General features: G+C 42.7%; 52 protein-coding genes and 4 tRNA genes (2 of these 56 cut by a window edge). 18 read left to right on the forward strand and 38 right to left on the reverse strand.

The window, feature by feature from the left end:
• On the reverse strand, positions 1 to 1,117 hold the 5' portion of the coding sequence (acs, locus tag HII16_RS13245) for an acetate--CoA ligase (RefSeq protein ID WP_169130806.1). The gene continues 824 nt to the left of window position 1, outside the view; only the first 1,117 of its 1,941 coding nucleotides appear in the window; it begins with the start codon at positions 1,115 to 1,117; the stop codon falls past the left edge of the window.
• A gap of 473 nt (positions 1,118 to 1,590) precedes the next feature.
• Here acs and HII16_RS13250 point away from each other — a divergent pair, with 473 nt between their 5' ends.
• Positions 1,591 to 1,824 (forward strand): DUF2845 domain-containing protein, encoded by a 234-nt coding sequence (locus HII16_RS13250; RefSeq protein WP_169130807.1) that lies wholly within the window; start codon positions 1,591 to 1,593, stop codon positions 1,822 to 1,824.
• A gap of 191 nt (positions 1,825 to 2,015) precedes the next feature.
• On the opposite strand, the gene rplS is transcribed toward HII16_RS13250, so the two are convergent.
• Genes rplS through rpsP form a run of 4 tightly spaced genes read right to left on the reverse strand, consistent with a single transcriptional unit; the run spans position 2,016 to position 3,962 of the window.
• On the reverse strand, positions 2,016 to 2,366 hold the full coding sequence (gene rplS / locus HII16_RS13255) for a 50S ribosomal protein L19 (RefSeq protein WP_135439500.1): 351 nt from the start codon (positions 2,364 to 2,366) through the stop codon (positions 2,016 to 2,018).
• 36 nt (positions 2,367 to 2,402) lie between these two features.
• Positions 2,403 to 3,158, reverse strand: coding sequence for a tRNA (guanosine(37)-N1)-methyltransferase TrmD (gene trmD, locus HII16_RS13260; RefSeq protein ID WP_169130809.1), 756 nt, complete (start codon positions 3,156 to 3,158; stop codon positions 2,403 to 2,405).
• Positions 3,159 to 3,162: 4 nt separating this feature from the next.
• Entirely contained in the window at positions 3,163 to 3,684 is a 522-nt protein-coding gene (gene rimM, locus HII16_RS13265) for a ribosome maturation factor RimM (RefSeq protein WP_135439498.1), read from the reverse strand.
• A 35-nt stretch (positions 3,685 to 3,719) separates the two neighbouring features.
• The gene (gene rpsP / locus HII16_RS13270; protein ID WP_135439497.1) at positions 3,720 to 3,962 is read right to left on the reverse strand and encodes a 30S ribosomal protein S16; all 243 of its coding nucleotides are present in this window, start codon (positions 3,960 to 3,962) and stop codon (positions 3,720 to 3,722) included.
• A gap of 249 nt (positions 3,963 to 4,211) precedes the next feature.
• Between rpsP and HII16_RS13275 the strand changes: the two genes are divergently transcribed.
• The gene (locus HII16_RS13275) at positions 4,212 to 5,177 is read left to right on the forward strand and encodes a DMT family transporter (RefSeq protein WP_169130811.1); all 966 of its coding nucleotides are present in this window, start codon (positions 4,212 to 4,214) and stop codon (positions 5,175 to 5,177) included.
• Positions 5,178 to 5,251: 74 nt separating this feature from the next.
• Here the strand turns inward: HII16_RS13275 and HII16_RS13280 are convergent, their stop codons facing one another.
• From HII16_RS13280 to ffh, 3 genes are all read right to left on the reverse strand, one after another.
• Positions 5,252 to 5,926 (reverse strand): protocatechuate 3,4-dioxygenase, encoded by a 675-nt coding sequence (locus HII16_RS13280; RefSeq protein ID WP_169130813.1) that lies wholly within the window; start codon positions 5,924 to 5,926, stop codon positions 5,252 to 5,254.
• Positions 5,927 to 6,054: 128 nt separating this feature from the next.
• Positions 6,055 to 7,149 (reverse strand): hypothetical protein, encoded by a 1,095-nt coding sequence (locus HII16_RS13285; RefSeq protein WP_169130814.1) that lies wholly within the window; start codon positions 7,147 to 7,149, stop codon positions 6,055 to 6,057.
• Positions 7,150 to 7,315: 166 nt separating this feature from the next.
• The gene (gene ffh / locus HII16_RS13290) at positions 7,316 to 8,701 is read right to left on the reverse strand and encodes a signal recognition particle protein (protein WP_135439493.1); all 1,386 of its coding nucleotides are present in this window, start codon (positions 8,699 to 8,701) and stop codon (positions 7,316 to 7,318) included.
• A 243-nt stretch (positions 8,702 to 8,944) separates the two neighbouring features.
• Between ffh and HII16_RS13295 the strand changes: the two genes are divergently transcribed.
• The 3 genes from HII16_RS13295 to HII16_RS13305 all read left to right on the forward strand — a co-directional run bounded on the left by HII16_RS13295 (position 8,945) and on the right by HII16_RS13305 (position 12,202).
• Positions 8,945 to 9,994: an SO_0444 family Cu/Zn efflux transporter gene (locus HII16_RS13295; RefSeq protein WP_169130816.1), complete on the forward strand. Its 1,050-nt coding sequence runs from the start codon at positions 8,945 to 8,947 to the stop codon at positions 9,992 to 9,994.
• A 75-nt stretch (positions 9,995 to 10,069) separates the two neighbouring features.
• Positions 10,070 to 10,870: a cytochrome c biogenesis protein CcsA gene (ccsA, locus tag HII16_RS13300; RefSeq protein ID WP_169130818.1), complete on the forward strand. Its 801-nt coding sequence runs from the start codon at positions 10,070 to 10,072 to the stop codon at positions 10,868 to 10,870.
• A gap of 51 nt (positions 10,871 to 10,921) precedes the next feature.
• Complete coding sequence (locus tag HII16_RS13305; protein WP_135439490.1) at positions 10,922 to 12,202, forward strand: HlyC/CorC family transporter; 1,281 nt, start codon at positions 10,922 to 10,924, stop codon at positions 12,200 to 12,202.
• Between the two features lie 75 nt (positions 12,203 to 12,277).
• On the opposite strand, the gene HII16_RS13310 is transcribed toward HII16_RS13305, so the two are convergent.
• From HII16_RS13310 to gshA, 3 genes are all read right to left on the reverse strand, one after another.
• Positions 12,278 to 12,895 carry a hypothetical protein gene (locus tag HII16_RS13310; protein ID WP_169130820.1) on the reverse strand — a complete coding sequence of 206 codons (618 nt, stop codon included), beginning with the start codon at positions 12,893 to 12,895 and terminating at the stop codon, positions 12,278 to 12,280.
• 585 nt (positions 12,896 to 13,480) lie between these two features.
• Positions 13,481 to 14,083 carry a LysE/ArgO family amino acid transporter gene (locus HII16_RS13315; protein WP_169130822.1) on the reverse strand — a complete coding sequence of 201 codons (603 nt, stop codon included), beginning with the start codon at positions 14,081 to 14,083 and terminating at the stop codon, positions 13,481 to 13,483.
• A gap of 208 nt (positions 14,084 to 14,291) precedes the next feature.
• Positions 14,292 to 15,860 carry a glutamate--cysteine ligase gene (gshA, locus tag HII16_RS13320; RefSeq protein WP_169130824.1) on the reverse strand — a complete coding sequence of 523 codons (1,569 nt, stop codon included), beginning with the start codon at positions 15,858 to 15,860 and terminating at the stop codon, positions 14,292 to 14,294.
• A 377-nt stretch (positions 15,861 to 16,237) separates the two neighbouring features.
• Here gshA and HII16_RS13325 point away from each other — a divergent pair, with 377 nt between their 5' ends.
• From HII16_RS13325 to HII16_RS13335, 3 genes are read left to right on the forward strand one after another with little or no spacing between them, the layout of a single operon-like run.
• Positions 16,238 to 17,596 carry a Na+/H+ antiporter NhaC family protein gene (locus HII16_RS13325; protein WP_169130826.1) on the forward strand — a complete coding sequence of 453 codons (1,359 nt, stop codon included), beginning with the start codon at positions 16,238 to 16,240 and terminating at the stop codon, positions 17,594 to 17,596.
• A 5-nt stretch (positions 17,597 to 17,601) separates the two neighbouring features.
• Entirely contained in the window at positions 17,602 to 18,300 is a 699-nt protein-coding gene (locus tag HII16_RS13330; protein ID WP_248289629.1) for a TIGR01621 family pseudouridine synthase, read from the forward strand.
• 56 nt (positions 18,301 to 18,356) lie between these two features.
• Positions 18,357 to 18,743, forward strand: a complete 387-nt coding sequence (locus HII16_RS13335; protein ID WP_169130828.1) for a DUF6746 family protein — start codon at positions 18,357 to 18,359, stop codon at positions 18,741 to 18,743.
• 58 nt (positions 18,744 to 18,801) lie between these two features.
• On the opposite strand, the gene fabB is transcribed toward HII16_RS13335, so the two are convergent.
• Complete coding sequence (gene fabB / locus HII16_RS13340; protein WP_169130830.1) at positions 18,802 to 20,013, reverse strand: beta-ketoacyl-ACP synthase I; 1,212 nt, start codon at positions 20,011 to 20,013, stop codon at positions 18,802 to 18,804.
• A gap of 179 nt (positions 20,014 to 20,192) precedes the next feature.
• Here fabB and mnmC point away from each other — a divergent pair, with 179 nt between their 5' ends.
• Positions 20,193 to 22,223: a bifunctional tRNA (5-methylaminomethyl-2-thiouridine)(34)-methyltransferase MnmD/FAD-dependent 5-carboxymethylaminomethyl-2-thiouridine(34) oxidoreductase MnmC gene (mnmC, locus tag HII16_RS13345; protein WP_169130832.1), complete on the forward strand. Its 2,031-nt coding sequence runs from the start codon at positions 20,193 to 20,195 to the stop codon at positions 22,221 to 22,223.
• 1 nt (position 22,224) lies between these two features.
• On the opposite strand, the gene HII16_RS13350 is transcribed toward mnmC, so the two are convergent.
• The 3 genes from HII16_RS13350 to HII16_RS13360 are packed head-to-tail and all read right to left on the reverse strand — an operon-like array spanning position 22,225 to position 24,245.
• Positions 22,225 to 22,500 (reverse strand): YfcL family protein, encoded by a 276-nt coding sequence (locus HII16_RS13350; protein ID WP_169130834.1) that lies wholly within the window; start codon positions 22,498 to 22,500, stop codon positions 22,225 to 22,227.
• A 43-nt stretch (positions 22,501 to 22,543) separates the two neighbouring features.
• Positions 22,544 to 23,680, reverse strand: coding sequence for an ATP-NAD kinase family protein (locus HII16_RS13355; protein ID WP_169130836.1), 1,137 nt, complete (start codon positions 23,678 to 23,680; stop codon positions 22,544 to 22,546).
• Positions 23,667 to 24,245 (reverse strand): elongation factor P hydroxylase, encoded by a 579-nt coding sequence (locus HII16_RS13360; RefSeq protein WP_348981427.1) that lies wholly within the window; start codon positions 24,243 to 24,245, stop codon positions 23,667 to 23,669. The genes HII16_RS13355 and HII16_RS13360 overlap by 14 nt, the downstream gene beginning before the upstream one ends.
• Before the next feature lie 174 nt (positions 24,246 to 24,419).
• Here HII16_RS13360 and HII16_RS13365 point away from each other — a divergent pair, with 174 nt between their 5' ends.
• Entirely contained in the window at positions 24,420 to 24,887 is a 468-nt protein-coding gene (locus tag HII16_RS13365) for an Lrp/AsnC family transcriptional regulator (protein ID WP_169130838.1), read from the forward strand.
• Positions 24,888 to 24,936: 49 nt separating this feature from the next.
• On the opposite strand, the gene cysS is transcribed toward HII16_RS13365, so the two are convergent.
• A complete protein-coding gene (gene cysS, locus HII16_RS13370) occupies positions 24,937 to 26,316 on the reverse strand; it encodes a cysteine--tRNA ligase (RefSeq protein ID WP_169130840.1) in 1,380 nt (459 codons plus the stop codon).
• Between the two features lie 238 nt (positions 26,317 to 26,554).
• On the opposite strand from cysS, the gene HII16_RS13375 reads away from it, so the two are divergent.
• Together HII16_RS13375 and HII16_RS13380 are read left to right on the forward strand one after the other, a co-directional pair.
• Positions 26,555 to 27,046, forward strand: coding sequence for a peptidylprolyl isomerase (locus HII16_RS13375; RefSeq protein ID WP_169130842.1), 492 nt, complete (start codon positions 26,555 to 26,557; stop codon positions 27,044 to 27,046).
• A complete protein-coding gene (locus HII16_RS13380) occupies positions 27,047 to 27,769 on the forward strand; it encodes a UDP-2,3-diacylglucosamine diphosphatase (RefSeq protein WP_169130844.1) in 723 nt (240 codons plus the stop codon).
• Positions 27,770 to 27,854: 85 nt separating this feature from the next.
• On the opposite strand, the gene HII16_RS13385 is transcribed toward HII16_RS13380, so the two are convergent.
• Positions 27,855 to 29,726, reverse strand: coding sequence for a DUF885 domain-containing protein (locus HII16_RS13385; protein WP_169130846.1), 1,872 nt, complete (start codon positions 29,724 to 29,726; stop codon positions 27,855 to 27,857).
• 88 nt (positions 29,727 to 29,814) lie between these two features.
• On the reverse strand, positions 29,815 to 30,582 hold the full coding sequence (locus HII16_RS13390) for a tRNA isopentenyl-2-thiomethyl-A-37 hydroxylase MiaE (protein WP_169130848.1): 768 nt from the start codon (positions 30,580 to 30,582) through the stop codon (positions 29,815 to 29,817).
• 267 nt (positions 30,583 to 30,849) lie between these two features.
• Between HII16_RS13390 and HII16_RS13395 the strand changes: the two genes are divergently transcribed.
• The 4 genes from HII16_RS13395 to HII16_RS13410 all read left to right on the forward strand — a co-directional run bounded on the left by HII16_RS13395 (position 30,850) and on the right by HII16_RS13410 (position 34,149).
• A complete protein-coding gene (locus HII16_RS13395; protein WP_169130850.1) occupies positions 30,850 to 31,506 on the forward strand; it encodes a TetR family transcriptional regulator in 657 nt (218 codons plus the stop codon).
• Positions 31,507 to 31,529: 23 nt separating this feature from the next.
• Positions 31,530 to 32,897 carry an aldehyde dehydrogenase family protein gene (locus tag HII16_RS13400; protein ID WP_169130852.1) on the forward strand — a complete coding sequence of 456 codons (1,368 nt, stop codon included), beginning with the start codon at positions 31,530 to 31,532 and terminating at the stop codon, positions 32,895 to 32,897.
• Between the two features lie 60 nt (positions 32,898 to 32,957).
• Positions 32,958 to 33,233 (forward strand): hypothetical protein, encoded by a 276-nt coding sequence (locus tag HII16_RS13405; protein WP_169130854.1) that lies wholly within the window; start codon positions 32,958 to 32,960, stop codon positions 33,231 to 33,233.
• Positions 33,234 to 33,546: 313 nt separating this feature from the next.
• Entirely contained in the window at positions 33,547 to 34,149 is a 603-nt protein-coding gene (locus HII16_RS13410) for a Yip1 family protein (RefSeq protein WP_169130856.1), read from the forward strand.
• 85 nt (positions 34,150 to 34,234) lie between these two features.
• On the opposite strand, the gene HII16_RS13415 is transcribed toward HII16_RS13410, so the two are convergent.
• The 11 genes from HII16_RS13415 to HII16_RS13465 all read right to left on the reverse strand — a co-directional run bounded on the left by HII16_RS13415 (position 34,235) and on the right by HII16_RS13465 (position 45,124).
• Complete coding sequence (locus HII16_RS13415; protein WP_169130858.1) at positions 34,235 to 36,148, reverse strand: SurA N-terminal domain-containing protein; 1,914 nt, start codon at positions 36,146 to 36,148, stop codon at positions 34,235 to 34,237.
• 176 nt (positions 36,149 to 36,324) lie between these two features.
• Positions 36,325 to 36,597, reverse strand: coding sequence for an HU family DNA-binding protein (locus HII16_RS13420; RefSeq protein WP_135439471.1), 273 nt, complete (start codon positions 36,595 to 36,597; stop codon positions 36,325 to 36,327).
• 287 nt (positions 36,598 to 36,884) lie between these two features.
• Positions 36,885 to 39,233 carry an endopeptidase La gene (gene lon / locus HII16_RS13425; RefSeq protein WP_135439470.1) on the reverse strand — a complete coding sequence of 783 codons (2,349 nt, stop codon included), beginning with the start codon at positions 39,231 to 39,233 and terminating at the stop codon, positions 36,885 to 36,887.
• A gap of 219 nt (positions 39,234 to 39,452) precedes the next feature.
• Positions 39,453 to 40,730, reverse strand: a complete 1,278-nt coding sequence (clpX, locus tag HII16_RS13430) for an ATP-dependent protease ATP-binding subunit ClpX (RefSeq protein ID WP_135439469.1) — start codon at positions 40,728 to 40,730, stop codon at positions 39,453 to 39,455.
• A 147-nt stretch (positions 40,731 to 40,877) separates the two neighbouring features.
• Positions 40,878 to 41,489 (reverse strand): ATP-dependent Clp endopeptidase proteolytic subunit ClpP, encoded by a 612-nt coding sequence (gene clpP / locus HII16_RS13435; RefSeq protein WP_323368258.1) that lies wholly within the window; start codon positions 41,487 to 41,489, stop codon positions 40,878 to 40,880.
• A gap of 130 nt (positions 41,490 to 41,619) precedes the next feature.
• Positions 41,620 to 42,924 carry a trigger factor gene (gene tig / locus HII16_RS13440; protein WP_169130860.1) on the reverse strand — a complete coding sequence of 435 codons (1,305 nt, stop codon included), beginning with the start codon at positions 42,922 to 42,924 and terminating at the stop codon, positions 41,620 to 41,622.
• A gap of 525 nt (positions 42,925 to 43,449) precedes the next feature.
• On the reverse strand, positions 43,450 to 44,367 hold the full coding sequence (locus tag HII16_RS13445; RefSeq protein ID WP_348981428.1) for a glutaminase: 918 nt from the start codon (positions 44,365 to 44,367) through the stop codon (positions 43,450 to 43,452).
• 360 nt (positions 44,368 to 44,727) lie between these two features.
• Positions 44,728 to 44,804 (reverse strand) — tRNA-Pro (locus tag HII16_RS13450).
• A 16-nt stretch (positions 44,805 to 44,820) separates the two neighbouring features.
• Positions 44,821 to 44,896, reverse strand: a tRNA-His gene (locus HII16_RS13455).
• Positions 44,897 to 44,903: 7 nt separating this feature from the next.
• Positions 44,904 to 44,980, reverse strand: a tRNA-Arg gene (locus HII16_RS13460).
• A 67-nt stretch (positions 44,981 to 45,047) separates the two neighbouring features.
• Positions 45,048 to 45,124: transfer RNA gene (locus HII16_RS13465), tRNA-Pro, on the reverse strand.
• Positions 45,125 to 45,432: 308 nt separating this feature from the next.
• Here HII16_RS13465 and folD point away from each other — a divergent pair.
• Together folD and HII16_RS13475 are read left to right on the forward strand one after the other, a co-directional pair.
• On the forward strand, positions 45,433 to 46,287 hold the full coding sequence (gene folD / locus HII16_RS13470) for a bifunctional methylenetetrahydrofolate dehydrogenase/methenyltetrahydrofolate cyclohydrolase FolD (RefSeq protein ID WP_169130864.1): 855 nt from the start codon (positions 45,433 to 45,435) through the stop codon (positions 46,285 to 46,287).
• Positions 46,288 to 46,528: 241 nt separating this feature from the next.
• A complete protein-coding gene (locus HII16_RS13475) occupies positions 46,529 to 47,455 on the forward strand; it encodes a DUF808 domain-containing protein (protein WP_169130866.1) in 927 nt (308 codons plus the stop codon).
• A 106-nt stretch (positions 47,456 to 47,561) separates the two neighbouring features.
• Here HII16_RS13475 and ribBA read toward each other — a convergent pair whose 3' ends face one another.
• The 9 genes from ribBA to acnA form a co-directional block, all read right to left on the reverse strand.
• The gene (gene ribBA / locus HII16_RS13480; RefSeq protein WP_135439464.1) at positions 47,562 to 48,671 is read right to left on the reverse strand and encodes a bifunctional 3,4-dihydroxy-2-butanone-4-phosphate synthase/GTP cyclohydrolase II; all 1,110 of its coding nucleotides are present in this window, start codon (positions 48,669 to 48,671) and stop codon (positions 47,562 to 47,564) included.
• 4 nt (positions 48,672 to 48,675) lie between these two features.
• Positions 48,676 to 49,338: a riboflavin synthase gene (locus tag HII16_RS13485; RefSeq protein ID WP_169130868.1), complete on the reverse strand. Its 663-nt coding sequence runs from the start codon at positions 49,336 to 49,338 to the stop codon at positions 48,676 to 48,678.
• 37 nt (positions 49,339 to 49,375) lie between these two features.
• A complete protein-coding gene (gene ribD, locus HII16_RS13490) occupies positions 49,376 to 50,488 on the reverse strand; it encodes a bifunctional diaminohydroxyphosphoribosylaminopyrimidine deaminase/5-amino-6-(5-phosphoribosylamino)uracil reductase RibD (protein WP_169130870.1) in 1,113 nt (370 codons plus the stop codon).
• Positions 50,489 to 50,508: 20 nt separating this feature from the next.
• Positions 50,509 to 50,973: a transcriptional regulator NrdR gene (nrdR, locus tag HII16_RS13495; protein ID WP_135439461.1), complete on the reverse strand. Its 465-nt coding sequence runs from the start codon at positions 50,971 to 50,973 to the stop codon at positions 50,509 to 50,511.
• A 95-nt stretch (positions 50,974 to 51,068) separates the two neighbouring features.
• Positions 51,069 to 52,325, reverse strand: a complete 1,257-nt coding sequence (glyA, locus tag HII16_RS13500; RefSeq protein ID WP_169130872.1) for a serine hydroxymethyltransferase — start codon at positions 52,323 to 52,325, stop codon at positions 51,069 to 51,071.
• A gap of 323 nt (positions 52,326 to 52,648) precedes the next feature.
• Positions 52,649 to 54,073 carry a class II fumarate hydratase gene (locus HII16_RS13505; RefSeq protein ID WP_169130874.1) on the reverse strand — a complete coding sequence of 475 codons (1,425 nt, stop codon included), beginning with the start codon at positions 54,071 to 54,073 and terminating at the stop codon, positions 52,649 to 52,651.
• A gap of 61 nt (positions 54,074 to 54,134) precedes the next feature.
• Positions 54,135 to 55,529 (reverse strand): Na+/H+ antiporter NhaA, encoded by a 1,395-nt coding sequence (nhaA, locus tag HII16_RS13510; protein WP_211183518.1) that lies wholly within the window; start codon positions 55,527 to 55,529, stop codon positions 54,135 to 54,137.
• Complete coding sequence (locus tag HII16_RS13515) at positions 55,519 to 55,755, reverse strand: hypothetical protein (RefSeq protein WP_169130876.1); 237 nt, start codon at positions 55,753 to 55,755, stop codon at positions 55,519 to 55,521. Before HII16_RS13515 ends, nhaA begins: the two co-directional genes overlap by 11 nt.
• 158 nt (positions 55,756 to 55,913) lie before the next feature.
• Positions 55,914 to 57,671 carry the 3' portion of an aconitate hydratase AcnA gene (acnA, locus tag HII16_RS13520; RefSeq protein ID WP_348981424.1) on the reverse strand. Its footprint extends 999 nt past the window's final position, so the window shows 1,758 of its 2,757 coding nt (coding positions 1,000–2,757); the start codon falls outside the window, past its right edge; its stop codon occupies positions 55,914 to 55,916.

The raw sequence follows: 57,671 nt of genomic DNA on the forward strand, positions 1-57,671 counted from the left end.
GTTTATTAACGAAATCATCACCCAAGCCCATCAAGGCACGGATTGCTGTTGGCGCGGTATAAAACACATTCACTTTGTGGCGCTCAACCATATCCCAACAGCGTGATGCATCAGGGTAAGTAGGTACACCTTCAAAGACTAATGTGGTTGCGCCGTTGGCCAAAGGTCCGTAAAACACATAACTGTGACCAGTGATCCAACCGGCATCGGCGGTACACCAGTAAATATCACCATCACGATAATCAAACACGTATTTGTGCGTCATCGCGGTATACAAGATATAGCCACCACAGGTATGCAGCACCCCTTTCGGACTGCCTGTCGAGCCAGAGGTATAGAGAATAAATAACGGGTCTTCGGCGTCCATTACCTCAGGTTCGCACTCTGCAGATACGGTTTTCACGATATCATCGTAACGAACGTCAATATCATCATTCCAGGCAACATCTGCGCCGGTACGGTTAACAACGATTACAGAATGCACATTGGCACAATCGGCGACAGCCGCATCAACATTAGCTTTCAATGGAATAATTTTGCCACCACGAACACCTTGGTCGGCGGTGATCACCACCTGACAATCGGCATCGAGGATACGAGACTTAATGGACTCGCTACTAAAACCACCAAACACAACAGAGTGCACAGCGCCGATGCGAGCACAAGCCAACATGGCATAACCGGCTTCAGGCACCATTGGCATATAGATACAAACGCGGTCGCCTTTTTTAACGCCACGAGCTTTTAATACATTGGCAAACTTACACACCTGTTGGTGCAATTCGTTGTAGCTGATGTGGCGAGTATCATCGACTTCGTCACCTTCAAATATGATCGCTGTTTGTTCACCTTTGGTTGCCAGATGACGATCAATGCAATTGTAACTGACGTTTAATTTACCGCCCTCAAACCATTTAATATTGGCACTATGAAAGTCCACTGAGCTGACTTTCTCAAACGGCGTAAACCAGTCAATATGTTGTTTCGCCTGCTCGCCCCAAAAGCCGTCGGGATCTTCAATAGATTGCTGATACATGGCTTTATAGGTGTCGGCGTCAAGATAACTGCGGCTTGCTGCCACATCTTTTACTGGATAATACTTTTGTAATGGATTCATAGTGTTGCCTGGTTTTATTAGAATAATTTTTACTTTATTTAACTAATTTAGTTACTATCAATTAGGGCCAAAAGGCAAGGTGCTTACAGTCTAAGTTATACACCTTTTCCGCTAATTCGCCTATAGAATTGACTGAATAGGATAAATAAAAACACAAAATGACAGCGCTGTCATCTATTTATTTAACATTTTTGCAAAATATCAGTATTTCGCAACTGAGTACCTATGAAGGCTGTTTGAGCAATACGCACTCCAATCGCCCCGCTCTTTTTCCATATAAATCGACGACTTATAAATGAATGACCTTAATATTAACGAAATGAAAAAACAGACGATTATCTGCTAACTGCTGTAAGTTCAAGCAATGAACATCAATAGCACCACAGTTTTTATCAAGTGCAGCTAACAAGTAACTAAGAAAATAAAAGGAAATTCGACTGAAAACGATAAGGTTATTATTATCAGCAACTTTTTTGTTTAGTGTACAAGCGGCGACAATAAAAGCGGTGCAATGCGGATCTAAATTTGTACGAGTTTCAGATGATAAATTTATGTTACTTGAACGATGTGGAGCGCCAAAAAGTTCTGAAAAAATTTCAGGCGATTCTGAAGAATTAGTCGAAAGAATGTATTACACATTACCTAATACAGCGCCGATGGTGTTTACCGTAAAGCAAGGTAAGATAGTAAAATACGGTAGAGTTTAGTTATTGTGTTTGTGGTAAACATTTATACTCAAAGGCTTTAATAAGCGAATTGCAATCTATTCAAGTTCCGAACATTCGTACCGTCATTGCCGCGCTATTTCTTTAGCCTTGTGCGCGCATATAACTGGCAAATAACTACAGAAACAAAAAAGGCTGCCCGTGGGCAGCCTTTTTTATGAGTAAGTAATAAATTACTTAGCCAACTTTTCCTTGATACGCGCTTTCTTACCAGAAAGTTCACGTAGGTAGTAAAGTTTAGCTTGACGTACATCACCGCGACGCTTAACGTCGATTTCCGCTACTAACGGGCTGTGTGTCTGGAATACACGTTCTACACCTTCACCGTTTGAAATTTTGCGAACAGTGAAAGAAGAATGCAAACCGCGGTTTTTCTTAGCGATTACAACACCTTCAAAAGCCTGAAGACGTTCTTTGTCGCCTTCCTTAACTTTTACTTTAACTACTAAAGTGTCACCAGGGCCGAACGCTGGTACGTCTTTTTTCATTTGCTCTTGTTCAAGAGCATTGATGATATTACTCATAATATTACCTTTTTTTCCTAGATTACACCGAACCGATCAAGAGTTATGTTTGGCCTTAATGGCTTTTAACATTGACTCCTGCTCCTCAGTCAGAGCTAGGTTTTCTAAAAGTTCAGGACGTCGAGTCCAAGTTCTCTGTAATGACTGCTGCATGCGCCATTGACGTATGTGTTGGTGATTACCGCTTAGCAACACTTTTGGTACAGACTTATCATCTAATACCTCTGGCCTGGTGTAATGTGGGCAATCAAGTAAGCCATCAGAAAATGAATCCTGTTCAGCTGATTGATTGTGTCCTAATACACCGGGCACAAATCGTGCTACTGCGTCGATTAAGGTCATCGCTGGCAATTCACCACCGGTTAACACAAAATCGCCGATTGACCATTCTTCGTCAACTTCTGACTCGATCAATCGTTCATCTATCCCTTCATAACGGCCAGCAATTAATACCAGCTTTTGATGTTGAGACAGTTCACGTACACCCGCCTGGTCAAGCTTTCGTCCCTGCGGTGATAGGTAAATCACATGAGCATCATCACCTGCTGCCGATTTGGCCGCATGAATCGCATCACGTAAAGGTTGAACCATCATCAGCATCCCCGGGCCACCGCCATAAGGTCGGTCATCCACAGTACGATGTCGATCATGGGTAAAGTCCCTAGGATTGATACAATTAAAATCAATCAGGCCTTTACGAATCGCCCTACCAGTCACCCCAGACTCAGTGATTGCAGTAAACATTTCTGGAAACAGGCTTATCACCTCTATCCGTAATTTACTTTCACTCATTGAGTTAGAAACCTGGGTCCCAGTCCACGTTAATCTGTTTAGACTCAAGTGAAATATCTTTAATCACTTGGTCTTCTAAGTAAGGAATCAAACGTTCCTTTTTGCCAAACGCATCAGTGCGATTAGCTTTAACAACTAATACATCATTAGAACCAGTTTCCATGATGTCTGTTACTTTGCCAAGGTTATAACCCGACTCATTAACCACATCCATACCGATCAAATCACGCCAGTAGAACTCGCCTTGCGGAAGTTCTGGCAAAACGTCACCTGTTACCGTAATTTCCGCACCAGTGCGTAACTGGGCATCATTGCGATCACTAATATCAGCAAATTTGACGATTAAACCGTTATTATGACGGCGCCATTCACTGATTTCGACGTTTAGTTGTTTGCCATTGAGATTTAACACCCAAGGGCTGTATTCAAATATTGCTTCAGGATTTTCAGTATAAGAATGAATCTTCAACCAACCTTTAATACCGTAAACGGCACCAATTTTTCCAAGGATTACGTTGTTTTCCATCTTTATCTAAATCTCTCTCAACAATGACCAGTTAATTAAGCTTGCGCGTCTTTAACTAGCTTAGCTACACGATCAGAAACGTTAGCGCCTTGACCAACCCAATGGTTGATACGATCTAGGTCTAAACGAAGCTTCTCAGCGTTGCCTTGTGCAGTTGGGTTGAAAAAGCCAACTTTCTCGATGAAACGACCATCGCGAGAGTTGCGGCTGTCAGCGACAACTACTTGATAAAATGGACGCTTCTTAGCGCCACCACGAGCTAAACGAATGGTTACCATACCGTCCTCTATATGTAAGTTATAAAACGAATTTTCCAGACACTTTCCTAACCCACAGGGTTGGAAAAGCTCGCAGATTTTACGCTTTTACAGGGAAAATGCAACCTTAATAGAAAAAATCGACTAAATTATTCCAAAAAATTCGGGCTAAACCACAATTTCTGCGCTAAAATCGCGCTCCGTTTACAGGTTTACACATAATTAAGCCTATATATTAGCAGATCCCCTTTTTAACAGGACACTACATCGATGTCAGCACCATCTAGTAATAACATGACAGGTTTGCTGTTAGCTTTGGTTACCGCAGTCATGTGGGGCTTACTGCCATTAGCCTTAATCAGCGTTTTGCAATTAATGGACTCTTATACCATTACTATGTACCGCTTTTTGTTTGCTGCAGTCTTTGTTTCTTTAGTATTGTACAACAATAAAAATATCCCAACGGCCATTTTCAAAAACAAAGGTTTGTTTAAACGTTTATTTTTTGCCGCCATATTTTTGTCGTTAAACTACATACTGTATTTGTCATCACTGTACTTTGTGCCTGCTGAAACCGCGCAGATGTTAATTCAAATGGCACCGTTTATGATGCTGATTGGTTCAGTTGTGTTTTTAAAGGAAAGTTTTACCCGCGGACAGATGGTAGGTTCGGTTGTCTTGATCAGTGGCTTATTATTGTTCTTTAACCAGCAATTCAGTCAAGCTGGGGATATTGCTAATGATGACTTTGTTACTGGCTTTATTATTATGCTTGGCGCCTCATCGACCTGGGCTATTTATGCCATATTACAAAAGAAGATGCTTAACCACTTTAGCTCAAACCAAATCATGTGGTTTATCTACCTTTTCTCTAGCCTATTCTTTTTGCCACTGTCAGCACCGGCGGATATCGGTAGTTTAAATATTGTGGCTTTATTATTGTTGCTGTTTTGCTGTGCTAATACCTTAGTGGCTTATGGCACGTTTGCCAAAGCAATGGAGTATTGGCCTGCCAGCAAAGTAAGTGCGGTATTGGCTATTACGCCATTATTGACCGTGTTGTTTGCGACTATCGCTGAATCTATATGGCCACACCTGTTCTCTGCACAAGAATTAAACAGCTTGGCGTATATCGGTGCTTGTCTGGTGGTAACCGGCTCGATGTTAACGGCATTGGGTAATAAAATCTTAACCAAAGAAAAGTTTCGATCGTTAAAACGTATGGTGCGATTGTAATAACCAAACCGTTAAAACCTTATCCACTGAAAAGGCGGTAATTACCGCCTTTTTTATCTGCCTAATTTAACTCATTAACCATGCGGTAAGACAATATTCCAATTTAAATGAATACTGTCTTTCGCCATGTCAGGGCTATTTTTTGCCGGCGACGCGACTACAAGCTTTTGCCCATCACCTAAACGTTTAAAGATAATGTCGTCTTTATTACCCGGCTCATCCGGGAAATACATTTGTGTCACTAAGCGATCGACCTTGCCTGCCACATCAAAATGAATATGAGGTGGACGCACATTATCAGGGTTCACAGGGTTTATAGGGTAAGCCCCCGGTTTAATGGTTTTAAAACGATAGCGCCCCTGTTCATCGGTGATTTGCTCGCCATAGCCCTGAAAGTTTGGATCCAGTGGCGCAGGATTTATATCGCCCTTATGATCATAGCGTCCATTGACATTGGCTTGCCAAACTTTAATCACCGCATTAGCTACGGGTTTACCTTCACTGTTAATCACTTGGCCACTTAGTTCAATCACTTGTCCTTTGGCGACACCATCTTTACCTTTAACTTGAGTCAGGTCCATATCACTATCAAGAGGACGAGCGACAGGAAAAAATGGCCCCATGGTTTGTGATGGCGTGGAATGTTCAAACGGTGATGCTTTGGCTTTAGCCAGTACCGACAAACTGGCTACCGATGCGATTAACTTTAATGTTGTGCGTTTATCGCCTGGCTTGGTTGGGTCACTCATGATGCACCTTTGCAGGGGTTACTGGTGCTTATTAATATTAGTCTAACGAGATTAATTTGCTGATCTTTATTATAAAAAAGCCGTTATGCAATATCACATAACGGCTTTTTTTGACGCTATAAATAGGCTTAATTAGCCCAATCAATATACTCAGCATGCGAGTTAAGTGCTTTTTGCGAACCTTTCAATGAAAAGTTATAACCACATAAACCAAAATTGCCGCGACGAGCTAACAAGCTAACAACTTTTGCACTGTCTAATGGCGAGAAGTTAGCATAGTAATCACCACTGTTTTCAACGGTAACGTTTATGGTTCGGATTTTATCACCTTTATTAAACTCGATGACTTCACAGCTATCGTCACCTTGGGCGGTAAGCTGAGACCAAATTTCACCATCTGTCGTGCGGTCGGCTTTCCAATGGATAATCAAACCATAGTTATCATCTAAAAACAGGTAATAATCATCAGGCATAGGTAACTCATGCAATCGCTCAACGCTGCGAGCAACCACTGTTTGTTTGGCGGCAATCGGCTCTCCCATGGCAACCGTTTGCTCTGCGGATGTCGACATAAGCGCAGGAATACCAACCGAACCAATCGCCAATAGTGCACATACGCCAACAATCGCTTTGGTCGCACCTTGATTGTTTAACATCCAACGTTGCAATAAATCAGCAAAGTCATTTTTGGCTAACTTTGCCTGTAAAGAGGTTCTCACGGCAACTTGTGGTGCCGGATTATCTTCTTGCTCTACTGATTCACCAAACAAGCTAGGCTCAACACGACGACTCATTTGCGGACGTTCATTTTGCTCGATTTGAGTTAACTCAGTTAAATCCACAGGACCTTGATATCCGGTAATGTAGATACGAGGCTGCTCTGAAGGTCGGGCAAATAAATACAAGGCCAATACAAGTGGCAGAATCAAGCTTAAAAAGCTTAGCTTGCTTTCAACAAAGCTAATAATCGCTAAGGTGAGTATCATCACCAAGGAAATAGCAATGCCATTATAAGAACGAATACCGCTATCGCGACAACGACGAATGGCAGAAGTGAAAAATATGGCGGATGCCACAACAATGAATACGATTTTAGCAACCGCTGAACCCAATAACAGCGCATTGATAAAAAAACAGCCAAACATTGACGATAACGACAAGGTTAAAAACCTGTCAGCATTGTCATGACCACGTAAACAGAATAAAGACTTGATGAACTGCACGAACGATTTCCCTTTATTATTGTTCGCTAAAACGTAAAACAATTTTCACTGCATGCTAACTTAGAGCTAGGTTATATATACAAGTGTACTAAAACGATATTAACCAAGGGGCGGGTTGAGCACAATAAAAAAGCCAGATAAATCCGGCTTTTTCGTCATTTTTTCATTATCGGCGGAACATTCCGCCCATACCACCTGCGCCACCTGGTGGCATCATGCCTTTCATTGAGCGCATCATTTTCTGCATACCGCCCTTACCAGACATTTTTTTCATCATCTTCTGCATTTGCGTAAACTGCTTAAGCAACTTGTTTACGTCTTGAATTTGCGTTCCAGAACCCGCAGCGATTCGACGCTTACGTGAACCTTTGATGATATCAGGTCGGGCTCGTTCAGCGGGTGTCATCGAATTGATGATGGCTTCCATACGAACCGTGAGTTTATCATCTAACTGGCCTTTTACCTGTTCTGACATATTGCCCATGCCCGGCAATTTATCCATTAGCCCCATCATGCCGCCCATGCTTTTCATTTGCACCAGCTGCTCACGAAAGTCTTCTAAGTCAAAACCTTTACCAGATTTGACCTTTTTCGCTAACTTTTCCGCTTTTTGTTTATCAACTTTATGCTCGACTTCTTCGATAAGTGACAAAACATCACCCATACCAAGAATACGACCAGCAACGCGGTCAGGGTGGAATGGTTCTAATGCGTCGGTTTTCTCACCAACACCTAAAAACTTAATCGGTTTACCGGTAATGTGACGAATAGATAACGCCGCACCGCCACGTGCATCACCATCAGTTTTGGTAAGAATAACACCGGTTAAAGGCAATGCATCGTCAAACGCTTTCGCCGTATTGGCAGCATCTTGACCTGTCATGGCATCAACAACGAATAAGGTTTCTACCGGCGTAATGCTGGCATGCAATTCCTTAATTTCATCCATCATTTCGCCGTCGACATGCAGGCGACCTGCGGTATCGACAATAACAACGTCGATAAATTGTTTTTTAGCGTGCGCTATCGCCGCATCGGCAATGGCTTTCGGCTTTTGACTAATGTCACTTGGGAAAAACTCTACGTCAATTTCATTGGCAAGGGTTTCCAACTGCTTGATCGCTGCTGGACGATAAACGTCAGCACTGACCACTAAAACTTTTTTCTTTTCACGCTCTTTTAAGAACTTACCGAGTTTGGCAACAGAGGTGGTTTTACCGGCACCTTGCAAGCCCGCCATCAAGATGACCGCTGGTGGTGTCGCTTTTAAATCAAGCTGTTCATTGGCTTGGCCCATAGCCGATTCAAGTTCAGTACGAACGATTTTTACGAATACTTGGCCTGGGGTTAAACTTTTACTGACTTCTTGGCCAACTGCGCGCTCTTTAACTTTGGCAACAAACTCACGAATAACCGGAAGTGCCACATCAGCTTCAAGTAACGCCATGCGCACTTCACGCAACGTTTCCTTGATGTTGTCTTCAGTAAGGCGACCACGGCCACTGATATTCTTCAACGTTTTCGATAAACGGTCAGATAAATTCTCAAACATAAATTTCTTTCTTGCTCATTGCTAAGTCTGACATTGCAGACCTGATGAAATCGGAATCTGGCAACATTATACCCCGACCGGAGTACAGTAAAAGCATAATTTGCCTAATATGACGATAAAACGCCTGTTTTTTGTAACCATATGCAAAACCCCTGGGTAATTATTGGGTCGTTGCAATAACTAGGTTACAATAGCAATCTGATACCGAAAAAGTTTTTCGTTACCGTTGCAGGTAGTACTGATATGGATACGCTGGTGATATTTTTCAACAACTTACTCGATCTAATCAACGAAGCGAGCCCTTGGCTATTGCTTGGTTTGATTATTGCCGGGTTGATGAAGTCGTTCGTGCCAACCAAGATACTCAGCAAACATCTCGGCGAAGGTCGTTTCGCCGTGGTAAAAGCGGCGTTTATTGGCGCGCCGTTACCGTTATGCTCCTGTGGCGTCATTCCCGTGGCAACACAATTGAAACGCTCTGGTGCCTCATCGCCGGCAACCTCATCATTTTTAGTGGCTACGCCAGAAACCGGCGTCGACTCGGTAAGCGTGTCTTATGCCTTGCTTGGCCCTATTATGGCGATTTATCGTCCTATTGCCGCAATAAGCTCAGCGATCATCACCGGCATGCTGGTGAGCACTGATAAATCTGCGTACGTAAGTGCTGCCCAACAACATGAGTCATGTTGCACTAAGCAAGTGCAAAAACCCAGTTGTTGTGCCAGCAAGCAACAAAGCGCCAGCGAGCAATTCTTTGCTAAGCTAACTACCGGGGTAAGGTATTCGTTTACCCAGTTAATCGACGACTTAATCAAGTGGTTGGCATTGGGTCTGTTGTTTGCGGCATTAATTCGCACCTTTGTACCGACCGAATTTTTAACCCAATATGGCAGTGGCCTGCCAGCCATGATGTTGATGATAGTGATATCCGTGCCTATGTATATTTGCGCTACGGCTTCCACCCCTATCGCCGCAGGTTTTATCTTCGCAGGCATCTCGCCTGGCACCGCTTTAGTCTTCATGATGGCAGGGCCGGCAACCAATATTTCTACCTTAGGTGTGATTAAAACAGAAATGGGTACAGGGGTATTGATACGCTACTTAGCTGGGCTGATTCTGTCGGCGGTCGCGTTTGGGTTTTTACTGGATTATTTATTAGCGGCATATCAAATAAACATCATTGACCAGATGAGCCACTCTCACCAAATGTTGCCTGGTTGGTTTGCCTATTTATGTTCGGCAATTTTAGTCTGTGCGGCGATTAAGCCATTGCGCTCGTTGATACTGAAATAGCGCTAGCGACAGCCGCTAAATTTTTGTTAGTATTGGTAAATCAAAATAAAAACCGAGCAATAAAGGAGTAAAGTATTGGACTTGGTAAACATCCTGACACTGTTGGCCGTTACCTTTTATTTAGGCGCCGCACTGTCAATATCACTGAAGCTATTTGATGCTCAGGGGCCAAATCCCAAACTTTACCTAAGCCTAGGCACCTTCGCGGTACTTTGTCATTGTGTGTTATTGTCGAATAATTTTTATTTTCAGCAACAACTCGACTTCAGTCTAATAAATGTTGTGTCCTTGGTGGCGGTGAGCATTTCTGGTGCGGTAACGGCCATCTCATTGCGCTATAAAACCAATTTAATATTACCTGTGGTTTATGGTTTTTCAGCGGTTTTACTGGCTATTTTGTTTTTTCTACCTGAAAACCGACACTTAGTTATTGATACCAGCACCATCGTTTTAGTCACCCATATCACCTTTGCTTTGCTATCCTATGGCATATTGGTTATTGCGACTTTGTATTCATTCCAGGTGAACTACATCAACTTTAAATTGAAGTCGAAAAACATAGCCGCAGTTAATCACTTACCGCCATTGATGCAAGTTGAAGGTCAATTGTTTGCCATCATGTTTACCGGCACCGTGTGTTTGGCGCTATCGCAATTGATTGGTATGATGTTTATTGACAACTTTTTTGCCACCGAAAACGTTCATAAAACGGTATTATCTGTGATTGCCTTGGTGATCTATTCGGTGATCCTTTGGGGCCACTTCCGTCTTGGCTGGCGCGGTCATCGGGTGATGATATTGTCGATTATTGCAACCACAGTGCTTACTTTGTCGTACTTTGGCAGTAGATTTGTAAAAGAAGTTCTTTTATCTTAAGAAATGCTGTATATATACAAACTGTGAATTAAGTAATAAAGGATCCCCTTTTTGGACGACATATCAACCAGTACGCTGCTCAGCATACTTGGTATTCTAATTTTCATTTCCGCTTATTTTTCTGGTTCTGAAACAGGCATGATGTCACTTAATCGTTATCGATTACGACACATGGAAAACAATGGCCATAAAGGTGCTCGTCGAGTCAGTAAATTGCTCGATCGCCCTGATCGTCTTATCGGCTTGATCCTTATCGGTAACAACCTTGTCAATGTATTTGCCTCACTGGTCGCGGGTGTTATATTTTCGCGTTTCTATGGTGATGCCGGTATCTTTTACGCCGGCTTAGTGTTAACCCTTATCATTTTGATTTTCGCTGAAGTTACGCCAAAAACATTAGCGGCATTGCATCCTGAGCGCATCGCGTTTCCGAGCTCGATTATATTAAGCGTATTATTGAAGATCTTGTTGCCGTTTGTCATTGCCGTGAACTGGATAACCAATGGCTTGTTAACCTTATTACGCATCAGTCCTGAAGATAGACAAGAACATAGCCTGAGCAGTGAGGAGCTGCGCACGGTGGTAAATGAATCAACCGCACTGCTGCCTGAAAAAGATCAGGACATGTTGGTCAGTATTCTCGATCTAGAAAAAGTCACCGTTGAAGACATCATGATACCTCGCAGTGAAATCCAAGGTATCGACATCAATGATGACTGGAAAGTCATCCAGAAACAATTAACACAAGCCAACCATACCCGCGTTATTTTGTATCGTGACAGCATTGATGATGTTGTTGGTTATGTGCATATGCGTGACGCAGTGAAAATGCTATCTAAAAGCCAGTTCACCAAAGCGACGTTGCTAAGAGCGGTGCGTGAAATGTACTTCATTCCAGAAGGTACACAACTTAATGTACAGCTTTTGAAATTCCAACACGCCAAAGAACGATTAGGTTTAGTGGTTGATGAGTATGGTGATATTCAAGGGCTGGTAACCTTAGAAGATATTCTCGAAGAGATTGTCGGTGATTTTACCACGACGATGGAACCAACGCCGAGCGAGGAAGTTCATAAGCAACCGGATGGCAGTTATTTAGTTGATGGTAGTGCTAACGTGCGCGACATTAATAAAGAGATGTCTTGGCATATGCCTATTGATGGACCAAAAACAATGAATGGCTTGATTTTGGAGTACCTAGAAGATATTCCAGAGCCGAACATAAGTATGCGTATCGCTGGGTATCCAATGGAAATTATTGATGTCACAGAGAATATGGTGAAAACCGTTCGCATCATGCCCGAACACTATCGAAAATCAAGAACTGAATAAAAAAAGCCCGCTAAGCGGGCTTTTTTGTATAGAGCGAATGTTATTGCGATGCCATCATCGACATTCAAGAGCGAGTTAATAAAACAAAGTTCGCCATAGCCAGCTGCTGTCTAGCTCTTCCTCGCAGGTTTTTAATTGACTGCCATAGATTTTGGCTCGGCTTTCGACTTTACGTGCGACTTTTGCTAACCAAGCTTTTTTAGTGTAAGTCTTGCGTTTATAACCGCCCCAACCTTCATGGTAATTTAGGTACTGATTGTATGGGTCCCATTTCGACACGCCATTGACCTTTTGCGTCTTATATATAAACCAGCCCATAAAATCGATGGCATCATCAAAATCATCACGATCTGCGCCGCTATTGTCCGTCTCACGGGTATAGTCATCCCAAGTCAGGGTTTTCGCCTGAGCAAAGCCATAAGCACTGCTCACACGCCCCCAAGGAATAAAACCAAACAGATAATCGCGCGGCGGTAAAGCGTCGCCGCGGAACGAGCTCTCTTGATACATCATACTCATTGGCACATGTATAGGCACGCCCCAGCGTTCCTGCATATCCTTAGCACCTTCATACCAAGAATGATGCTCACGGAAAATATCACAGATATTTTCCGGATTTTCAGGTGGTGGCGCCATGCATCCCGCCAAAGAGGTGGTCAAAACCAACGCTGTAATACTTGTTTTTATTTTCATAACAGAGTTTTAATGTGTGTTGTTAGAATCAGTGTGCCAGATTTTTAAAATTTTTTTAATCAGTTTTGAACTTTTTTACGTAATCATGCTCTTAACTTATGAAGTTTTTATTTCTCCTTGGATTATTTATTTTTGAGCACCTCATTTAGGTGCTCTTTTTTTGCCTGTAATTTGTTGCCTGACAATACAAAGCCAGACGTTTAAAGCCAATTTAATATTCGATTTGGCAGAGCTGATTTGGCAAAACTAATAAGGGATACGACAGATAATTGTGGTCAAATAAGCAGCGCCACTGAATTTTGGGCAAAAAAAAGCGCGTTACCACTAATACGCGCTTATAGAGTTAAAAGCAGTCCAGGGAAAAATTGCTTTCATTAAGTAGGACGCGCCAATAGTCAAAAGGTTCAAAAAAATTCTAATATTTTTTAACAAATCGATTTCTTTAGCGTAAAGCTAAGTTAATCCACTGAATTTTATACAGTAAAAATAACAATATTTTTCAACGAATCTTCAAATGCTGGGCAAAACTTGCCATGGCAGCCGCTAGGTAATCACCAAACGATAAACCGAGCAAGCAGCAAAGCATCAACTGGAAAAAATTAATGATGCGGCGCTGGCCATCATAATCAGACCAACAACAAACTCTAAAACCTTCCAAGCTTTGGCTCGAGCAAATATAGGCGCTAAAAATCGAGCGCCATAGCCAAGACTGAAAAAGAACACAAAAGATGCCAATACAGCGCCAAAGCCGAAGGTGAACTCTTCACCTGGGTATTGGCTGGATATAGAGCCGAGCAACACCAAGGTATCAAGATAAACGTGTGGGTTTAACCAAGTAAAGGCAAGACAAATACTGGCGGTTTTAAAGGCTGAGCTAATGTCACTGCCTGCTGCTTGTAACGCGTGATTTTTGGTGAATGCGGAATAAAAGCTTAAGATGCCATAAACAAACACAAAGGCCGCTCCACCGTAACGAGCCCAAACTTCTAGTTGAGGGTACTTTTCAACGATGATGCCAAAACCGCCAACGCCAAGGACAATTAAGAAGGCGTCAGACACCGCGCAAATAGCACACACTAAAAATACATGATGCTTTTTAATGCCTTGTTTAAGAACAAACGCATTTTGCGCACCGATGGCAAGAATCAAAGAAAGGCCCAGCAAAAAACCGCTAACAAAAGTCATCATAAACAGCAATACTCATCAGATTAACCGCTTATAACTATCTGGCGGCAGTATTTTTATTCAAATATGAATAACACCTACCATTACCTTAACTGAAAAAAAAAGCGCATCCAAGATGCGCTTAAAATCGTGTGTCATTCATAAGGAATTTAAATGTCTTACCTTCCTTATGAGTCTCAACTTAACTGAAAGTTCCAAAAACGCGATTATTTTATTTACTAAAGTAATCCGCTAAAAAGTCATCGAAATTGAGGGTGTCGGATTGTTCTATTTGCTGTTGTTGTTGCAACGAGGTCTGTGCCATGTCTTTAAAGCACTGCTCACTGAAAACCTGATATGGCTGTGCTTGAGTTTGCTGCATAAAGGCGCTGGCTTTAATTAAAGACCAACCAACAATACCGCGTTCGCCATTGACCAAATCATCTAAGATTTGCGCCGAAGGTGTTTTGCTTGCATCGTTTATTTTCGCTAGCTCTATCGCCAAAGCCGTTTGGTAATCATTGTTTTGATGCGCTTGATCAAACAAGTCAGCAATATGCTGCATTTCCGCAAATATTTCGTTGCCCCATTGCTCAATGGTCTTATCTGTTCCCTTATCGTTCAACAACAATCCCGGTCTACGCCCTTCAAGAATCACTTTGTCGGTATTGTCAGTGAATACCTGCATTTCTTGCGCACTGGTTTGCGGGCTATCTTGCAACAAACAATAAGTTAAAAACAAATCCAAAAATTGCATCTGCTGCTTACTGATGCCGGTACTCACAAAAGGATTAACATCCATCGCGCGAACTTCAACGTATTCAACACCACCATCTTTGAGTGCTTGTGACGGTTTCTGCCCCGACTTAGCCACTCGCTTTGGTCTGATTGGCGCGTACAGTTCGTTTTCGATTTGCAAAATATTACTGTTAAGTTGCTGGTATTGACCGTCAACCTTCACACCTATTTTGGCGAATTCGGGTGATGATAAAGAAATCGCTTTTTCTACCGACTCGACATAGCTTTGCAATGAGTTATTGCATATCTGCAATGTAGATTGCGACGAATTGGTATAACCCAAATCACTCATCCGCAACGATGTTGCGTATTCAAGATACAAACACCCTTTTGGCGCTTTCTTAAATGGAATTTGATGCTCTCTGCCCTGTAAAAATGTCGGGCATAACGCTGGTGAACTACCAAACAAGTATGGAATTAACCAGCCGTAACGTTTGTAGTTACGTATCAAGGCAAAGTAACGTTCGGAAATAAACTCTTGCAATGGTTGCTGATCATTGCTGATCGTTTGCAAGCTAGCAAAAAATTGCTGCGGAAAAGAAAAGTTAAAGTGAATGCCGGCAATTACCTGCATCATTGAACCATAACGATTTTTTAAACCTTGACGATAGACTGTTTTCATTCGACCAATATTGGATGAACCATATTGTGCCAATTGAATTTGCTCTTCATCTTCAACCACACACGGCATACTCATCGGCCAAAACCAATCACCATCAATATTTTCTAAGGTGTATTTTTGGATATCTTGTAATTGTGCCAGTGTGGTGTCAATTGATTCTGTTGCCGGCGTAATAAACTCCAACAAACTTTCAGAATAATCGGTTGTGATGTAATCATGGGTTAGTGCGGAGCCAAGTGCCGCATTATGGCCTTGGGTAGATAATTTACCATTGGCTTGAATGCGTAAGGTTTCCCGTTCAACTCCACGTTTAATTGAGGTCAGAGACTCTGGGTTTTCCTTGCTCAATGCCAAGGTAAGATCTGCAATAGTTAAAGCCAAAATTGCTCCTGCAAGCGTTGCTAACAAAAACGACCAAGGAAGACTGACAGTCAATCTGTGCCCTGAGCCTTTGTTTTGCAATTATAGTCGGTAAACTCTATATGCGACTAAGTATACAGAAATTCAATTGTTTCAAATACTTTTTTTTAACAGGCGACAGCAAGGGTGAATACGTGGCAAGATTAATGGTGATTCGGGCTATGCCTTTTTATCATTACCATTGTCTAAGCCTGCAACAATCGCATAACAATTGCACAACCCTGCCCTTAACAGCGTATCAGTTTGTAAATTAAGCGATAAAAACTCAACTATACTTTGAACTTATCTTTTAGCCCTTGTAGAGTTAGCACTATTATTTGTTAATCATGTCTTAATCTATGCAGGAATCAGCGTTATCTTTAATCCCACCTTTTGCGGCGATTGCCATTGCAATATGGCGTAAAAACGCCACGTTAGCGCTTATTTGTGGGTTGTTCCTTTGCTATCTATTGGTGGGTATGTACAACCCTTTCACAGCTGCGGTTGACAGTGGTCTGGGCATAGCAACCATATTTACCTCAACCTACAATGCACAAATTATCGCCTTTAGTTTATTAATTGGTGCGTTGGTTGAGTTAATGAACCGCTCTGGAGCGGTACAAGGCTTTATTGATAACTTGGCGCAATTATCCTTAGTTAAAACCCGTCGTCAGGCAAGTTTATTGCCTACCGTGGTTGGCACCAGTATTTTTACAGATACCAACCTGAGCATGTTTTCTGCCGGTATGGCGTCGCAAAAGCTATTCGATCAACACAAGCTAAGCCGAGCCAAGCTGGCGTTTTTGCTTGATTCAACCTGTTCACCAATCAGCGTGTTGTTTTTAATTAACGGTTGGGGCGCTTACCTGCTCGGGTTGCTTGATGGCTATAATTTATCCGATCCCGTTGGTGTATTAATTGGCACCCTAAGCTATAACTTTTATGCCATTATTGCAGTTCTGATTGCCTATTACACCGCTTATACAGGCAAGCTGTTTGGACCAATGGCACAAGCAGAAGCTAAAGCTTTAGAGCAAGTCAGTGACGATCACATCACCCCAGCCAAAGCCCGTGTGATGTGGTTACCTATGTTGACTCTATTAGGGCTGACATTGACCATCATGTACATTACAGGTAACGGTGATATCCGCCGTGGTTCAGGTGCCTTTTCAGTATTTACCTCGATTTGTACGGCAATAACATTGCTGGTGGTAATGATCTTGACCTATCGATTGATGACAGCAAAAGAAATAGCCAGAGGCTGTGTCAAAGGCATCAAAAATATGGTGCCTGCAGTAACGATCTTAGTATTATCATTCGCCTTTGGAGACGCCATTAACGCGTTAGGTACGGGCACTTATGTAAGTAACCTATTAAACCCTGACTTTCCAGTGATATTTATCGCGCCACTGATATTCCTGGCTGCGGGTATTATGGCATTCTCAACGGGCACCTCATGGGGTACCTTCGCCTTACTTATCCCTATTGCCGTGCCAATCGCCCTTGATGCAAATTTACCGGTCTCGTTCTTGGTTGCCGCGGTATTAAGTGGTGGTGTGTTTGGCGACCACGCGTCACCGATTTCTGACTCAACGGTTGTCGCCTCGATTGCCTCGGGTTGTGATCACTATGAACACGTCAAAACGCAGTTGCCATACACTATTGTTGCTGCCGTATTAACCATCATTGGCTTTTTAATTGTTGGCGCTACCTTTTAGCGTCAATGGCTGACCATTTTAGTCATATGCATATCGATATCGTATTTGAACACGCAGATTTTCTGCTGATTAATAAACCCGCTGACAGCAATTTTCACGACGAAGGCGCGTTAGGCCAAGGTGTATTCAATCAAGTCAAAAAGCAATGCAACTTAGCTGAGCTTTACCCTGTGCATCGCCTCGATAAAATGACATCCGGTTTGTTGCTGTTTGCTAAAACAAGCGACGCGGCAAGTCAGTTTGGTCAATTATTCAGTGAGCGACGTATAGATAAATATTATCTGGCGATCAGCAAAATCAAGCCAAAGAAAAAACAGGGCTTGATCCAAGGTGATATGGAAAAGAGTCGTCGTGGCAGTTTTAAGCTTTTGCGCACCTGTCACAACCCAGCGAAAACGCGATTCTTCAGTTATAGCCTTGGCGCAGGTCTGCGCTTGTTTGTATTAAAACCGCTTACTGGCAGAACCCATCAGTTACGTGTTGCACTTAACAGCTTAGGCAGCAGCATTGCCGGCGATCCTTTGTATAACAGTCAGGATCAAAGCGATAGGGGCTACTTACATGCCTGGGGCTTGCGCTTTCATTATCAAGGTGACGCGTTTGAGTTTATTTGCCCGCCAGCTCAAGGCGAGCTGTTTGCCAGCGCCAAGACAAGATTGCAAGAAATTGCTAAGCCTTGGTTATTAGACTGGCCGGGGGCCTAGCTAGCGATTACCCGCTAACTTATATCGACAATCCTTAATCACTTAATGAGGAACACATGAAGACATTAATGACCATGGCCACTGGCGCTGTTTTATTTGCCTCACTCAACACAATGGCAGAGCAAAAATATCAACACTTTGACTCACTAGATGCACCAAATACTGAAGTCGCCTTGTGTAATCTGCAACAGTTTAACGCCAAATTAGCGGCATTGACGAATAAGCAGCAGTTAACGGCAGAAGAAATGGTGAAAGTGCATGAATTGACCTACACCCTTGAAAATGCGGTTATACGCTTACAAAAAGACTTAGATAACATTGCCGTAGAGCTTGAGAAAGTGCACTTAGCGTCGGAAAGCTTAGATCAGAAAACGATTCAAGAGTCTGGTGATAAATATCTTAATGCAACAAACTTAATTATCGCACCGTCGAGCTGCGAATAGGCAAAAAAAAATCCCCGCACAGATGCGGGGACTTCATCAATCTTTCTAACTCGACAAATTACTTATATTTTTGCAATACAAGTGTTGAGTTAGTACCACCAAAACCAAAGCTGTTAGACATTGCTAAGTTGATTTCAGCGTCTTGCGTTGCGGTTACGATGTTTAAGCCTTCAGCTTTCTCATCCAATTCTTCAACGTTTACTGATGGCGCGATGAAGTTGTGCTCCATCATCAGCATGGTGTAAATCGCTTCATGAACACCTGCAGCGCCTAAGGCGTGACCAGTCATTGCTTTCGTCGCTGAGATAGCTGGAGAGTCATGACCGAATACTTCTTGAATAGCGCCAAGCTCTTTAACGTCACCAACTGGAGTCGATGTACCGTGTGTGTTCAAGTAATCAATCTTACCTTCAACACCTTCCATCGCTTGTTGCATACAACGAACAGCGCCTTCACCACTTGGGGCAACCATGTCGTAACCGTCAGAGGTCGCACCGTAGCCAACGATTTCAGCATAGATATGTGCGCCACGAGCCAAAGCATGCTCAAGTTCTTCAACGACAACCATACCGCCACCGCCAGAGATAACGAAACCGTCACGGTTTGCATCATAGGTACGTGAGGCATTTTCAGGGTTGTCATTATACTTAGTCGATAATGCACCCATGCCATCAAACATCATAGCCAATGACCAATCCACTTCTTCACCACCACCGGCGAAAACAATATCTTGCTTGCCTAATTGGATCAATTCAGCAGCGTGACCAATACAATGTGCAGATGTCGCACATGCAGAGCTGATAGAGTAGTTATTACCTAGAATCTTGAACGGTGTCGCCAAACATGCAGAACATGTTGAAGACATTGTCTTAGGCACGGCATAAGGACCAACGCGCTTTACGCCTTTGTTGCGCAAGGTGTCAGCTGAATTAACAACATTCAATGACGATGCACCACCAGAGCCAGCAATAAGACCTGTACGATAGTTAGATACTTGATCGTCCGTTAATTTTGCGTCTTTAATTGCTTCTTCCATAGCAATATATGAATAGCCTGCTGCATCACCCATAAAGCGGAAAACTTTACGATCGATATGCTCTTTTGGCTCGATGTTTGGTTTACCCCAAACTTGAGAACGCAAACCATGCTCAGCGAAGCTCTCTGAGCGAGAGATACCTGAACGACCTTCTTTAAGTGAAGCCAGTACTTCTTCGGCGTTGTTACCAATACTAGAAACAATACCTAAACCTGTAATTACGACACGTTTCATTAAAAAATAACCATGTTAATTGATTGAACTGGGGCTATGATACACCGTTTACAGTAACATCTGGTCTGTCCAGTGTACAGGTGTACGCTGTTTTTACAAAACAGCCACTGGCATATCATTTTCCAAGTCTATAAAATAGCAGCTCATTATGAACTATTTATGATAATAGAGTTTATCCTGTGTCAGATAAAGCCACTGAAATTAAAACCGCTAAGGTCAAATTCGATGAATTTGGCGCGCCCTATTCAGATCAGTTTGATGACATCTATTTTGACAACAAACATGGCTGCCTACAAAGTGAACAAGTGTTCATCGAAAACAATGGTTTACCTGATCGTTGGCATCAATTTGACGGCAAAAGCTTTGTTATTGCCGAAACCGGATTTGGCACTGGACTAAACTTTTTAATTACCGCTGCTAAGTTTACCGAATTTAAAGCCAATACCAAATCAGACCTCCAGTTAAATTTCATCACAGTGGAAAAATTCCCGCTGAGTAAAGACGATCTTTGCCAGGCACTTAAACTGTGGCCACAATTTAGCGATATCAGTAATTTATTATTGCGTGATTACCAACTTGAGCAATCTCAACTGAACATTCGCTTTGCCAATGACATCACCCTTACCATCTATTTTGCGGATGCGCTGCAAAGCTATCAGACGTTAGCGGATGAAAATGGCGCCATGGTCGATGCGTTTTTCCTCGATGGCTTTGCGCCGCGCAAAAATAGCGATATGTGGTCAGAAACCTTGTTTGCGGAATTCGCGAGACTTGCCAAACCAGACGCCACGCTTGGCACCTTTACTGTTGCCGGCTTTGTTCGTCGAGGGCTTGAAAATACAGGGTTTAAGGTCAGTAAGCGCCAACATCGCAACAGTTTAACTAACGATGCAGAGCAAACCCCAGTAAAAGCAGAATCGCTTATGGCCAATTACGTGGGTAAAGATAAGGCAAAGCCGATTAATGGCTTTAAAGTGCGCAGTAAAACCGAAGCCTCGCAACATGCGACAATAATCGGCGGCGGTTTAGCCAGTGCCTGTGTCGCCTATGCACTGGTCAGCAAAGGCATTCGTGTGACTTTATATTGTAAAGATGAGCACCTTGCTCAAGGGGCATCATCCAATGCTATTGGGGCGATTTATCCGTTATTGCATGTTCAGCGCGACAATATTAGCGATTTTTATCAGCAAGCATTTGATGCCGCCATGCCTTTTTATAAGCAACTTTTAGACAAGGGTTACCAATTTAGCCACGGTTTTGATGGTTTGTTAGAGGTCGCGTATAAAGAGCCGTTAATAAAACGACAGCAAAAATTTGCCGAGCACCAAAGCTGGCCACAAGATCTAATACGCAGCGTTTCGCCAACTCAAGCGAGCGAGCTGAGCAATATAAGCCTCGAATACGGTGGCTTATTTATGGAACGCGCCGGCTGGGTTTGCCCACCGGAGTTGGTTAATGCCATCAGTAAGGCCGCTACCGATACAGGATTGCTGACCATAAAGTACAACCGTCACCTTAAACACGTTAAGCAAGCTGGTAGTGGCCGTTGGCATATCACCACAAACAAAGAAAGCAAAACAGTGCAGAATCTTATTTTTTGTACCGGTGCGGATTCGCTAAATATCGACATCCTAAACGATTTGCCATTGACGGCAGTTCGTGGTCAGGTCAGTCAAATGCGCAGTAACGATGTTATAAAACCGCTAAAAACCGTGCTCTGTCATAAAGGTTATGTCACCCCAGAACACAATGGTAGCCATTGTATCGGTGCTACATTTGATAAACATAGCGTCGAACAAACACCGAATCGCCACGATGACATCTTTAATTTAACGACTTTAAATAGCTGTCTTGGTGAATTTCATCGCTGGCAACAAGCAGATGTGGTTGCCAGTAAAGCGAGGTTAAGGTGCTGTACACCGGATCATTTGCCTATGGCAGGACGCATGCCAATCATGGAGCGACATATCGACGCCTATGATCATTTACGTTATGACAAAAATTGGTTTTTCGATACGCCTGCGCCACTAAAATCAGGATTGTATGTATTAACAGGATTGGGCGCGCGAGGCTTATGTTCGGCGCCGTTGCTAGCCGACATCATTGCCGCAGAAATTAGCAATAGCGACTATCCGGTAGACAATGACATGCTATTTAATCTCAGTCCAAATCGATTTATCGTCAGAAATCTGATTCGAGGTGACGTTTAAACTAGGCGAATGCTGGTTGTAACGTTTGCCAAAAATTACTGACGATTTGTTGATCATTTGGGTTTAATTCTGAACGCGCAATTTGCAACTGCTCACTGACTTTTTGCGCTAAGCATTCGGTTAACGGCTGCTCATCATCGCCAAAATCGACTGCGGCGACCTCAATAAAACCGCGTAAATAACTGCTGGCAAATAATAAGTCATCATTTTCTAATTCAACGATGCTGTCAAAGTACTGGCTTAACTGTTCCAGTGTGTTTACATTTTCTAAAAGCATAATTTTTCTATTAGCGCTAAGCGCCCTTTCATTTGTTCGTTTGTTATTCAAGCCCTGGACTGGCTACTGGATATAATACTTGATCATGGAAACCGGTAATAACCGGTATATAGCCACTAAGCTCGGCATCCAATTGTTTGTCACCGGTATCCACTATCAAAGGCCGTTGCTCAAGCCCCTGAAGTTTGGCTTTGGTAGCCACCACAATAATGTTTTCTTTACCGATTGCGCGGATAACTCTAGGGCTAAGTTGTTGATTGCCTCGACCAAATATATGACCTTGCCCACCAATCACGGTAATGACCAGTTTCACACCGTGCTCAGCTTGTTCAATCGAGTGCATAATTTGCGACTCAATTACGTCGATGGCGAGCAATTCTTGCTCTTGCACTAAGTCGACCCCTAATAGCGTATTATCAAGCGCCAATTCGTCCATGACAGCGGCAACCGTCGAACCAGAGCCAATGATAAACAGCTCTTCTTCCATCAGCTCAATAACATGTGCGGCAATATCCATAAGCAACAACTCATCAGATTCTTTGCCGCCAGCTTTTACGGCTTGAATATATTGCAATTGGCTTGGGATCTGCATTTCACCATAACGGCGGGCTTTAACCACACCGCTGCGAAATGCTTGCTCGTCTATATCCATCACGTCGGCGTCAGTAAAAGAGACCAATTCATTATTGACCATTTGCTCAACCACCCGGCCCGCGGCACTTGGGGTTAAGGCATAAACACCTGAATGTATTTTACAGCCCGCAGGAATACCCAACACCGGAAAATAACCATCAACCTGATGACTGACATTACGCGCCGTGCCATCACCGCCGGCAAACAACAGCAGGTCGACCCCTTGTTGTTGCAACAATTGCACTAACTGCTCACTGTCTTGAGGTGTGGTTTGCGCGTTATCCGTGTGATAGACGACCTCGACATCAAATCCTAATTGTTTGGCACAAGACTCGCCCATGTCACCACTGGCGGTATATATTTTAATACGATCTTGATAAGGGACTAACACTTCCAGCGCTAACGACGCGCGTAAATTTGCCTTTGGCTGCGCCCCTAATGCCAGAGCTTTTTGCGGTGTATTGACACCGTCGCTGCCTTTAAGGCCAACGCTACCACCGATACCGGCAACCGGGTTGACTAAAAATCCAAGTTTAAACTGCGTCATAATGATGAAAATTCTTGTTGTCTTGAAGCTGTAATGGATTTGCAAACGCAAAGTCCTGCTCGGTTAAGGTGGCCCCAGGTCGATAATGGCCTAGTAACGCATCAATAAACATTTGTGCTCGCTTAGGAAAGCCATGCTGTAAAAAGCTCATGACTTGCTGATGCACTCGACATTGAAAACCATAACGGTCAACATCGATACCCGATAAATTATCCGCTGAAACATTGAACTGAAAACCACTGGCGACACAAAACGCCCATTCGATTGCTTGCGGTTTAATTTCAACATTTTCAAATTCAACTTGCTGTTGCGCATCACGACCATCCGGCGCATACCAGTAACCGTAATCCTCGAGCAAACGACGCTGTGCGCCGGCAATACACCAATGCGCGATTTCATGAAAAGCACTGGCATAAAAACCATGAGCGAATACTACTTGATGGTACTCGGTCTGATCAGACGCTGGTATATATATTGGCTCATCCGTGCCTTTAACTAAGCGCGTATTGTAAGTCTGAGAAAATGTATTCGAAAAAATTCGAATCAAATCTTCATAACAATGTATCGATTGCACCATCATCTTAACGTTTTGCGGAAATTGTCGATATTTTAACGAATATACGCAGTAAAATTAATCTAATATTCGGTTAATACGTTATTTTTTACTAAATAATTTAATAGCGGACTGATTTTTTGGATATAGTAGATAGATTAACGACAAAATAACAAAAGCAATGACATGAAAAAACTCGATGACATTGATCAGCAAATTTTAACTTTATTGTTTAAAGATGCAGATATCACCAACAAAGACCTTGCAGCACACATTGGTATCGCACCATCAACCTGCCTCGAACGGGTAAAGCGCATGAAAGCCTCAGGTGTTATAAAAGGCTCTTTTATTGATGTGAATTACAACACCATCGGTGGCAACATTCAGGCCATCGCAGCGATTCAGTTGCAGCCGTACTCTGAGCAAATCGTCAATAGTTTACGCGATGAGTTATTGCCATTACCCGAAATCGTTTCGATGTTTCATATGGGCGGCGCGTTTGACTTCTATATTCATATGTCGGTAAAAGACACCGAACATTTGCGTCGCTTTGTGTTTGAAGCGATTACCTCCCGAGATGAGGTCACCAACGTCGAAACCGCATTGGTATTTGAGCACAGCCGAAGTCCAGTCATTCCTAATTTTAGCGAATAAAAAAACGGGCTAATGCCCGTTTTTATTTATTATTGTCGATTGAACTAACTTAGCCGCGACGCCAAGTCGTCTTACCGGCACTGTCTTCAAGAATAACACTCATTGCTTTTAACTTGTCTCGGGCATCATCCGCTGCCGCCCAATCTTTATTGGCACGAGCGCTGTTGCGTTGTTCAATCAATTGCTCAATCAAAGCCGCATCATCGTCTTGTGCGTCACCCATAAAGAAGCTTTCAGGATCATTTTGAGCGATACCGATAATCGCGCCAAGTTTGATCAGGATATACGCAAGTTGCGCTGCTTTAACCGGCTCAGCTTGTTTAATACGATTCACTTCTTTGGCTAATTCAAAAATAACCGGCAACGCTTCTGGGGTATTAAAGTCATCGTTCATCGCTTTTTCAAAACGATTAACATAGTCATTACCGTTTAGCTCAACCGCAACAGGCTCAACACCACGTAACGAGGTGTAAATACGCTCAAGAGACGATCGCGCTTGACCAAGGTTTTCTTGAGAGTAGTTCAGCTGACTGCGGTATTGGCTTGAAATCAAGAAATAACGTACTGTCTCTGCATCGTATTTTTGTAATACATCACGCAACGTAAAAAAATTGCCTAATGACTTAGACATTTTAACTTTATCAACCTGCACCATACCGCCGTGCATCCAATAATTTACATACGGGGTATTAAAAGCACAGCAAGATTGTGCGATTTCATTTTCATGATGTGGAAACTGTAAATCACTGCCACCACCATGAATATCAAAGTGCGGACCTAAGTGTTTAGAGTTCATTGCCGAACATTCAATGTGCCAGCCTGGACGGCCTTCGCCCCATGGTGATGACCAGCTTGGTTCACCTGGCTTGGCCATTTTCCACAATACAAAATCAAGAGGGTTACGTTTAGCATCGTCAACATCCACTCGGGCGCCGGCTTGCAACATATCAAGATTTTGCATGCTTAATTGACCGTAATCTGCATACGATGACACATCAAACATCACATCACCGTTCGTGGCGACGTAAGCATGTTCATTTGTAATTAAACGCTCGACGATTTCGATAATCTCTGGCATATGAGTGGTAACAGTCGGTGCGATATCCGGTCGCTCGACATTTAGCGCATCCAAATCGGCGTACATTTCGGCGGTCATGCGATCAACTAACGACTCACAGGTCTCATTATTTTCTGCGGCACGTTTAATGATCTTGTCATCAACATCGGTAATGTTGCGCACATGCGTCACGTCATAACCAACATGGCGCAGGTAACGAGTTATCACATCAAATGCAACATAGGTGCGCGCATGACCGATATGGCACAAGTCATATATGGTAATACCACAAACATACATACCCACCTTACCAGGATTGATAGGTTTAAATTCTTCCTTTTGACGGGTTAATGTATTGTATATCTGAAGCATCGTATCTCTCGTTTGATAAAGTTAATTAAGGTGCGTGTTACACTATAAATTCGCTGGCAATTCTACCGTAACTGGATTGATTTCACTAGTTTAAGGCGCGACTTTCACATTGTATCTGTTCTAGAGGCTAGATATTGTGACAGATTCTTTATATTTCAAGGCTCTGCCCTTTACAGAGGCGCTTAAAAGGTTACAATTTAGCGGTAATGTTAAGACAAGAATCTGTGTAGGAAGAAAAATGATCACATTTAAGACCAACTTGGGTGATATTAAAATTGAATTGGATTTTGATAATGCCCCAAAAACGGCAGCAAATTTTAAGCAGTACTGCGAAGAAGGATTTTACAACGGTACGATTTTTCATCGTGTAATCAAAGGTTTCATGGCTCAAGGCGGTGGCTTTGAATCAGGCATGGGTGAAAAGACAACGCGTGCAGCTATCGATAACGAAGCCAACAATGGCCTAAGTAACGTTCGTGGCAGCCTAGCCATGGCACGTACGCAAGACCCTCACTCAGCATCAGCGCAATTTTTTATTAACTTAGTAGACAATAACTTCCTTGATTTCAAAAATGAAAGCATTCAAGGCTGGGGTTACTGTGTATTTGGTAAAGTTGTCGAAGGCATAGATGTGGTTGATAAAATGACACTTGCTGAAACCGGTCGTTACGGTTTCCACGATGACGTACCAAAAGAAGATATCGTTGTTGAGTCAGTTGAGGTAGCGTAATTGCTCACCTATTTTATTGCTGATTTGCATTTAACTCAGAAGCGTTCGGACATCACCGAATGCTTCCTGAGCTTTATCGAAGAGCAAGCTCCCATTGCCGACCGCCTGTATATACTCGGAGATTTTTTTGAGTATTGGATTGGTGATGACGATGACAACCCCTACGTGTTAAATATTGCCGCAAAGCTGAAACAACTCAGCGAAAAAGGCACCGAAATATTTTTCATCGTTGGTAATCGTGACTTTCTTATTGGCGAACGCTTTGCAGCTAATTGCGGCATGACGCTCTTGCCTGACAGCAAAGTCATCGACTTATACGGTCAGCGTGCGCTTATCATGCATGGTGACACCCTATGCACCAATGATATTGAGTATCAAAAGTTTCGTAAGAAATCTCGCTCTTGGTGGTGGCAATTTATTATTAAATCGCTGCCATTAAAGACTCGTCGAAAAATGGCGCAAAACTACCGCCAGAAGGCCGACAGTGGCGAAAAGATGCAAGCCAAAGAGATCATGGACGTCAGTCAAAGTGAAGTGGAAGCACAAATGCGCGAGCATGACATCGACTTATTGATTCATGGTCATACCCATAGACCAAATGTACATCGATTTGAACTAGACGGTAAACCAGCAACGCGCATTGTCTTAGGTGACTGGTATGAGCAAGGTGCATGGTTAAAGTATAGCGAACAAGGGTTTGAGTTGCTCAACAAACCGCTATAAACACTCGCTAATTATTAACCGAGCTGTTTAGTAGACATAAAAAAAGGAAGGTTACCCTTCCTTTTTTATTGGCTAATGCAAAGCCTTAGCTTTGCTCTTTAACCCATGTTTTAACGCGACGCTCAAGTATGTCTAATGGCATAGCACCACCACCAAGAATGGTATCGTGGAAACCGCGGATATCAAACTTATCACCTAATTGTTTTTCAGCGTAAGCTCTTAGCTCTTGAATCTTCAACATACCAATCTTATATGCTGTCGCTTGGCCAGGCCATACAATATAACGACGCACTTCAGAGACAACCGCCTCTTCAGCAACTGGCGCATGCTTTTTGAAATACTCAACCGCTTGTGACTCGGTCCAATCTTTAGAGTGTAGGCCGGTATCAACGACCAAACGCACAGCACGCCAAATTTCGGTGATTAGGCGACCAAAATCTGAATATGGGTCTTTGTAGGCACCCATTTCTTTGGCAAGTAGCTCAGCGTATAAACCCCAACCTTCAGAATAGGCGGTAAAGCCTGCTTGAGTACGAAACTGTGGTACTGAGGTCAGCTCTTGAGCAATAGAGATTTGCATATGGTGACCTGGGTTACCTTCGTGATATGCGATGGCTTCCATTTCATTTTTCGGCATTGCTCGCATGTCCGACAAATGCGCGTAATACACACCTGGGCGTGAACCATCAGGCGTACCTGAGCTGTAGTGCTGCGCCGCACCGTCTTGCTCTCTAAATGGTTCTACACGTTTAACCACCAAATCGGCTTTTGGCAAAATGCCGAAGTATTTAGGTAGTTGCTCATTAATGAAAGCTAAATACGTCTCGGTATCGGTGATGTAACCTTGACGACCTTCATCGGTATTCGGGTAGTAGAAACGGTCATCTTCTTTAATGAACTTGAAAAAGTCCTGCAATGAACCTTCAAAACCCACTTGTTTTTTAATCGCTTCCATTTCACCGGTCAAACGGGCCACTTCATCTAAACCGATTTCATGAATTTCATCGGCGGTTAAGTTGGTGGTTGTGCTTGCGGCTAAGCGGAAGTTATAAAAGTCAGCGCCGTTTGGCTGTTTGCCAACACCGGTTGGGTTTTCGGCGGTATTGCTGATGTCTTTTTCAAACCAAGCAATCAAGGCTTGATAGGCTGGACCCCAGTCTTCTTTCAATGCTTTCTCAGTACCGGCAATAAGTTCATCAGCGGTTTTCTGATCGATTGTTTCGGCTGTTAATAATGCATCAACTTTACGTTTAGCATCACCATAAAGCGCTGATGGATCACCTTCGGTAAATGGTGCACCGGTAACCAGGTTTCGCGCTTGCTCAATGACACCTTCGTAGGCAAACCTTGGTGGCCTAACGCCTTTTTCAGCATGCAATTTGGCACGCTCTAATAAAGTAGAAATAGCATTTGCCATACCACTCACACGCTTATTATATGCTTGCATATCAGCTACATCATCAACACGATGGAAGCTAATTAAAAATTGTGCCGCCAATGCTTGCATACCCTGCATCTGCGTGAATACATAGTTATTATGACGGAAAGGTATGCCTTGTTTGGCTTGCTCATATTGGTAAATCCAAATGTCATAAGATATTTTCGCTTCATCGGTCAATTTGTCGTAATCAAAGCTGGCTGTTAGCTCTTTAACCGACTGCTCACGCCATGCAAAATCGATGTCTTCGGCTTGCTCTGATACATCGTCAATTTGGTCGTATTTATCTTTACGCCCCAACATGGTCATCCATAAAGGACTGCGTTGTAATTGCTCTTCATACTTGGCCGCAAACCATTGGTTTAAACGTTCTGTTTCTGAAACTTCAGCTTCAGTTTCAACGTATGGGGTTTCTACGGCAGGTGCGCTGGCTTCAGCGGTAGTGAGAGTTTCAGCTTCTTGCTCTGAACAAGCAAATAAAGCAACGCTAAGCATTAGCGCAATTGGTGTCTTTTTCATTTAAATCCCTGTGCTTATTATTATTAACCGATCAAATAATAAGCACAGAGAAAGAAAAACGCAAAATTTGTCAATGACTTATTTTGTTTCAAAATGATGCAGGTGTGCCGCTGTGAAATTTAAAGTCGGTATCAGGGCTGCTGATAAGCTCCGCTTCAACCTGGCCAAACATGGCAACCCGCTCGCTAATATCAACGTCAGAGATTTGCTGTGCCAGTTCAAGGTAATCTTGATAGTGGCGTGCTTCAGAGCGTAATAAGCTGACGTAAAACTTGTTCAGTTCATCATCTAGAAACGGCGCCAGTTTGGCAAAACGCTCGCATGAACGTGCTTCTATATAGGCACCGCAGATCAACTTATCAATTAAGGTATCCGGCTCATGGGTTTTCACATGGCGCATCATACCTTTAGCGTAACGACCCGCGCTGATGTTTTGGTATGGAATATCGCGATTATGCATAATTTCCAACACTTGATAAAAGTGATGCAATTCTTCCTTTATAAGCAAGACCATCTTATCAACCAAATCTTGGCCATATTGCGACTGTGCTTTCGGCACTATAGCTTTAGATAACTTATTGGCCTTGGCTAAATCAGCGATGCTGCCATGCTTTTTATAAATAAATTCTTCAAATGGTTTTAACCAAGCCAATAATGCATCGCCACTGTCTTTATCGACCGCGTATTTACGAATCAGCCACATCGCAGTTTGCGCCGCTTTAAGCTCGCAGACCATGTGGTCTGTCAGCAATACTTGCAGGTTTTCTGGCTTTTTCGCTTGCTCAATCCATGGCTCTGGCGTTTCACATTGTAAAAATTCTTTTATAGGGGCTAATAATTGTTCGTACATCAGCATAATTACCGCAAAAATTTATGGCGCAAGTGTAGCATAGAGGACGATGAAAATGTGTATTACATCGATTTTCATTGGCTAATAACTAATTTTCATAAATTATGAAAAAACGGTTATAAAATGTCGAATTATGTTGACAAATAGCACGGTTCTAGTACGTTTGTACAGTGAAAATTATTTGCTAAATTCAATTGTAACATTTATGTTAACCGCTTAATCGTTAAGCGTATGCAATTCTCATTGCAAGCAGTTGAAAAGCACGGGAAATATATGGAAGCAGTTAAAGTAACACGACGCGCCAAAGGTGAAAAAACTCGCGAAAAGATTCTAAAAGCGGCTATAGAAGTTATTGCCTCGGTTGGAATTAAAGGGACTACGCACCGAGCTGTCGCTAAAAAAGCCGACGCTCAACTGTCGTTAACGACCTATTACTTCAAAGACATCAAAGAGTTAATTCGCGAAGCTATCATATTGAGTTCGACTATTTTTATTGAAAGCTCGTCAGGTATTTGGCATAAAGTTTTCGGTTACCTAGATGAATTTGATGCTACGTCGATGCGCAAAGTCACCACTCGCGAAGAGATTTGCCACAAGCTTACGGATACCGCGACACAGCATATGTATGAAAATATTATTCATCGCCCTGTCGGCCTCGCTGTTGAACAAATATTTTTCACCGAAATGATGTACCAGCCAGAATTACAAGATTTGGCAATAGCACACGTTGAAAAGTTACGTCAGCCGTTTATTAAACTTGCTTCATATTTTAATAAAGTTGACCCGGAAATTGACGCAGAATTGGCCTTGATGACCATCACCCGTATTCAGTATCAATGTTTGTCACAAGACAAAAATGACGTTGATATCGAACAAATTCGCAAGCTTGTATATCGTCAACTTGCGTGGGTATTAAAACTCAAGCGCTAAGTAACCATAATTGGGAATGAAGTTTGAACTACCAAGCGATACTTGATGGCCAAAAAGCCTACTTTAATAGCAATGTCACTCGTGACTATCAATGGCGTAAGCAACAGCTTTTACAAATTAAAAAGTTGGTTGTTGAAAACGAACAGCAGATCCTAGCGGCAATTAATGCAGATCTTAACAAGCCTGCGCAAGAAGCTTGGACCACAGAGCTGTCTTATATAACCGGTGATGTCGATCATGTCATTGGCAAATTAAAAAAATGGATGAAGCCACGCAAAGTGCGTACGCCTTTGGTCGCCCAACCTGGTAAATCTTTTGTCCAGCCCGAACCTGTCGGTTCAGTGCTTATAATGGGGGCTTGGAACTATCCGTTTCAATTAGTCTTTGCACCGCTCGTTGCGGTGATTGCCGCTGGTAATTGTGCTGTATTAAAACCATCAGAGCTCGCTCCCTCAGTATCAAACATTATTGCCCAGTTGGTACCTCAATACCTTGATAAGCAAGCATTTACGGTTGTCGAAGGTGCGATTCCTGAAACCACCGCATTACTCGAGTTACCTTGGGATCATATTATGTATACTGGCAATGGCATGGTGGCGCGCATCGTGATGAGTGCCGCAGCAAAACATTTAACACCGGTCACCTTAGAGCTCGGCGGTAAAAGTCCGGTTTATATCGACAACTCTGCTAACCTAGCCATCAGTTGTCAGCGTATTGCGTGGGGTAAATGGATGAACGCAGGGCAAACCTGTATTGCACCTGATTATATCATCACCACAAAGGACATGGTTGAACCAATAGTCGCGGAGCTGAAGCAGCAGATCACCGCGATGTTCGGTCAAGACCCGCAACAAAGTGACAGTTATGGGCGTATTGTAAATGAGCGTCATACCAGTCGCATTGCCGCCTATCTAGAACAACAAAATGTTGTTGCTGGTGGCAATGTTGATATTGAAAATAAATACATAGAGCCAACGATCGTTGTCGATGCGGCATTAGATTCGGCAATAATGAAAGAAGAAATTTTTGGTCCCGTAATGCCGATAATTACCGTCGACAATTACCTGCAAGCAAAAGACCATATCATCACTGAAGATAAACCTTTAGCGGCGTATTTGTTTACTAAGAACACGGTTCAACAGCAAGATTGGATACACACCATCAGCTCTGGTAGTCAATGTATTAACGATGTGATCATGTTTAATGCGGTACCGGAATTGCCTTTTGGTGGCACCGGGCCAAGTGGCATGGGACAATACAGTGGCAAAACAGGTTTCGATAATTTCAGTCATTTAAAGTCGGTTTTAAAACGTCCATTCTTAAAAGACTTACCGGTACGTTTTGCCCCTTATACGGATTTAAAGTTCAGTTTGCTGCGTAAAATACGATAGTTTGCTGAAAACATAAAAGGGCCTCATTAGGCCCTTTTGATATTTTGGAGTGTCTTCTTCATGGATAAAGACAAAAAAAGATTGTTGGCCAATCACGACAAGTTGGTGCATAGCGAAAACCGTAAAGTCGTCTCGCATGTGCAGCGCCAAGATGGTGATTGGTTTCTAAATAGTATTATGCTCGAAGGCATTGATACGCCATTTAAGTACAAACGTAAAAAAGCTTATCAGACTCTGCAAGGTAGCCGAGTTAACCTTACCTATTACCCTGACAGTGAAGATATTGCTGGGCTGCAATTTGAATACATGAAAGTGGTGCGTATTCGCCGCAGTTAACCCCTAACAACCACCTATTATTGCCCTTTCATTTACCTTGCAATCGTCGCCTACCAATTGCCACAATGAATACTCTCTGGACAGATAGATGTCCACAAACCTCAACATTAACAACCCATTTACATCGAATAGATCAATATTAGTGATTATTTTTCACTCAAGTCTTGACGAATAGTTCAACATATTACATAACTAGATCAAGCAACTTAAAAAATAATAACAAAAACAGATCGTAAGTTGTCTAAAAAACGTTCAAACAATAACATCTATAATGTTTTTTTGAACATGGGGATAGCGAAAGAGGAAGTGAAAGATGATACTAAATCATATCTGGGGATTGTACGCTCACCCGAAAGACGAGTGGACTGAAATAGATAATCGTCACGAAAACATGATGTATGGCCTAAGCCATATATTACTTGTGGCGCTCATTCCTGCCATTTGCGGTTATTACGCTGCAGCTCACATCGGCTGGAGCATTGGTGCAGGCGATCCGATTAAAATTACCGAACAAAGTGCCTTACTGCTGGCGATGAGTATGTATGTTGCCATCATTGGAGGGGTATTTTTACTGGCTTATCTGATCCAATGGATGGCTATCACATTTGACTCAAAACCCACCTTTACACAGTGTATCGAACTGGCAGCCTATGCAGCGACACCTGTACTGATGGTTGGTGTTGCGGCATTGTATCCAGTGCTATGGTTTGTCGCCTTGGCAGGTTGTGCGGCCATCGCTTACTCAGTCTACCTATTGTATTCAGGTATTCCGATTATGATGCATATTCCTGAAGAGAAAGGCTTTATTTACTCGAGCTCAGTGGTAACTGTTGGTTTGGTTTTATTGGTCTGTGTATTAGCAGGTACTGCGATTCTTTGGACTAACTTTGGTTTTATCCCTGAGTTTGCTCACTAGATAGAAGCACTACATTACATACAAAAAGGCCGCATATGCGGCCTTTTTTAATGTCTTAATTCGCAGTTTGCAATATCAAACGCGATTAGTATAGAGGGGCTGGAGCACTTGTTAAATTACGAGTAATTTCAGACTTTTCTTTTAAGTTAGCAACATAACTTTCTAATGCTGACTGCGCTAATTGGGACATTTGCATTTGCTTCATGCGCTCATCCAATTCTTCAACAGAACCTTCATTTACCGCTTGAACTTGAATAACAGCATAGTCACCATTTTGCAGCACAGTGCTGGCTACAGAAGCAGACTCTGAGCTTGGGTGTGCCATAGTAAATGCTTGCGAAGCGATATTTCTGTCAACATCGGCGCTATTACGAGCCAACGCTTTCACTTCAACAAACTCAGCGTTGTTAGCAGCCAACAAGCTTGCGCTATCAGAGCCAGAATTAACTGCTGCAACCAACTCATCAGCTGCAGCCTTAGCCGCTTCTGATGCTTTCTTAGCAATAAGTTGCTCAGAGATTTGCGCAGATACTTCAGCAAGTGGCTTAGTTGCAGCAGGCTTATGCTCAGCTAGACGTACAACCATAACCATTTCATCGCTAGCTACTTCAATCACATCTGAATTTAGGCTATCTAGCATAACTTCATCAGAGAATGCCGCTTCAACTAGACTGCTGTTATTAAATGGAGCTGGGTTATTAGCACGAGAAATCCAATCACTGGTTTGCACTTGTGCATTTGCAACAATAGCGACTTCGTCAAGAGAATCCGGAGATTCAAATGCGATGGTTGCCATCTCACCTTGCATTGCATAGAACTTTTCAAGAGCTTGATCGGTCACTAACTGTTCACGAATTTCGTCGGCTACTTCAGCGAATTCTTTGGTTTTCACTTCTTCGATGTCAGTAAGTTTGATGATATGGAATCCAAAATCAGACTTAACCACACCAGATACTGCGTTATCCATTGTTAACGCAAACGCTGCATCTTCAAAAGCTGGGTCCATGACACCACGGTCAAACCAATCAAGGTCACCACCATTCTCGCCTGAGAACGTATCAGCAGAATGTGCTTTGGCTAGCTCAGCGAAATCTTCACCGGCTTGAATTTTTGCTAACAAATCTTGGGCTTGCTGCTCAGCCGCTGCTTCATCATCGGCAAACTCAATTAAGATATGAGAAGCACGACGACGCTCGTCCGTTGAATATGAGGCTTTATTGTCTTCATAGTACATTTCAACGTCTGCATCGGTAATGTCGCTCTCAGCGCGTAATTTAGCGATATCTAGCGCCACATATTGCAACTTAACTTGCTCAGCAACAGCAAAATTGTTCTTATTCGCTTCGTAGTACTCACTAATTTCACTGTCTTCAACAGTAACAGTCGCTTTAAATGGTTCTGAAGCGATAGTCGCATAACGTACGTCACGGCTTTGATTGCCAAGCTTGACAGCCAATTGGTGTTGATATGGTAAGCTAAATTCTGTCGCCATTACGCCAGATTGCAATTGACGACGCGCCATATCGGTACGCAAGTAATCACGAAATGCAGACGGTTGGTAAAAATCAGCCTGATTAATAAGCATGATGTAGCGATCATTATTGAACTGACCATCTACCTGGAACTCAGGCATAGTACGAATAGCTTGCTTGATCTGCTCGTCGCCTACCTTAATTTTTAGCTCCGCTACTTGCTGATCCATCAATTCTTCATTGATCAATTGCTCAAGTACATTAGTGCGAAGCGATTGCATGTAAACGTCATTGTTTGCTAATTGGGCAAACATTTCACCGTATTGCTGCTCCATGCGAGCGCGTTGGTTACGATAGGCAGTTTCAAACTGTTGTTGAGTGATTTTTTCACCATTAACAATTGCTACCGACGTATCAACCGAGTTGTTATATGTGCCTACACCAGCAAATACAAAAGTCAGGATTACTAATCCTAGGATCGCTTTTGCAGTATAGCCTGTAGAGCCTTCTCTTATTCTTTCTAACATGTGTCTCTCGTTAAAACATCAGGACATAAATTTTCGATGCCCGATTGTAACAGACCCACGCCTTACCTTGAAGTTAATTTAAGCAAAAATAAATGAAAAATAACGGAGTGTGGATTGGCGTGGCTAAAACGAAAAAAGCTGGCAAGAGCCAGCTTTTTTAAACAAGAATCTAGTTCTTAGTTTACAGCGTCTTTAAGAGCTTTACCTGCTTTAAACGCTGGAACTTTAGCTGCTGCAATTTCAATAGTCGCACCAGTTTGTGGGTTGCGGCCTGAACGTGCTGCACGGTCACGTACTGAAAAAGTACCGAAACCAACAAGAGCAACTTGCTCACCAGCTTTTAGTTCATCAGAAACTGCGTCGATAAAAGAATCTAGTGCACGACCAGCTGCTGCTTTAGAAATATCTGCGCCTTCAGCGATTTTTTCGATTAGTTGAGACTTATTCACTATGTCTTCCCCTTTAATTGTTATTATTTGGAGCCTGTCAAAATTTGCTCGATTAGTTTTATAACAAGCATTTTTAACAACTGCAAGCCCCGAACCAGCAAAATTGAAAAAAATGTTAATAAATTTGCAAAACCCTTGCTGTTATTAGCCTGTAGAGCAGTTTTGCTAACTTTCGATATCCAGACTACCACAGTTTCAGCGTTTGAAAACCCCTTAATTGCGTTTTTTTTGATTTTTTTTCACTTTTTTGTTTAAAAAATCAACAAACACGCCTTGAAAGGTGCATTTTAACTAGCAACTGACCACTTTGATGGTGACTCAGCTAAAGCCAGTTCAAGTACTTCATCAATCCATTTTACCGGGTGAATTGACAAATCGGCCTTCACATTTTCTGGAATTTCTTTCAAATCACGCTCATTATCCTTTGGAATAATGACGGTTTTGATGCCACCACGATGCGCCGCTAACAGTTTTTCTTTCAAACCGCCGATCGCAAGTACCTCACCACGAAGGGTAATTTCACCTGTCATCGCCACATCAGCACGCACAGGATTACCTGTTAGGCTTGAAACTAACGCCGTACACATGCCAATACCAGCGCTTGGACCATCTTTTGGTGTTGCACCTTCAGGTACATGCACATGAATATCACGTTTTTCATTAAAATCGCTATTAATGCGCAATCCTTCGGTACGACTGCGAACAACCGTCATCGCCGCCTGAATGGACTCTTGCATTACTTCACCTAATGAACCAGTAAAGCTTAATTTACCTTTGCCTGGTACCGATGCAGCTTCAATGGTAAGTAACTCACCACCGACTTCGGTCCATGCTAAACCGGTTACTTGACCAATGCGATTCTCATCTTCGGCTTTACCGTAATCAAAACGCTGTACCCCAAGGAACTCTTCAAGATTTTCTTGATTAATGGTAACCGCTTTAATGTCATCGCTTAGCAAGATTTTCTTAACCGCTTTACGACATAGTTTTGAAATTTCACGTTCCAGGCTACGCACACCAGCTTCTCGGGTGTAGTAACGGATAATGCCAATAATGGCGCTATCTTCAATCTCAATTTCTTTCGCTTTAAGACCATTACGCTTAATTTGTTTGGTCATCAAATGACGTTTGGCAATATTAAGCTTTTCATCTTCGGTATAACCCGATAAGCGAATAACTTCCATACGATCCAATAATGGACCAGGGATATTCATACTGTTTGAGGTGGCGACAAACATGACATCAGATAAATCGTAATCGACTTCTAAATAATGATCGTTAAAGGCATTGTTTTGCTCTGGATCCAACACCTCAAGCAATGCAGACGCAGGGTCACCGCGCATATCAGACGACATCTTATCGATCTCATCTAATAGGAATAGAGGGTTCTTAACCTCTGCTTTCGCCATTTTTTGAATAAGCTTACCTGGCATAGAGCCAATATAGGTTCGACGGTGACCGCGGATTTCCGCTTCATCACGTACACCACCTAACGCCATACGCACATATTTACGACCAGTTGCACGAGCAATTGATTGCCCTAGTGAGGTTTTACCAACACCTGGAGGACCAACCAAACACAAAATAGGACCGCGTAACTGAGTAACACGTTGTTGTACCGCTAAATACTCAATAATGCGTTCTTTAACTTTTTCTAGGCCGTAATGATCTTGCTCAAGAACATCTTCAGCCAATTTTAAATTACGTTTTAATTTACTGCGTTTTTTCCATGGCACAGAAATCATCCAGTCGATATAACTGCGCACAACAGTCGCTTCTGCCGACATTGGCGACATCATTTTCAGCTTTTGCAACTCCGCCATGGTTTTTTCTTTGGCTTCCGCTGGCATTTGTGCTTCTTCGACTTTCTTGGTCAACTGCTCGCCTTCATCAGGCACGTTGTCCATATCACCAAGTTCTTTCTGAATCGCTTTCATTTGCTCATTCAGATAATACTCGCGCTGCGATTTTTCCATTTGTTTTTTAACGCGACCACGGATTTTCTTCTCGACCTGTAATAGATCGATTTCGCCTTCCATTAACGCCATTAAATATTCAAGACGCTCGGCCACATTGGTAATTTCTAAGACATGTTGTTTGTCTTGCAACTTCAATGGCATGTGTGCTGCCATGGTATCCGCCAATTGCTCGGCGTTATCGATGCCCGACACAGAGGTTAAAACTTCTGGTGGGATCTTTTTATTCAGTTTCACATAACCTTCAAATTGCGATACCGCTGAACGAACCAATACTTCGTGGTTTTCAACACCACTATTGTCTGCCTCTATAAAGTCGACATTGGCAATAAAAAAGTCATCGGTTTCAGTAAAGTCAGCAATTTTCGCACGCTGCATACCTTCGACCAATACCTTCACGGTACCGTCAGGCAGTTTCAGCATTTGCAAAATCGTAGCCACTGTACCAATTTCAAATAAATCAGTCTCTGCAGGGTCATCAACCCCGGCGTCTTTCTGCGCTACTAAAAATACTCTTTTATCGCTTTCCATAGCTTGGTCTAAACAGCGAATTGATTTTTCGCGACCAACAAACAGTGGGATCACCATTTGTGGATAAACAACGACATCACGCAAAGCGAGTACGGGGGTTTCAATCTGTCCTGAATGCTCTTTAGTCATGGGAAAATCTCTTGAAAGTGATGTGCTTCATTCAGAATGTTTTTATCATTATTCTGAATCGTATAACTCAGTATATGGGGATTGAAGTTTAAGATTCAACAGCTAATTGCTAAAAGCTGCTGTTGATAACGCATGGCCCCAATAATTGATTATTTAAAAAGCAAAAACCAGCATCAACAGCTGGTTTTTTGATTATATGAAAGCAATTAAGCAAACCGATTATTCGTTTGCTTGTTTTTCTTCTGGTGCTTCAAACAAGATAATTGGGTTCGATTCACCTTTAATAACAGATTCGTCGATAACCACTTTGGTCGCGTCAGTTAATGACGGTAACTCGTACATGGTTTCCAATAACACGCCTTCAACAATCGAGCGTAAGCCACGCGCGCCGGTTTTACGGATCATCGCTTTGTTGGCAATCGCTTTCAGTGCATCTTCTCTAAACTCAAGTTCAACACCTTCCATATCAAATAGCGCTGTGAACTGCTTAGTCAGCGCGTTTTTCGGCTCTTGTAAGATTTGGATTAATGCACCTGCATCGAGTTCGCTTAACGTTGCTACTACAGGTAAACGACCAATGAACTCTGGGATCAGGCCGTATTTAACCAAATCTTCAGGCTCAACTTCTTGGAAACGTTCGGTTAGCGACTTTTCAGCGTCTTTACCTTTAACCTCGGCACCAAAACCAATACCGGTACCAGTCACCACACGTTGCTCGATGACTTTGTCTAAGCCAGCGAAAGCACCACCACAAATAAACAGTATCTTTGATGTATCAACTTGCAAGAACTCTTGTTGAGGATGCTTTCGGCCACCTTGTGGTGGTACCGCAGCAATCGTGCCTTCAACCAGTTTCAATAATGCTTGTTGTACACCTTCACCAGACACATCTCGAGTGATGGATGGGTTATCTGACTTACGTGATATTTTGTCAATCTCATCGATATAAACGATACCGCGCTGAGCTTTATCAACGTCGTAATCACATTTTTGCAGAAGTTTTTGAATGATGTTTTCGACATCTTCACCTACATAGCCTGCTTCTGTTAGCGTCGTCGCGTCTGCCATTGTATAAGGCACATCAAGCATACGAGCTAAGGTTTCTGCTAGTAAGGTTTTACCTGACCCAGTAGGTCCGATAAGTAGAATATTTGATTTCCCTAGCTCAACACCATTATGGCTGTCGCCATTTTTAAGGCGCTTATAGTGGTTATAAACCGCAACACTAAGCACTTTTTTGGCGTGTTCCTGACCGATTACATAATCGTCAAGGTGAGAGCGAATCTCCTTCGGCGTCGGTAACTTTTCCGTATCAGCCTTCGGTGAAATATCTTTTATTTCTTCGCGAATAATATCATTACAAAGCTCGACACATTCATCGCACACAAACACAGATGGACCTGCGATAAGTTTACGCACTTCATGTTGGCTCTTGCCGCAAAACGAGCAATACAATAATTTTTCGTTGTCACCGCTACCTTTTATTTCATCGGTCATACGGTATATACCTCAATATTCATTCTTTCTGATTCAATTAGCAGTCAGGATTAATAATTAATTATAGCCCTAATTATCAGGCTAAATGCCGGCCACTTTAAATTAGCTGAAAATCCTCTCAACACATTGGCGCCGGCATCGGATGTTTTAGCGCTTGTTTAAAATACCATCAACCAAACCGTAGTCGATTGCATCTTGTGCACTCAAAAAGTTGTCACGGTCAGTGTCTTTAGCAACTTGCTTCAGGTCTTTACCTGTGTGCTCAGCCATCAAACGATTCAACTTGTCTTTAATAGACAGGATTTCTTTCGCATGAATTTCAAAATCCGATGCTTGCCCTTGGAAACCTCCAAGCGGCTGATGGATCATCACGCGAGCATTTGGCAAACAAAAACGCTTACCCTTTTCACCTGCAGATAATAGGAAGGCCCCCATACTGGCTGCTTGTCCCATACAAACCGTACTAACGTTTGGCTTGATAAATTGCATGGTGTCATAAATTGCCAAACCAGCGGTTACGCTGCCACCTGGCGAATTGATGTACAAATAGATATCCTTTTCAGGGTTTTCTGATTCCAGAAACAAGAGTTGGGCAACGATAAGGTTTGCCATGTGCTCTTCTACCTGACCGCACAAAAATATCACGCGCTCTTTCAACAAGCGCGAATATATATCATACGAACGTTCGCCCTTGGAAGTTTGCTCAACCACCATAGGTACTAATGCATTTTCAATTGGTGCGTTATTATTGGAATGAATCAATGAAAATATCCTTAAAAAAATAAAAATGGCTTATATGATCCCATATAAGCCATTTAAGCCATTGCCATTGGTATTGTCAATGGATAAGACGTGTAAAACCGCTAATTAATGTTGATTTGCGCAACAATTAAGCTTGTGGGTTCATTACATCTTTAAAAGCTGTTTCTTTTTCAGCTACATCAGCGTTAGCAAGAATGAACTCTACAGCTTGCTCTTCTAGAGCAACATGCTGCATTTGTTGATTCAATTCTTGGTTGTTCATGTAGTAATCAACAACTTCTTGCGGATCTTCGTATGCAGATGCAGCCGTTTCGATCAACGCTTTCACTTTGTCTTCGTCAACTTTTAATTCGTTAACTTTGATTACTTCACCTAGAAGTAGACCAACTTTTACACGACGCTCAGCTTGTTCAGTGAACATTTCAGCTGGAAGCTGTGGCATGTTGTTTGGATCAACTTGGTTGCCAAAGCGCTGCATTGCCTGTTGACGTAATACGTCAACTTCTTGGTCAACAAGTGCTTTTGGAAGGTCAAGATCGTTTGCTTCAACAAGGCCGTTAAGAACTTGCTCTTTAACCTTACCTTTAACAGCTTGGCTAAGTTCACGTTCCATGTTTTTCTTAACTTCTTCACGTAGTGCGTCAACACCGCCGTCTTCAACACCGAACAATTTCGCGAATTCATCATCGATTTCAGGAAGTACAGGACCTTCAGTCTTGTGAACTGTGATTTCGAACTCTGCGTCTTTACCTTTCAGGTTTTCAGCGTGGTAATCTTCAGGGAAAGTAACTGTGATAGTTTTCTCTTCGCCAACTTTCATACCAGTGATTTCTTTTTCGAAACCAGGGATCATGCGACCTGAACCTAGTTCAAGTTCAAAACCTTCAGCTTTACCGCCTTCGAATTCTTCACCGTCAACACGACCTAGGAAATCGATAGTAAGCTTGTCACCTTTTTTGGTTTTACGCTTATTTTCTTTCCAAGTTTTGTGTTGGTTTTGCAGAGTCTTGAACATTTCTTCAAGATCATTATCGGTTACGTCAACAACTGGCTTCTCAACTTTAATTTTGTCTAAACCAGAAATAGCTACTTCTGGGTAGATTTCAAATGTTGCTTCGAACGCTAGCTCTTTACCTTCTTCATTGCTCTTAGCAACGAACGCAGGACGACCTGCTGGGTTTAGTTTCTCAGCAACGATAGCTTCAACAAAGTGACGCTGCATTAGCTCACCAGCTACTTCTTGACGAACAGATCCGCCAAAACGCTTCTGGATTACATTAGCTGGAACTTTACCTGGACGGAAACCTGGTGCTTTATAAGTCTTAGCGAATTGACGCAGACGGTTTTTAACTTCTACATCTACTGTTTCGGCAGGAACGGTAATAGAAACCTTGCGCTCCAAACCTTGAGTAGTCTCAACTGAAACTTGCATTTTTATACCTCAATTTACGGCGTGTTTCGCCTTTAATGCATCTCTATATTCACCAGTAAACAATCTGTTTACCGTCTTATCACCACCTGAATCAGGCTGTGACCTAAAGCCATTTCCACAGCTTTAGTCTAAAAAGATGGTTCTAGGCCCAATAAATATGGGCTCAATTTAAATGTGACGCGGAATTATAGCGGTGTAGTCGGTTGCTGTAAATACCTGTTGAGCAACAATTACACGGTTAATAAAAAGCCAAGCGATTCGACATCAAAAGTCAGCAAGATACAGACGCCCTAAGCGCAGACTAAAACGCTGATAGATAACAATAATTATTGACGTGTATATGGATAACATAGCGGCATATGGCGGGTTAAAAGCAGTCCACAAAAAATCGCATTAATTTGTAATCTAATCGCTAAAATTAGCGCAATAGCCTTCGCCTTAATGGGCTATAAACACCCGACTTATGGCTAAATTGACGCGGTAATATTGTTAATAAAACGACTTTATTAGCCGAAAAGTCGCATCTTAAAAAATTGAGATACCTGTTTTGCTGGTGAATAGTTCCAAAGCTTTGGTGCCTACCAAAGAGTTGCCATTGTTATTTAAAGCAGGCGAATATACCGCTATCGACATCTCTCCAGGTACGATGGCAACGATGCCGCCGCCCACACCACTTTTGCCTGGTAAACCAACGCGAAACGCAAAGTCCCCTGATGCGTCGTAATGACCACAGGTTAACATGATCGAATTGATACGTTTTGCTTGCGCTTCGCTGATAAAGGTTTTCCCTGAGATTGGGTCAACACCATCGTTTGCCAAATACAGCATAGAACGTGACAATTGGCTGACATTCATATCCGCGGAGCATTGTTGAAAATAGGTCTGTAACACCTGATCGATATCGTTATCGATATTACCAAACCCTTTCATCAAATTGGCCAAGGCAAGATTACGAAAGCCACATTGCATTTCCGATTCGGCGACGGTGTGATTAACTGCGATGCTATGGTCATCACAGCATTCTCTGATAAAGATCATGATGTCATGCAAAGCTTTTTTCGGATCGGCAAAATGCGATATCAAGCTATCACAGACCACGATCGCGCCGGCATTAATGAATGGATTGCGGGGGATGCCATCTTCGTATTCTAATTGCACCAACGAATTGAATGGATCGCCGGATGGTTCTCGCCAAACACGTTTAAAAAGGTCATCTTGGTAATAGCGTAGCGCCAAGGTATAACTAAACACTTTAGAAATACTTTGAATTGAAAACGGCTTTTCGAATGAGCCGACACCAAAAGACTCGCCATTGGTTAAGGTAACCGCCATGGCAAATTGATTTGGATCGACTTTGGCTAACTCAGGAATATATTGAGCAACCGTGCCCTGCCCGAGTAAAGGCGTAACTTCTTGTTGTACTTCATTTAAAACCGCTAACACATCCATAATTGCAACTCACATTGACAAACCAATCACGCATTGTAACTTTAGCAAAAGTAACCACCAATCGATACGTTAGATCAAAAACAGCTAACCTAGCTAACCTAATTGCTTTGTTATTGGACTTATTTTGAGGGACTAAGGACTAAGAAGTATTTAAAAAATTTGAGAGTTTTTAATATAGAGAAAGTGGTCGGTGATGCAAGATGAATCAAATACATCCTGTATTTCCCCCTTCGGGCGAACTTCGTTCGTTAAAAACTGTTCCATACAATTTTTTTAAACTTGCTTCGCAAGTTCGAATTCAGAATTATGTTAGGAAATTTGAATACGGTGAAGTTTTAGAAATTGGAGAGAAAGTGGTCGGTGATGCAAGATTCGAACTTGCGACCCCTTGGACCCAAACCAAGTGCGCTACCAAGCTGCGCTAATCACCGACTATATAAGGATAAGTGGGGTGGCTGATGGGATTTGAACCCACGACAACCGGAATCACAATCCGGGGCTCTACCAACTGAGCTACAGCCACCACTGAATGGCACGCCCTGCAGGAGTCGAACCTGCGACCTACGGCTTAGAAGGCCGTTGCTCTATCCAGCTGAGCTAAGGGCGCACAACACCTTACAGGTTATATCAACTTATCTAAGATGAAAAGTTAATAATGCTAATGCAAAAGAAAGTGGTCGGTGATGCAAGATTCGAACTTGCGACCCCTTGGACCCAAACCAAGTGCGCTACCAAGCTGCGCTAATCACCGATTTTCTCTAGTGTTGGAAACACTGTTGTGTCTCTCAACGGATGCGCATATTACCTATGTGTTCCGAGGTCGTCAATTGTTTTTTGCGATATTTTTATCGTTCGTACAATTTTACATCATTTAATAAAAAAAGGCGCAAAAAATAGCCATAAAGTCATATTCTATTAACGATCATGGTATTAACTCAGATCAGTTATTTATGCTTTGCATATTTTTATTTAGTGATTACGAATGTAAGCACTACACGGCATGCCTAAATTATGAGAAAATAGCGCCGAATTTTATGCCAATTACTGTTAAAAGAACCTATGTCTGCGAAAATTATTGATGGTAAAGCCATCGCCCAGCAAATTCGTACCGAAGTGAAACATAAAGTAGAGCAACGTCTGAGTGAAGGCAAAAGAGCACCTGGCCTTGCTGTTGTTCTTGTCGGTCAAGATCCGGCCTCTCAAGTCTATGTCGGCAGTAAACGCCGTGCATGTGAAGAAGTAGGCTTTATCTCTAAGTCATATGACATGCCTGCTACGACCACACAAGATGAGCTTTATCAGTTAATTGATAAACTTAATAACGATGCTGAGATCGACGGTATTTTGGTGCAATTGCCACTACCAGAAGGCTTAGATGCCAACTTGATTATTGAACATATTCACCCTGACAAAGATGTTGACGGTTTCCACCCATCAAATGTCGGTAAACTGTGTCTACGTCAACCGGGTCTGCGTCCATGTACACCAAAAGGTATCATGACGTTAATTGAGTCAACCGGTGTTAAGCCTCACGGTTTAGAAGCCGTCGTTGTAGGCGCTTCAAATATTGTTGGCCGACCAATGACGTTAGAATTGCTACTGGCTGGCTGTACAACAACGACAACACACCGCTTTACCAAAGACCTAGAGCAAAAAGTTCGTAATGCGGACTTGGTAGTAGTTGCGGTTGGTAAACCAGAATTTATTCCAGGCAGTTGGATTAAAAAAGGTGCGATTGTCATCGATGTTGGTATTAACCGTCTTGAAACAGGCAAACTTGTCGGTGATGTAGAGTATCAAGTAGCAAAAGATCGCGCTGCATACGTTACCCCGGTACCAGGTGGTGTAGGACCAATGACAGTGGCCAGCTTGATTGAAAATACATTAATCGCTTGTGAGCAATTCCACAGCTAATCGCAGGCAATAGCTCGCACACAAAAACGCAGCCATGAGCTGCGTTTTTTTATGACTCGTTACCAAGGTTTCTCTCGCGGTTTCTTTCGCAGCTTCTTCGTCAGTTTTTGGGGTGGCATTATGGGTAGATGATTATTAAGTTCATATTGCCCTGCTTGTATAACGCCAAGAAGCAGGCATACTATGGCCTATTGAACATGATATTTTTAAATCATAAACACCGTGTAAATAAGGATGATTTATGGCTGGAACCAGCCTACTGGCACTGATCGATAAAATAGCTACGGCACTCGACGACGTTGCGTTAATGACTAAGGTCGCAGCAAAGAAAACCGCTGGCGTGTTAGGCGATGATTTGGCTCTAAATGCACAGCAAGTTTCCGGGGTAAAAGCCGACCGAGAATTACCCGTCGTTTGGGCTGTGGCAAAAGGCTCTTTTATAAATAAGCTGATTCTCGTGCCATCGGCATTGTTGATAAGCAGCATTGCCCCATGGCTAATTACACCGTTATTAATTGTCGGTGGTTTGTTCTTATGCTTTGAAGGCGTCGAAAAAATCGCCCACAGTATGTTTGCCAATAAAGAGCAAACCGACAGCGAGCACCAACAAGACTTAGCGGCCTTAGCGGATGAATCCGTGGATATGGTCGACTATGAAAAAGATAAGATTAAAGGCGCGATAAAAACCGACTTCATTTTGTCGGCAGAGATAATCGTTATTGCACTTGGCACAGTGCAAGATAAAGCCTTTGTTGACCAAGCCAGTGTTATTTCATTAATCGCGGTACTGATGACCATAGGCGTATATGGTTTGGTGGCGGCGATTGTTAAGCTCGATGATCTAGGCCTACACCTTATTAAAGATCAAGCGACAACCGCCATGGCAGGATTAAAACGCAGTATTGGTCGAGGCTTATTAGCATTTGCGCCAAAACTAATGAAAACCTTGGCCATTGTCGGTACTGCTGCGATGTTTTTGGTGGGCGGTGGCATCATAGTTCATGGCACGCCGATACTGCATCATGGCTTACAGTGGCTAAACTCACAGGTGTCCGGTTGGTCATTGCTTATTGACCCGCTATACAACGGAATCAGTGGCGTCATTGCAGGCGCAATCGTATTAGCGGTCGTCAGCATGGTACAAAAGCTGCGTGGTAAAACCGCTTAGACCGTTATCATGAGCTACTAATAGATTTAAAATAGATATAAAAAAAGCCGGTTTAAGTCCGGCTTTTTGTTGTTAATGATATACGTTTTGCTATGCAGCGGATGAGCTATTCAGCAATATACTCAACGATTTCTAAACCAAAGCCGCCTAATGAATGGTACTTGGTTTGTGACGTCAATAAGCGCATTTTACCAACACCTAAATTAGCCAGAATTTGCGATCCAACACCGACATTGCGTGAACCAACGTGTTTGATAATTTCATTGACTTCTTCGCCTGAATCTTGAATCGCATATTTCTTCACTTGCTCAAGCAACTGTTGCGGCGATTCATGTTTACCAAGCAATACCAATACACCACCTTCATTGCCAATTTTTTCTAACGCATTGTGAATTGGCCACGTATTTTTGCTGTCTCTGGTAGAAAACAGTAAATCACGGAAGGTGTTTTCAAGATGAACACGCACTAACGTTGGCTGATCGGCATTGATCTCACCTTTGCTTAGCGCAAAATGTGTCATGCCATCGATGGTATCGGTAAATGCAACAAGGTCAAACTCACCGTATTGAGTTGGCAGTTTGCACTCACTTACGCGACTGATGGTGGTTTCAGTCTCATTACGATATTCGATAAGGTCGGCAATGGTACCCATCTTCACATCATGTTTTTCGGCGATGACTTCTAAATCTGGTCGACGCGCCATGGTGCCGTCTTCATTAAGAATTTCAACAATAACCGCCGCAGATTCATAACCAGCCATGCGAGCTAAGTCAACACCGGCTTCGGTGTGCCCTGCACGATTTAATACGCCACCGTCTTTGGCGATTAACGGGAAGATATGCCCAGGTTGGACAATAGAGCGATGGTCCGCTTCAGGATCACAGGCAGCAAGTACTGTTGTCGCACGGTCTGCAGCGGATATACCGGTAGTGACACCGCGAGCGGCTTCAATAGATACCGTAAAGTTGGTGGTAAACTGAGCGTCGTTCTTATCAACCATTAAAGGCAACTTCAGCTTTTCACACTTTTCTCGTGACATTGGCATACAAATCAAACCACGACCATGGGTGGCCATAAAGTTAATCGCCTCTGGCGTTACTTTTTCTGCTGCCATGATGAAATCGCCTTCGTTCTCACGATCCTCATCATCCATCAAGATAACCATTTTACCCTGTTTGATATCTTCAATGATTTCTTGTGGTGTATTTAACTTCATAAATTTAACCTTTCATAAAACCGCTATTGATCAGCAATTCTTCTGTTACGCCAGAGGTTTTGCTTGCTGATTCATTTTGACAAAACAGCAAACGTTCTAAATATCGAGCAACCACGTCAACTTCAAGGTTCACCTGGCTACCAACTTGATAGCTACTAATAATAGTCTCTTCAATTGTATGCGGCACAATTGTTAAGCGAAATTGATTATCTGCAACTGAGTTTATGGTCAATGAGGTACCATCAACAGTAATAGAGCCTTTTTCTGCCGCATATTGTTTTAGGCTATGTGGCAATTCGAGCCAATATTCGGTTGCGTTGCCAACTTGCTCTATGCTTTGAATGGTGGCAACACCATCGACATGCCCACTGACAATATGGCCACCGAATCGGGTGGTCGGTAACATCGCTTTTTCAAGGTTTACCTTATCGCCAGCTTGATAATGAGCAAAGCCAGTTCGCTTTAATGTTTCCATAGAAACATCGGCACTGTAGCTTTGTTTGTCATAGTCAACAACAGTTAAACAAATGCCGTTGGTCGCGATTGAATCGCCCAGTTTGACATCACTCATATCCAATTTGCCGACATTAACTTTAATGCGAGCACCTTGTGAGTTAACGCTAATCGAAGCAATAGATCCTAAGGCTTCAATAATTCCGGTAAACATACTATTTCCTAATAAATTTCGAAACTAAGCTGTTAAATTAGTCTTTAACAATATGGCAAATAAAACGTACATCCTGGCCTATTTTACGGATGTCTTTGATATCAAGATTTATCGCCGCTGACAACGAGTTCAAACCCGGAACCTGCAATAACCCCATCGCATCATCGGATAGCAATTTTGGGGCTTGATACAGGATCAGCTCATCAACCAAATTTGCCGCAAAAAATGCGCCGGCTAAACGCCGTCCGCTTTCGAGCCAGATTTCATTTAAGCCACGCTCTGCAAGCTTTAGCATCAGATCAGGCAAATCAGCAAAGTCATTAGCTTGCTTAACTTGCATCTGTTCAACAAAATGAGGCCAGTTGTGCTCAGTTTCAAGCTCTGTACGAATTAAAATTATTGGTGCATCAATGGAGAATAACGCTAAATCAGGCGTTAAACGATGCTTTGTGTCAATGATGACTCTTACAGGTTGCCTTAAATCGCTATTATTTGAGCCATTAACGTTACTAAGCTCCTGATAACGTACATTTAATCGTGCGTTGTCGGTAATTACCGAATCAGCACCACTAATGATTGCACAACTTTGTGCGCGATAAGATTGCACATCTCGACGCGCCGCAGGTGAGGTTATCCATTGACTTTCACCGCTGGCCATTGCGGTTTTACCATCAAGGCTTGCGGCTAGTTTGCAACGTACTAAGGGTAACCCTTGGGTCATGCGCTTTATAAAGCCTGGGTTGAGTTGCTGACACGCGTGTTCAAGTACCGGGCCGATACAATCAATACCGGCTTGTTGCAGCATCTTAATGCCGCGCCCACTTACCAAGGGATTTGGATCCTGCATGCCAAACACAACCTGACGCACACCGGCGTCAATCAAACCTTGCGCGCACGGCGGCGTGCGGCCAAAGTGACTGCAAGGCTCTAAGGTGACATAAGCCGTTGCGCCAGTGGCTTTTTCGCCGGCATCTTTAATGGCGTTAACTTCGGCATGACCAAGACCCGCTTTAACATGGAATCCTTGACCAACGATTACCGAGTCGCGCACTAAGACACAGCCAACTCTTGGGTTTGGTGATGTGGTGTATCGTCCTTTGTCGGCAAGCTTTATTGCCAACTGCATGTAATATTCGTGGCTATCTATCATGATTTGATAAGTGTAGGTTATTACCCTGAATTTTTATCATCACCTAAACGAGCAATCTCTTCGCCAAACTCTCTAATGTCCTCGAAAGAACGATAGACAGAGGCAAATCGTACATAAGCGACCTTATCCAGCAACTTTAGCTCATCCATAATGATGTTACCGAGCAATTCACTGCTCACTTCGCGCTCGCCTGTTGCTCGCAATTTTGATTTGAGTTTATTAATTGACGCTTCAATTTCTTCAATGCTAACTGGGCGCTTTTCTAATGCACGTAATAAACCACTGCGCAATTTGTCTTCGTTAAAAGGTTCTCTTGAACCATCACGTTTAATGATTCTTGGCATCACCAGTTCAGCCCCTTCAAAGGTGGTAAACCTTTCACGGCATTCCAAACATTCACGACGGCGACGTACCTGATGGCCGTCACTGACCAAGCGTGAATCAATTACCTTAGTTTCTGTAGCGGAACAGAACGGACAATGCATAGTTTTCCAGAATAAAATAGAGTTATAACGACACTTTAACAAAATAAAAAATGGTCGCAAAGTGCGACCATTTTTTTATCACGATTTACGACAATTTATGCGTAAACAGGGAAACGAGAACAAAGCTCGATCACTTTCTCGCGAACCGCGTCAATTGTTTGCTCATTATTGATGTCATCAAGAATGTCACAAATCCAACCGGTCAGCTCTGCTGTTTCTGCTTCAGCAAAACCACGACGAGTGATCGCTGGTGTACCTAGACGCAAACCAGAGGTTACGAATGGTGAACGCGGGTCATTTGGAACCGAGTTCTTATTCACAGTGATAAACGCACGACCTAGTGCCGCATCAGCGTCTTTACCAGTAATGTCTTTGTCAATTAGATCTAACAACAATAAGTGGTTTTCAGTACCGTTTGATACCACCTTGTAACCACGTTCTTGTAAAACGCGAACCATAGTTTTGGCGTTATCTAATACTTTTTGCTGATATTGTTTAAATTCAGGCTCAAGTGCTTCTTTAAAAGCAACAGCTTTGGCAGCGATGATGTGCATCAAAGGACCACCTTGACCACCAGGGAATACCGCTGAGTTAAGCTTTTTGTAAATAGCTTCATCACCACATGCAGAAAGAATAAGGCCACCACGAGGACCGGCAAGGGTCTTATGGGTCGTTGTAGTAACAACGTGTGCATGTGGAAGTGGGTTCGGGTATAGACCCGCAGCAATAAGACCAGCAACGTGAGCCATATCAACCATAAGGTAAGCGCCAACTTTGTCAGCGATCTCACGGAAACGAGCCCAATCAACGATACCAGAGAATGCAGAGAAACCTGCAACGATCATTTCTGGCTTGTGTTCTACCGCTAAACGCTCAACTTCTGCGTAGTCAATGTCGCCAGTTTCTGGGTGCAAACCGTATTGGATTGGTTCGTATAGTTTACCAGAGAAGTTAACACCACTACCGTGCGTCAAGTGACCACCATGCGCAAGGCTCATACCTAACACTTTGGCTCCTGGGGTACACAATGCCATGAATACGGCTGAGTTTGCTTGAGAACCAGCGTGTGGTTGTACATTGGCATAATCGGCATCGAATAATTCACAGGCACGTTTGATGGCTAACTCTTCTGCGATATCAACAAACTCACAACCACCGTAGTAACGCTTGCCCGGGTAACCTTCGGCGTATTTGTTAGTTAATTGTGAACCTTGTGCTTCAAGAACGCGCGGACTGGTGTAGTTTTCAGACGCGATCAACTCAATGTGATGCTCTTGACGCTCTACTTCATTAGTCATTGCTTGGTACAATTCTGCATCGAAATCAGCAATGTTCATATCACGAGTTAGCATGGAATTTCCTCTGATAAGTTGGATAGAAAAAAAATTGGCTTTATTTTGCCCGAATGAGCCGTTGTTGTACACGGTCTTTTTAGACTTATTTAGCTAAAAAATGCGCTTTTTGTGATGAAAGCGGCAAGTTCTACAAAAAATACCTTTTTTAACAAACAAAACAAACAATAAAGGCCCTTTCGGGCCTTTATAAACAGTTTGCTTTGCGTAACGGCTAGCTAGTGATTTTCAGACACCATATTGATGGTATGTTCACTTTAGGACAAATTTTTAGATAATTTATGTTGTTCGTTCGCTTTTTACTCATTATCGGGAGTAATAATCTAAATATTCAGTTGACCATCTATTAAACGCTCAAATTCAACTTGGCTAAACAGTCCCAATGACTCAGCAGCAGTGGCTAGCGACTCATTTTTTTCAACTGCCTGCTGAACAATTTTAGTCGCCACGTCATAGCCGAGTTTAGGCGCCAACAATGTAATAATCGACAAATTGCTACGCATATTATTGTCGGTTTGCATATGGTTAAGCTGTAAACCTTGTATAGTATTTTTTGAAAAAGAATTTATCGCATCAGCCAGCAATGCGATACTTTCCAAGACGTTGTGGATTATTACTGGACGGTAGGTATTGAGTTGCAGCTGCCCATTCGAGGCAGCAAGAGATACTGTCAGGTCATTGCCAAAAACCTGTAAACACACCATGCTTAATGCTTCGCATTGTGTCGGGTTTACCTTGCCCGGCATAATAGAGCTTCCAGGCTCGTTGGCGGGCAAATGCCATTCATTCAAGCCGCAGCGTGGGCCACTTCCCAGTAGCCGAAAATCATTGGCAAGTTTAAACAAGGCCGTAGCAAGTTGTTTAAGCGAGCAGCTAAACCGCATCAATGCATCTTCACCCGAAACTGCCGCATAGAGATTTTCATGTTGAACAAATGGCAACTGGTACTGCTCTGCCAACAGCGCAATTACCTGCTGACCGAATGAATTTGGTGCGTTAGCACCTGAACCTACCGCCGTGCCTCCAAGAGCCAACTGATGAACCGAAATCAAACTCTCTTCTATCGCCTTTTTAGCCGCTGTTATCTGTTGCTCGTGAGCTGACAAAAGTGCACCTGCTTTGATTGGTAACGCATCCATTAAGTGAGTGCGAGCAACTGTCAAAAACTCATCAAATTCTGATTGCCTCTGAGATAACGCTCGTTCCATCCGCTCGATTGAAGGCAGCAATACATGCAATGTCTGCTGAGCGACAACGATATGCATGGCGGTGGGAAAGACATCATTAGACGACTGTGACATGTTGATGTGGTCGTTGGGATGTAAACGGGTATTATCTTTCGCAGGATCTCCTTGTCCCCCCTGAAGTAAATACGTATTTGCCAGCGATGTGATAACCTCGTTGACGTTCATATTAGTTTGAGTCCCTGATCCTGTTTGCCAAACTTTTAATGGAAATTGATCGGCATGCTTACTATCAAGCAATTCATTACAGGCGAAAATAATCGCTTTAAGCTGTTCATCATTTATCAGGTGTAATTCGTGATTAACTTGCGCACTAGCACGCTTTATAGAAACCAGAGCATCAATAAAACACTGCTCAAAAGTGTGTTTTCCGATCGCAAAATAGTTTAACGAAAGCTCGGTTTGTTTGCCCCAAAGCATAGGTTTATTTTCAGCTGGGTCGGATACGCTTTTCTGGTTTCCTAATGTATTTCCTTGGGTGTGTTTTTTCGATGATTTTGTCATAGTAGAGCCCATTTATCCTTTTCGCTTGAACAGATGATCGTACTCTTCCAACTTAAAACGTTCAGTCACAGGAATTTTTATTCATGCGTTTATCTTTCGCGAGAGGGCTATAGGGCTGCTCACTATCATCTGACTTAGTCACATACAATAATAGCATTAAACCTAAAAATGCAGATAAAACTGACGCACAAAGGATACCGAATTTCACCACATTAATATGCGCTGAGCTAAAAGCCAGATTGGCAATAAATAAAGCCATAGTGAAACCAATACCTGCCAACAATCCGCCTGCTAGAATCATTAGCCAACTAAGATTAGAAGGCAACACAGCGAATCGCAGTTGAACCGAAGTCCAACTGAACAAGAAGACACCTAACGGTTTGCCTATCACGAAACCAAGAAATACCGCCATCGCGAGCGGAGAAGTTACCTCTATTCCCGTGAATGCTATGCCCGCATTAGCAAGGGCAAATAAGGGCATCACAACAAAACCCACCCAAGGGTGAAGCATCATCTCCAAACGTTCTACCGGTGAAAGGACTTCACGTGCAGCCGCTTCAGCCGTTTTCAATGCCTTACGATCAGGCGTATCACCACTCCAATGATTACCAGGAGGATAAGCCACTACGCAATCCATAATAGTGTGTAGGCGGTCATCTGTTACCCATTTTGTTGTTGGGGTCATTAGCCCCAGAATGACGCCAGTGACTGTTGGGTGGATACCCGATGCATCAACCGCCAACCAGATCAGAATCCCCACTATAAAGAACAAGGCCATACTGCGGATGCCGATAAATGCCATGACTTTAACAACGATGAACCCGAGTAACACGAATCCAATAGCTAGCCAATTTATGTCACTACCATAACCCACGGCAACGACGATAATAGCGCCGATGTCATCAACTACGGCTAGTGATAACATGAATATTCTCAAGCTCTTAGGAATTCGCTTGCCCAACAATGCTAAACAGCCAATCACAAACGCTGTGTCCGTCGCCATAACGGTTCCCCAGCCATGTTGACCTAGCTCACCATGCTGAAAAAAGAGATAAATTAGAGCGGGCACTAGCATTCCGCCCACAGCGGCGGAAATAGACAACATAGCAAGACGCCTATTGCGCAATTCTCCGAGCACTAGCTCTCTCTTGAGCTCTAGCGCAATTAAAAAGAAAAACAGTGTCATTAGCGCATCATTTATCCAACCATGTATCGAACGCTCAAAGGCAAAAGTACCTATATTTATTCCAATCGACACATGCCACAAGTCATTAAACGATTCACTTAACGGGGAGTTTGCCAACGATAATGCCAGCAAGGTGGATAACAGCAAAACAACACCTGCAGCCGCTTCAATTTTAACAAATCGTGTGAGGGGTTGGACGATCCAATCAATATGCTCTTTGGGTAATTGCGTTGGATGACCCCGTTTATCACTCATCGATTCATGATTCATATTTTCCACTTTGAGATAATGGTGTTCTTTCCTCGCCACTCAATGCAAAATTGACATCGGAAATAGCTTGATCAACCCTTACATAATTGATGGCGTCTTCAAGTTTTCCATATTGATATTGCTTATAGTGGTAATTGTTTATCTGCTCACAGGTAATGCCATATTTTTTCATCTTAGATATCTCATCATTTTTCATCATCACAGAACCCGTTTGCTTGAACCCCATTAAAAAGCTTGAATAAACCATTAGTCGTCGACAAAACAAAAGTTGTGTGCATTAAACTCATTTACCAATGCAGCTATTTCTTTATTATTACTCGCGTGAGTAGGTAGCTCTGTTTAGCAAATGCTTAAGGGAAGCTACTTGACAGAAAATGTATGTATTCATAAAAACTGGCTTGCAACATAGGGCAAAACCCCTCCTGCAAGAAAGTAATCTAGTTCCAAGGCGCTATTAATGCATAACACTACAGGTATAGTTACAGCACCATTAATATCATCATTTTTCGCTGAATATATAATAAGTTGTAACGTCTGATTAGGTATTAATTGGTGTTTGCTTCCATCGCCTTCGACTACAACATCTACTTTTTCATCACCTGTCAACTGTAAACTTGCTAACGACGTTTTATTAGGTAACTGCAATGGCATGATACCCATGCCAACGAGATTACTTCGATGAATACGTTCAAATGATTCTGCAATTACCGCTTTAACACCAAGTAGTTGGCAACCTTTAGCTGCCCAATCTCGACTTGATCCGGTTCCATATTCTTTACCCGCAAAAATCACCAAGGGAATGTTAGTTTTTGCGTAATACTCACTTGCTTCAAAAATTGAGATATGTGCTTTGTTTTGCAATTGTTTGTTATCAAAAATCCTCGTTATTCCCCCTTGTTCCGGTGCAATAATCTTATTCTGTAGTCTGTTATTAGCAAACGTGCCTCGCACCATCACCTCATGATTACCGCGCCGAGCGCCATAACTATTAAATTGCTCTGGTGTAACATCTTTAGTGATCAGATATTTGCCAGCGGGGCTATACGGGCTAATTTGTCCCGCTGGGGAGATATGGTCTGTCGTAATGGAGTCGCCAAAAATTGCTAAAATGTTAGCTGATTTGATTTTGATTGGACCATGGACTTGATTGCAACTATTAAGCCCTTCATGGTCTGTTTGCGCTAATAACTCGAGAAAAGGAGGTTGAATAATATAAGTCGAATGACTATCCCATGAATAACAATCGGTATTTTTTACAGGTAGTTCTTCCCATGAAGAGTCGCCGATTAGCATTTCTTGATATGATAATGCGTAACTCTCTTTGGTTATCGAGAGCATTGCCTTATTGACTAAATCATCACTTGGCCAAATATCTCGTAAAAACGTCGGTTGACCATTCTTGTCGGTACCCAGAGGCTCATTGTCAAAATTGATACGAGTATGGCCTCTTAAAGCAAATGCAATAACAAGCGGAGGGGACATCAGCCAGTTTAATCGAACTGAGGGGTGAATACGGCCTTCAAAATTACGGTTTCCAGATAAAACAGCACCTACATTTAGATTACCTTCGCTAATTTGCTGTTCTATATCAGGGTCTAGTGGCCCAGAGTTACCGATACAAGTTGTACAACCAAAGCCAATACAATTAAAACCTAATTTATCCAAATATTGTTGTAAACCAGTGCTATCAAGATAACGAGCAACAACTTGAGAACCCGGCGCTAACGATGTTTTTACATTAGGGTTAATCTTCAGCCCTCGTTCAACGGCTGCTTTTGCCAATAACCCTGCCTGCAACATTACTTTCGGGTTGGAGGTATTAGTACAGGAAGTAATCGCCGCGATGACAATATCTCCGCAGCTTAATGGCCTTGGTCTATAAGGTAAACTCTCTCTAGCAGGACAATGCCAATCAAGTTCGCTTACTTCTCTAGTCACTCGTTTAATGGTATTGAGTGGAAAACAATCTTGTGGTCGCTTTGGCCCTGCAACCGAAGGCTCTATTGTGTTAAGGTCTATGACAATATTTTCAGGGTATGTTGCATTAGCCTTAGAATCTTCATTCCATAATTTTTGTGCTAATGCATATGTGTGAACACGTTCAACTAAAGCCGATGAACGATTAGTAAGCTTTAAGTACTC

It is taken from the genome of Thalassotalea sp. Y01, from assembly GCF_012932945.1.
In the GTDB taxonomy this organism is placed as follows: domain Bacteria; phylum Pseudomonadota; class Gammaproteobacteria; order Enterobacterales; family Alteromonadaceae; genus Thalassotalea_A.

Coding starts and splice junctions, on each gene's coding strand:
- rplS (WP_135439500.1), bottom strand. CDS start 2,366: ATGAGTAATATCATCAATGCTCTTGAACAAGAGCAAATGAAAAAAGAC.
- trmD (WP_169130809.1), bottom strand. CDS start 3,158: ATGAGTGAAAGTAAATTACGGATAGAGGTGATAAGCCTGTTTCCAGAA.
- rimM (WP_135439498.1), bottom strand. CDS start 3,684: ATGGAAAACAACGTAATCCTTGGAAAAATTGGTGCCGTTTACGGTATT.
- rpsP (WP_135439497.1), bottom strand. CDS start 3,962: ATGGTAACCATTCGTTTAGCTCGTGGTGGCGCTAAGAAGCGTCCATTT.
- HII16_RS13275 (WP_169130811.1), top strand. CDS start 4,212: ATGTCAGCACCATCTAGTAATAACATGACAGGTTTGCTGTTAGCTTTG.
- HII16_RS13280 (WP_169130813.1), bottom strand. CDS start 5,926: ATGAGTGACCCAACCAAGCCAGGCGATAAACGCACAACATTAAAGTTA.
- ffh (WP_135439493.1), bottom strand. CDS start 8,701: ATGTTTGAGAATTTATCTGACCGTTTATCGAAAACGTTGAAGAATATC.
- HII16_RS13295 (WP_169130816.1), top strand. CDS start 8,945: ATGGATACGCTGGTGATATTTTTCAACAACTTACTCGATCTAATCAAC.
- HII16_RS13310 (WP_169130820.1), bottom strand. CDS start 12,895: ATGAAAATAAAAACAAGTATTACAGCGTTGGTTTTGACCACCTCTTTG.
- HII16_RS13315 (WP_169130822.1), bottom strand. CDS start 14,083: ATGATGACTTTTGTTAGCGGTTTTTTGCTGGGCCTTTCTTTGATTCTT.
- HII16_RS13325 (WP_169130826.1), top strand. CDS start 16,238: ATGCAGGAATCAGCGTTATCTTTAATCCCACCTTTTGCGGCGATTGCC.
- HII16_RS13330 (WP_248289629.1), top strand. CDS start 17,602: ATGGCTGACCATTTTAGTCATATGCATATCGATATCGTATTTGAACAC.
- HII16_RS13335 (WP_169130828.1), top strand. CDS start 18,357: ATGAAGACATTAATGACCATGGCCACTGGCGCTGTTTTATTTGCCTCA.
- fabB (WP_169130830.1), bottom strand. CDS start 20,013: ATGAAACGTGTCGTAATTACAGGTTTAGGTATTGTTTCTAGTATTGGT.
- HII16_RS13350 (WP_169130834.1), bottom strand. CDS start 22,500: ATGCTTTTAGAAAATGTAAACACACTGGAACAGTTAAGCCAGTACTTT.
- HII16_RS13355 (WP_169130836.1), bottom strand. CDS start 23,680: ATGACGCAGTTTAAACTTGGATTTTTAGTCAACCCGGTTGCCGGTATC.
- HII16_RS13365 (WP_169130838.1), top strand. CDS start 24,420: ATGAAAAAACTCGATGACATTGATCAGCAAATTTTAACTTTATTGTTT.
- cysS (WP_169130840.1), bottom strand. CDS start 26,316: ATGCTTCAGATATACAATACATTAACCCGTCAAAAGGAAGAATTTAAA.
- HII16_RS13375 (WP_169130842.1), top strand. CDS start 26,555: ATGATCACATTTAAGACCAACTTGGGTGATATTAAAATTGAATTGGAT.
- HII16_RS13385 (WP_169130846.1), bottom strand. CDS start 29,726: ATGAAAAAGACACCAATTGCGCTAATGCTTAGCGTTGCTTTATTTGCT.
- HII16_RS13390 (WP_169130848.1), bottom strand. CDS start 30,582: ATGCTGATGTACGAACAATTATTAGCCCCTATAAAAGAATTTTTACAA.
- HII16_RS13395 (WP_169130850.1), top strand. CDS start 30,850: ATGGAAGCAGTTAAAGTAACACGACGCGCCAAAGGTGAAAAAACTCGC.
- HII16_RS13405 (WP_169130854.1), top strand. CDS start 32,958: ATGGATAAAGACAAAAAAAGATTGTTGGCCAATCACGACAAGTTGGTG.
- HII16_RS13410 (WP_169130856.1), top strand. CDS start 33,547: ATGATACTAAATCATATCTGGGGATTGTACGCTCACCCGAAAGACGAG.
- HII16_RS13415 (WP_169130858.1), bottom strand. CDS start 36,148: ATGTTAGAAAGAATAAGAGAAGGCTCTACAGGCTATACTGCAAAAGCG.
- lon (WP_135439470.1), bottom strand. CDS start 39,233: ATGACTAAAGAGCATTCAGGACAGATTGAAACCCCCGTACTCGCTTTG.
- clpX (WP_135439469.1), bottom strand. CDS start 40,730: ATGACCGATGAAATAAAAGGTAGCGGTGACAACGAAAAATTATTGTAT.
- tig (WP_169130860.1), bottom strand. CDS start 42,924: ATGCAAGTTTCAGTTGAGACTACTCAAGGTTTGGAGCGCAAGGTTTCT.
- folD (WP_169130864.1), top strand. CDS start 45,433: ATGTCTGCGAAAATTATTGATGGTAAAGCCATCGCCCAGCAAATTCGT.
- HII16_RS13475 (WP_169130866.1), top strand. CDS start 46,529: ATGGCTGGAACCAGCCTACTGGCACTGATCGATAAAATAGCTACGGCA.
- ribBA (WP_135439464.1), bottom strand. CDS start 48,671: ATGAAGTTAAATACACCACAAGAAATCATTGAAGATATCAAACAGGGT.
- HII16_RS13485 (WP_169130868.1), bottom strand. CDS start 49,338: ATGTTTACCGGAATTATTGAAGCCTTAGGATCTATTGCTTCGATTAGC.
- ribD (WP_169130870.1), bottom strand. CDS start 50,488: ATGATAGATAGCCACGAATATTACATGCAGTTGGCAATAAAGCTTGCC.
- nrdR (WP_135439461.1), bottom strand. CDS start 50,973: ATGCATTGTCCGTTCTGTTCCGCTACAGAAACTAAGGTAATTGATTCA.
- glyA (WP_169130872.1), bottom strand. CDS start 52,325: ATGCTAACTCGTGATATGAACATTGCTGATTTCGATGCAGAATTGTAC.
- HII16_RS13505 (WP_169130874.1), bottom strand. CDS start 54,073: ATGACAAAATCATCGAAAAAACACACCCAAGGAAATACATTAGGAAAC.
- nhaA (WP_211183518.1), bottom strand. CDS start 55,529: ATGAATCATGAATCGATGAGTGATAAACGGGGTCATCCAACGCAATTA.
- HII16_RS13515 (WP_169130876.1), bottom strand. CDS start 55,755: ATGGGGTTCAAGCAAACGGGTTCTGTGATGATGAAAAATGATGAGATA.